Source organism: Streptomyces sp. NPDC050315 (genome assembly GCF_040655775.1).
In the GTDB taxonomy this organism is placed as follows: domain Bacteria; phylum Actinomycetota; class Actinomycetes; order Streptomycetales; family Streptomycetaceae; genus Streptomyces.
This window is the reverse complement of the sequence record NZ_JBFAKN010000015.1, coordinates 1-57,377: the sequence shown is the minus strand read 5'-3', so window position 1 is coordinate 57,377 and position 57,377 is coordinate 1. Positions and strand designations below refer to the sequence as shown.

Genomic DNA, 57,377 nt, shown 5'->3' with positions numbered 1-57,377 from the left:
TTTCCCGGACGAATTCTGCCCCCCTCCGCCGCTGGCGGAGTTATTCCTGGAAAGGAGGCCGCCGGACTTCATGACCGTGGTGGTCCGGTTCTCCTTCACCTGGTGCGCCTGAGCTTCGGCCTTCTTCAGATCCAGGCGCTTGTTCGTGGTCCCGCCACCCTTCGCCCAGCGTTGGGCCGTAGCCAGACCGAACTCCTTGATCACGCTCCGCTTGTGCTTCATGCCAGCCGCGTCCGACCCCTTACCGGCGACCTCGTCGGCCGCGCGGTAGGTGGCACTGGAGGCCCCGGGCGCTGAGCGGTCCAGGGCACCGTCGGCGTCCACGATGCCGTTCGCCTTGGCGGCCGGATCGTCGCTGGCCGGCTTCGCGGCGGTGGGGTCGGCGGCGGGTCGGGCCGGCTCGATCGCGGCCAGCCAGCTGGGGATGGATCCGGTTCCGGTCACCGGCTCCGGCGCGCCGCTGGCGGCCGGTGTCTCGGGCGGATCCGGCGGTCCGGGGACCGCGGGGGGCGCCGTATCGGTCGCCATATTCCCTCACTCTCCGTAGTTACTTACTCCTTACCTCCGGCCGGAGAGCGCCAGTTGAGCGGACCACGGGGTCCGGTTGCGGCACTCTCCCGCAAGGAGGGAGGAGTAAGTAAGCACTCTCCGTGACTAATCAGCGACCTTCTTGCCCTTGTTCGCGGCCACCGCGATGACCAGGCCGCCGCCGACGACGATGCCCAGCAGGGCCGCGGAGTTGAGGCCCCCGCCGTCGCTCCCGCTGGCGTCCTCTGCAGAGCCAGCGGCGGCCATGTCCGAGCCGTTGACCGCGTCGTACTGCTGCTTGCAATCCGCGATCGCTTCGGACTTCGAGGGCGAGCCGTACCCCTTGTCGACGAGGTCGGAGGAGTAGTCCTTCACGCACTGGTTGACGCTGGCCTGGCGGGCGGCGGCAGCGGCACGGTCGGACTTCTCGTCCTTTGCCTTCGCCTCGTTCCGGATCTTCAGCTCCTCCAGCTCCAGCTTCTTCATCTGGAGCTCCAGGGCGGCGGCCTCCTTACGGTCGGCCTCCACACCAGCGGAGTGGACGTTCCACCAGATCGTTCCGCCGCCCACGATCGCGACGCCGGCCACCGCAATGGCGACCTTTCCGCGGCGCGTCAGGCCAGCCTTCTGGGTCTTTACGACCGTGGTCCCGTACGCGTTCGTTTCCTCGTACGGGTCGTCATTTCCGAAGGCCATCCCCTGGTTGATTCCCTGGGAAATACCCTGGAATGCGTACTCCTCTTCGGGGGTCATTTCAGTCTCCGTTCTTCTGTGCAATATCGGAGGCGTGGGAGATCATCGCCCGAACGCCTTCGAAGGTGTTGTGGGAGAGGTCATTCCAGGCCCAGAACCTCATGTCGACACCCTGGTAATGAAGGGCGGACTGAAGGTAATTCACAGCCTTTCTGCGACCGATGGGAGAGACGTGTCCGGTCGACTCCAGAAAGGTCTGGGCGCCGCGAATGCACATCCTCCCCGTGGGGCTGAAGTCGAAGGATTGACACCATCCATAGCGCTCCAATACCTGGATTACCTGGACCAGGTGGAACGAGGGCTTCAGCGGGCGCGGCTCCGCCCAAAGACCCAGGTCAGCCATTCCGGACCGGACCGCCTTCGGGATCAGTCGCTGGCCCCAGGACGGGGGGTCCGGCGCCCAGATCGCCAAGGCCAGCGGGATGACCTCAGGCGGTGCCAGGCGGGGGGAAGGGGAAGGCCTCCGCTGATCTCGTTCCAGCGGGGGCCTTCGTGGTGCCTGAAACCGTTCAGGCACCACCGCCTCCGGACGTACCGGAAGCGTTGCGTTGGTCTCGGTCATGCGAAAAGACCTCCAGGTCTCGGGGGGGAGGGAATCGTGGGTCCCCGAGGCTGTTGCGCGGGGCCGGGATGGTGCTCGGTGCGGGCCTGGCCCGCCGCGCTCGGGGCGCGGGTGCGGGTGCGGTTGAACTGGCCTGCCGACCGTGGCCGTCACCGGTCCGCGCTCACGCTTCCGAGCGTGAGCGCGGACCGGGGGCGACCATGAGCGGCAGGTGCTGTGCGGGGTGCAGGCGCTCAGGCGTTCGCGGGCGCGCTCGCCTTGGCGCTCGCCGGGGCGCTCTCCTCTACCTGCTCGCGCAGGCGTTGCGCGGTCGGGCGGGAGACCGGCTCCTCGGACAGGCCCGCCTTTGTGAGCGCGTCGCGGATCTCCGTCCACTGCGGGCGGCGCCCGAGCTCGGTGTAGAGGAGACGGATGCGGTCGTGGCGACGCTCGGTGAGCGCCTCCCGCTCGCTGCGCGTGCGGGGGCTGTCCGCTCGGTGAGCGTCGTCGCCCTCCGCGTCGCGCTCACCGTGGTGAGCGCCCGTGGTGAGCGCCGGACGCTCACGCTCACCGTCGGCGTCCCCGGGGGTGAGCGCGCTCGGTTCCGGGTGAGCGTCGTGAGCGTCGCCGCTCTCCTCGATCCGCTCGACGGTGTGTGCGTCCTCGGGGGTGAGCGTGTCGGCGAGCGCGGCCGGCGCGGTGTTGAGCTTGAGCGCCATCCGCATGTCGAGCGGGGCCTTCCACCGCCACGCCATCCAGCCGTACTTCTCGCGCAGCCGCGCCCGCAGGTACGTCTGCTCCTGGAGCCGGGTGAGCGCCTCCTCGTAAGAGGTGATCTCCCACAGGATCATCCGGCGGCGCAGCCGGGCGGTGGGGAGCGGGGCGAGGATCCAGCGCGAGCGCCGCACCGTCTCCATCCGCCTCTTGCCGGTGACCGCGCCGATCCGCGTGGCGTACACGTGGGAGGCGATCTCCGAGAAGATCACCCACAGCAGCGTGAGGGCGGCGTGCCCGAGGCGACCAGAGGTGGAGTGCGCCGCGTTCCAATTCAGGTACACGGTCACCGCCGTCAGCGCCCGGGGCACCCAGCGGATCCAGCGCAGCTCCATACCCATCCGAATCAGGACCAGGTTGGCGCCGGTGAACGCCGGGATGGCGACATCGATGCCGACCGGCAGCAGCCACGGCCAGTCCCAGCCCCACCCTGCAGCCTTGGTCTCCAGCGCGGTGTAGGAGGAGAGCAGCCCGAGGGTGGAGACAACCGCGGCCGCCAGGACGATCGCGACGACCAGCACCAGCTCCTGCCCGGACAGCAGCGGCACCCCGCCGGCGGGCCGGGCGTCATTGCGGGCCTTGCGCCGCGCGGCGCGGGACTCGGCCCGGATCTCCCGGCGACGGGCCCGCTGCACGGTGCGCTGCGTCGCCGCCTCCAGGACCCGTTCAGCCTCGGCGCGGGCCTGCGCGGCCTGGCCGTCCGCGCTCTCGCGCATCCGGTCGGCCTCGCCTCGCGCCCGCTCCAGGAGCTGGTCGGCGTCGGTGGTGGCGCGGCTGCGGGTCTCAGCCGCGGTGCGCTCCGCCGCTGCGAGCAGCTCGGTGCGCTTCGTTTCCGCATCGGCGATGACCTGCGCGGCGGTCTGTGTGGCCTCCACCTGCACCTTGTCGGCCTGCGCGGCCGCCGTGGTGGTGACCTCCTGCGCCTGGCGGCGCGCGTCGGCGAGCAGCTGCTTGGCAGCCGCCCTGGCATCCGCGAGGACCTGGTCGGCCTCCTCGGTCGCCGTCGTCGTGACGGTGTCGGCCTCCGCGCGGGCGTCGGCGAGCATCTGCTTGGCCTTCGCGTCGGCGTCGGTCAGGACCTGGTCGGCGTCGGCAGCCGCGGTGGTCGCGGCCTGCGTGCGGATCCGGTCGGCGTCGGCGGCCGCGTCGGCCAGGACGCGGGCCTGCTCGGTCGTGGCCGCCTCGGTGATCGAGGCCGCCTCGGTGCGGGCGCCGTCCAGCAGTTCGGCGGCGCGGGCCTCGCTGTCGGCGAGGATGCGCGCGGCATCGTCGGTAGCCAAGTCCCGGAGGTCGGCGGCGCGGTCGGCGGCGTCGGCCAGGACCGGGTCGGCCTCCTCGAACACCAGCGGCACGGTCTCCTCGACAGCGGCGGCCTGGGCGGGGATGGCGGCCGGCAGCTCCTGCGCCTTGGCACGCCCGGCGCCTCGAGGCTTTGGGGCCGGGGCGGGCTTGCGCCTGCGCCGGGTGGTGGTCTTGGCCACGGGGGTGTCCTCTCTTTCCGGCGCCTCGTGCAAGAGGTCACCGCGGGTCGGCGTCGGTCGGTAGGGTCGTGACCAGGCCCTCCGAGGCCCCGGCAGCGCTAATGCCGGGGGCTCGGAGGGCCGTCTGCGTGGAGCAGGTGGTCAGCGCTGGTCGGGCAGCGCGGCGGTGGCCTGTACGAGGTGCTGGCGCAGCCAGGCGACGGCGGCCGGAGTCATCGCCCCGGTGTCCGGCTCGCTGAGCGGCGCGGCGTCAATGTCGCGCATCGCGTCGGCCGGCGGGAGCAGCCGCATGTAGTCGGGGTTGATCCCGGCACGGGCCCGGTTGTCGCTTAGCTCGGTCAGGTCGTAGAGGACCTTGCCGGTGTGGCGTGCCGCCAGGACCGTTCCACGCGGCCGACGAAGGTGTGGCCGGGCTTGCCGAGCCAGAACCTTTCGGCATCGCGGAACAGGACAAGGTCGCCCTTGGTGTAGGTGGTCTGCGGCCGAGTGGCCTGCATCTGCGGCTGCTGGGTCACGTGGTCTCCTCGCATCGCGTACACCGGCGGGGCCGGTGGGTCTGGACTGTCCAGCTCCCCTTCACCGCCCGTCACGGCCGCCGGCGTTCGGCGGTCGGTGCGGGCGGATCAGGCAGCCGTCAGGCCAGCGCGTCGGTACCCGGTGCGCGGAGGGTGCCGGGGAGGGCCAGGTCGACGGCGACGCGGCCGCCTTCGGCGTGCCGGCCGACGACGACCAGACCGACGCGGGCCGCGCTGGTGATGTCCGGGTGCGCGGCTTCGAGCAGCTGCTCGTAGCGGTTGAAGGTGGCAGCGCTCCAGGTCGTGCAGTCGCCGTGCTCGGATCGGAACTGGGCGGGGGTCATCCGTTCCTCCTCATTGAGGACGTAGCCCTGGGGCCTTCCCGGGCTGAAGGGGGCGAAAGGCCGGCAGCCCGTGTGGCGGGCGGCCGGCCTGAGAAAGGAGCGTGGGGCGGGAGACGTGTTCGCCTGCCGCCCACGCAGCGGGGCGGAAGGTCTCAGCCGCGGGACCGGCGGCCGAAGTCGTGGTCCTTGTTGGTCATGCCGTCGCCCCCGCCTCGCGGGCCCGCCGGCGGGCGACGCGGCGCTTCATCGCGCGGCGCTCGTCCTCGGACAGGCCGCCGAAGACGCCGTCGTCCGTGCCGGTCTCCAGCGCCCACTGCAGGCAGGTCGCCATTACCGGGCAGCGGCGGCAGACGGCCTTGGCTTCCTCGATCTGCAGGAGGGCGGGGCCGGTGTTGCCGATGGGAAAGAACAACTCGGGGTCCTCTTCCTTACAGACCGCGCGGGCCCTCCAGTTGGTGTTGGTCGGCAGGTCGGAGGAGGGAGCGTGGGCGGTGCGTACGATGGTGCGCATGAGGGCCTCCCAGAAGGTCCGGTGTACGACACAGCCCCAGGGATGCCGCCCTGGGGCTGTATGCGTGTTTGCGGCTTAACCGCGGTGGTGGATGTCGCGTACGTGATGGCCGGCCTCCAAGGCCGCGGCGGCTGCGAGGGCGGCAACGGCCAACAGTGCGCGCGTCCAGGGATGAGACAGGCCGTAACGAACGGCGGCCCGCGCCGCCGCTTGCTGAGCGACGCGGACCTGCCGTATGTCGGGCGGAAGGTACAAGGTCAGCCGTTCTTGCCGTAGTCGCTTCCGTTTGACTGCTCGTTCGCCTTACGGACCTTCTCTTCCAGTGCCTCGCGCTCGGCGTCTGTCATGCCAATCACCGCCCCTGCCGGACGCGGCGCAAGGCCTCATCCATGTCCGGGTCGGAGTCGGTCACGTTGATCAGTCGTGCGATGCTGGCAGTTCGCATCAGGCCCTCCCATAAGGTCCTGGTGTGGACAGCCCTGGAGCTCTCACCTTCCGGGGCTGTCGCCTTTGACTGCTCGGACGAGCAGCCACGGCCCCGGCCGCCCCCTTTGATGCGGGGCGGCCGGGGCCGTGGTCGTTCGTCTCAGCGTGCGGATCAGCTCGCGTGGCGCTCGGGGCGCAGCGTCTTGAGCGGCACCGGCGGGGCACCCAGCGGCGCGTCACCCTCGGGCAGCTGCGCGCGGCGGGTGTCGGCGTCACGGACCGCCGACTCGGTCGACGCCCACTTCATCTCGCGCAGCAGCCACAGGGGTCGGCCGTCGCCCGGCTCTTTCACCAGCGCCTGCTTCCGAGCGGCGATCTGGCTGACGGCCGGAGCGGCCTGCACCTTCGGCTTACGCAGCACGGTGGTCCGACGGCGGCTGGCGGTCTCGGCACCGCCGTCCTCCAGGCGCTCCTGCCACTTCTTGACCGTGACGTTGACCGTGACCAGGCGGTTGCTGCCCTGGCAGCGGATGGCCGCGTCCTTGCCCGCACGGCCGGTGTCGTGCGGCACGAGCTTGGGCTTCTTGGCCTGGATGCCGGTGATCGGCACCCACGTCTTGCAGTCGGGACAGATCAGCGACGCGCATGCCGGACGCAGGTCGTACTGGTGAGGCTTGAGGGTGGAAACGGCAAGTGCCGGGCGGGGGTTGACGTTGCGCGAGCGGGTCCGGCTCCGGCGGGGGCGGGCGGTGCGCTCAAGGGTTGAAGCAGACATCTGGACTCCTCACGGATGGAGTGGCGGAGGCGCGGGTCGCGATGCTCTCTCCGCCCTCCGGGCCGCACGGCACAAGGCCGGCGTCCCGCAGGACAGACAGCGCACAGCGCTGCGACGTGCACACAGTCGTCGCGGCCGTCAGGCTCCGGGGGAGTTTGATGAAGCTCTCAACCCCAGCCGCCCCATGAAGGGCGGACGACTACTGCGGTAGTGCGTTAGTCGACATCTCGCATAGCCGACATTGATAGCTTAGCTGATACAGTAGCCACCGTGTCAACCAAGCTGGGCAACCTATCTATCCGAGTGAAGTGGCTCTACGATGTGGCTCATGACGGACGAGGCCATGCAGCCCTACCAGCGCATTGCGCAAGACGTGCGCGACCAGATCCGGCTCGGCCGATTGAAGGGCAACGACAAGCTGCCTAGCACTCGCGAGCTGGCTGCCCGATACGAGGTCGCACCGGGCACCGTGCAGCGCGCCCTCACGGAACTCCGGACGGGCGGAATCATCTACTCCCACCAGGGGCGCGGAAGTTTCGTCCGCGAATCGGCCATCAATGCCGTTGCCGATCCAACCACTCAAGCCATCAAGCGGCTGGAAGACCAAGTAGCGGACCTGACTGCACGTCTGGAACGCATCGAACGAGACCGAAGCGGTGGAGGAGAGGACCACTGATGCGTCGCCCCACGGCCGAGAGGACACGCCATACAACCGTGCTCGATCTTGCAGTCGTGCGACGTTCAGCATGGCGTTCTCCAGCCGGGTTCCTGGTAGTGGATCAACGCTCTCTAGCTTCGGGAGATCGAGCTTCGAGCGAGATGCCCCGGCGTGGCAGTGGTGTGGAAACAGCGTGGCAATAGGGCCCTTGTCGCCTGGTAGTTGACCATCAAGGGGGTGTGTAGTGATCGCTGTGGAGCAGTGGACAGGTGAAGAGGCGCTGCTGTTGCGATCGGTAATGCGTGCTTCTGTACGCGAGTTCGCCGGCCGCCTCGGTATCAGCCCTAGGACGGTCTCGAACTGGCAGAGGAACAAGACCAGTGTGTGCCGCCCCGGCATGGCACAAATCTTGGACACCGCGCTCGGCCAGTGCACGCCAGGGGAACAGGAGGCGTTCCGCCTGCGCCTGGCCGCTCTGCGCGGTGAACCGGTCCCGTCGGCTACGAACGCAACGGCCCGTCCGGCCCCGTTCACTGCCGTCTCGCACAAATTCCTGCCGGTCTACCTCGGCGAGCACAGCGCCCGGCTGTATGCCGTTGGCGCGCCGACTCCGCCCGGGCCCGGCGGCCTAGAGCAGCGTGTGCTCTCGGTCAGCCATCCCTCCGCCCAATCATCAACGGTTCACGTGTATGCATGCGGTGTCGCCGTGGTGCATCTCGAAGAACACCAGCGCTTTGCCTCACTGACGGAGCTGGCGGTCTGGCGCTACCGCACGTACGCCAAGGAGTCGGTCTGGGCCGGCGAACGCATGAAGGGCCTTCTTCAGCAGCACGCTGGTGACCACAGCCTTGCCGAGTCATCCCTCGTTCCGCAGTACGTGTTGTCGGCGTACGAGCTCCGCGACAACTCATGGTCCGGCGTCAGCTTGGACACCGCTCTCCAACTGCTGACTACGCCGTCGGTCCTCGTCAACCGACAGGATCCGGCGAACGTTGTGCCGCTCGGCCCTGGTGTGGAAGATGCGAAATTCCGCGATGGCTGGTCACACCCGGAGGCCGTCTCGTTTGGTGGCGGTGTCTCTCGTGGCGTGGCTGGCTGGTCCGGCGTGGCCTACCACCCTCAGGCAGACGAACGTGCTCTGACCATGAGCCAAGTCGTCGCGCTGGAGCTCGATGCTCAGGCACTGTGGGCCCTCTCGTCGCACATCCTGCACACGATCGAGGGCGGGCAGGACCCCGTGATGCCGGCGTCGCTCGGCTGGCGTTTCCTGCGCAGCGCCTATTTCCGGCTGACCACTGCCCGGCCAACTGAGACCGCCCAGCACCGCGTCATGCGCGAGGCGATCCTGGCCACCAGCGAGCTTCCTGACCGGCTGCGCGCCGCACAGGAGGCCCTGCGAGACAGCAACCCGTGACGGCTCTTTGGAAGGCGGATCGTGTGGACCCCCGAACGACAGCGCTGCTGGTCATCGACGTTCAGCAAGGCTTTGTCAACCGGCACAGCCGCGGCGTTCTCCCCGCGGTCGTGCGGCTGGTTGAGGGCTGGCGTGCGGCTGGAGCGCCTGTGGTGATGACCCGCTTTCACAACGAGCCGGGCTCTCCGTACGAGAAGATCACGGGCTGGACCAAGCTGCGTACCCCGGAAGAGCAGGCGCTCGTTCCCGCCCTTACCCCGTATCTCGACGACGCGGCCGGGGTCATCGATAAGGCACAGGCATCGGCCTTCACAACGGAGGGCGAGCGCCTCATTCGTGAGGCCGGCTGGAGCGACCTGGTGTTGTGCGGCATCGACACGGACGCGTGCGTCTACGACTCCGCCATGGCCGCGTACCAGAAGGGCTACCGCCCGTGGATCGTGACCGATGCTTGCGCCTCGACTGGCGGCCCTGAATACCACGACGCTGCTCTACTCCTTGCGGCACGGAACCTCGGCACCAATCAGCTGGTGACCAGTGAAGTCCTCCTGTCCCACATCACGCAGGGAGCGCGCGCATGAGTGCAACGCCGCATGAAGCCGACGTCCTGGTCGTCGGGGCCGGCCCCGCTGGGACAGCGGCTGCGGTGATGGCAGACAGCCTCAACCTGCGAACCGTAGTCGTCGAGGCGGACTCGGTGGGAAGCAAGTTGCGCACCATCGGCGCGCTGAACAACGTCTCCGGGAACTGGTCGTCCGGCCCGCAGCTCGCCGAGGCGCTCGCCTCGGACCTGGTACGCCTCCAGCGCGACGGCCGGTGCTCCGTGGTTCGGGCTCGCGCGGTGGGAGTCCGCGGCTATGACGACCGAGCGGAGCTCGTCCTCGAAGACGAACGAGTCCTTACCGCGCGCACGATCGTCGTCGCCACTGGCGTAGCCGCGCTGACGCCCTCCCGCGCTAGCTGGGTCAGCGCTCCGCCTCAGCTCTCTGCGCCTCCACTGTGGCGTACTGCCCCGGCTGATCTCTCCGGTCGGACGTACGTACTGGGCGGCGACAGGCCACTTGGCACATGGCTGCGCGCCCATTCGAAGGCGTCGGCGACGCTGCATGTCCTCTACCCGTCGGCGGATGACTACAAGGTCGCCGAGGTATCAGGGGATGACCGTGTCCGTCTGGTGCCCGTCTCCCACGTGGCTGTGAGGCAGCCAGCCTACGGAGACGGCTGGACCCTGGACGTGACGGGCCGGAACGGTGATCACACGTCCTACTTGGCGACTTCGGTGGTGGGCAATCTCGGAAACACGCCCGCCGCCTTGGAGGGGCTCTCGCAGGGCGAGGACGGTTACTGCCCTCCTGAGAAGCAGCATCCCCGGATCCGAATCGCCGGGGACTTGCGGTCAGGGAGATATCAGCGGATCGCGACCGCTCAGGGCTCGGGTGCTGAAGCCGTGCTCGCCGGCTATTACGCCACCGCGCTGCAACAGCCCGCAGGCGAGGCGACGAGGTGAACCGCGCACTGGTCCCAGCTGAAGCGAAACGCCGCCAGCGGTCGTTCATCTACCCATCAATCATGTATCTTTCGGGGCACGTTAATTCATGATCGGGAGTTTCTAGTGTCTGAGCTGATCGAGGCGGTGCACGCGCTGCTCAGCCGTCCAGGTGATCTCCCTCCGCCTCCCGTACGCAAGGCACTTCGTCGAGCTGATGGGCTGACTCAGGAACAGGTAGCCACGGCTCTTGGAGTGAAGCGCCTCGCGGTCGCGAGGTGGGAGGCCGGCCAGGTTGAGCCCCGAGCACCTCACCGGCAGGCGTACGCCGAGTTGTTGCGAGGCCTAGCCGCCCGCTACCCGCAGATCGCTGAGCACGCCCATCACATGGAAACCAGGTAGAGACGCCATGACGCCCCGCATGCCGCCATAAACGCGCGAGGCGGTCCCGTTCTGGCAGACGGGACCGCCTCTTAGCGATCGACTCGACAGCGTCCAAGCAACCCGAGTCGTGAGCAGCACGGTGACCGCGCCGGGTGTACCCGGTGGCCTGGCAGGGCCTCCGTGGTCACCACTACCAGAATAAGTGCTACTGACCGCGTTGCCCAGCAGGGCCCCGTGGCCAGCTGGTCACAGCGCTGCTCTCGGCTCCCCTACCCAGGGGAGACCCACTGATGTACCCGGCATCCACCCGCGTCCCGTATCGGGCGCGGAGGCCGCTAGCGATCTTCCTGCTGCCTGCTGTCACATTCGCGGCGGCGGAACCCCTTGTTCAGGGTATGCACCGCATGCCCCAGGAGCCTTCCACCAGCTCTCCGCCCGGACGTGTCCGCTTCGGCACATACACCTGCCCTGTGCCGACGACGTCCGTATCCGACATCGCTCCGACGCTGGCCGCCCTTGCTCTCGCGCGAGGTGACCAGTGAGGGCCGCGGCGGCGCCAGCCGCCGTACTGCTTCCCACTCCGCGCTCGCCCGAAGGCGCTGCCGCTGAGGTGGAAGTGCTGCCCGAGCTGTGGGTGCCGCCAGCGCAGCAGTGGTTGTCGTCGTCGCCGGGTCGGATCGCTCCGGAGGGCTACTCCTGGATGCAGGCGGTCCACTGGGTCGCCGGATCCGGGCTGTACCAACCGCGCCGCCACCGCTCCAGCGGGCTGCGCTCGTTCAGTACGACGACGGTGCGCGTCGCGCAGCTGCTCACGGACCTGACGCCCTGCTTTCCCGGCATCGACTACCTGATGCGCCGTACGGGCCTGAGCGAGCGGACGGTGGAGTACCACCTTGCAGCACTGCGGGAGACCGGGCTGCTCGCGTACATCACCCGGGGCACCCGAGTGCGCGGTGAGCGGGCGCAGGCCTCGGAGTTCGCGCGGATGATCCCGGTCGAGTTCGACCAGGCGCTGGGGATCCGTACGGTCGGCGAGGGCGTGCAACGGCGGGTGACCGGGATCGCGGAGTCGGGCCGGGAGCTGATGGCTCGGCTGGGCAAGAAGGCCCGCAAGAAGGTCCGTACGCGGCGTTCGAAGACCTCCCGGAAGACGGTTTCCGGAGCATCGACGGGGCCCATTTTGGGCAGGGCGCGTTGCACCCCAATGGGGGGCGGTGCTGAGGGGTCTTCTGCTGCGGGTGTTACTCCCTGCCCCCCTGAGAGCAAGCTCGCAAGCGGGGCCAGCAAGTCATCCACCCCAGAGTCGTCCCCGAAGACCGCCGGCGGTCGCCGGAAGCTGAACAAGGTCGCTCGTCGCTTCCAGCTGGCCCGGGAGCTGACCGAGGAACTGGACTGGCTGCGCGGCTGCGCGGTCCCCCGGATCGCCTGGGTGACCCGGCACGTCGCCGACGCCGGCTGGACCGTCACCGACGTGCGGGGCTGGCTGCATCTGCGGGGCGAGGCGGCCCGTGTCCGCCGGGGCTCCGGCCTGCTCGCCGTCCTGCTGGACGGAGCCGAGAACACCCTCAACACCCCGGCCAAGCGCACCGAAGCGGTCGAGAAGTGGCGCAGCGCCCAGGAAGCCGCCCGGCGAGAGCGCATCCAGCAGGTCCGCGCACGCGCCGAGCGGTTCGAAGGCGACTGGCAGGCCCCGGCCAGCCGCGCCGTCCAGCGCGAGGTCGAGGCCGCATTCGCCCAGGTCCGCGAGGTGGCCACCGGTCGCTGCCAGGACCAGCCCCTCAGCACGGATCACCAGGGCGACGATGCCGCGCTCACTGACCAGCAGGTCAAGAACATGCGCATCCGGGCGCGGGACGAGCTCTTGCAGGGCGTGACGGACCTGATCGACCTGGCAGTTGACTCCATGGGCCGCGAGGCAGCCGCTCACCTCTACGGCGTGGACCTGGTCCGCCGCGCCGAGCAGCTCGCCTGCGGCGCCCGCAGCTCGCTGATGACCTACGGAAACCAGTAGGAGGCCAAAATGACCAAGACCACCAGTCCCCTTGAGCAGACAGCCGTCGAGGACCGGGAGCTGACCGGTGTCGACCTCGCCCGGGTCGCGTTGCACCAAGCCCGCGAGGCCGCCAAGAAGCGCGGTGCCAGTGAGGCCCGGACGCCCCGCGGCCGCCGCCCGGACGCCGTCGTACGGCACGACCGCCGCGAGCCGACTGGGTTCGCCGCCGTGCTCCAGGGCCTGATGACCGAGCGGGCCTGGACACTCCCGGCCGCTGGCGGAAGTGTGCTGGATCGCTGGCCGGACATCGCCACGGCCCTCAGCCCCCAGCTCGTCCACCACGTCACGGCCGTCGCCTTCCACTCCGAGACCGGCCAGCTGGACCTGCGCCCCGACTCACCCGCCTACGCCACCCAGCTCCGGCTGATCAGCACCCGCATCGCCGCCACGGCGAACCAGGTGACCGGCACCCAAGCGGTCCGTGCCATCCGGGTCCTGGCTACCGGCGCGACCGTCACCGCGCCCCGCACGCGGGAAGCTGTCCCGGCAGCTTCGGCCATCGCCGCCCCCGAAGCGCCAGCGGAGTCCCGACAGGTCACTTCCGAAGGCTTCCGCCAAGCACTCGCCGCGTGCCTGGAGGCCCGACCAGAACGTCACGTCGATCCGGCCATCGCGGCCGCAGTAGAGCGGCAGAACCGTGCCTTGCGTCAACAGCGCGAGCGCGCGTTCGCCGACGACCAATCCGCCCTGCCGGCAGGGCCGGCCCCGGACGCCTCCCTCCAGACCGAGCACCGCCGGTCGGCTGCCGCCTCGCACACGAAAGCGCTGCGCCGGGCCCGCGCTGAGCGTGTTCAACAAAGCGGATCGACGGCGACGATACAGCGCACCCGCCAAGCTGCGGTCAGCGATTAGAAGACGGCAATAGCCGGAGGACCTGTGATGGACTCATCTGAGCTTGACGCCTGGTGGCGTGAAGTGGTCGGCGAAGACGTGGCTTACTGGGTGCGACCCACCCAGTTCGATGCCGACAGGCAGCTGCACGTGCGATGTCTGACGCCTGCCTGGTCCACTCAGCTGAAGCTGCTCGGTCAGGCGATGACGGCCCGCCTGAACGCCGCCTACCCTGAACTGGCCGTAGCGGGGATCATCACGGCGACCTCACCTCTTCGCATCCTGGTGCTCGGGCCGCCACAGTGGCCGCACCATGAGCTCCTGATCACATCTTTGGAGACGGCCTGGCACGACGTCGTCCAGCTGTACGGCCCGTTCTCCTCCCTCGTGTGCGTCCACGCGCTTCACGGCAGACTTGGAACCGAGGTCGCCTGCTGGACGCGGTTCTCCGGGCTCAGTGCCGAGGGCCACGCCCCCGACTGGGACACCTGCAGGCCCGATTGCCCTACGAACGATCCTGAACACCGTGGGCAGCGGGCAGACCGAACGACGTTCTGCCGGTCCGCTGGGGGGCGGCTCAACCAGCAGATGATCGATTTGGGCGCCGACATGGTCCTCGCCCTCATCCCACCCGACCCGGCGTCGGCCCGTCGCCTCGCTGCCGATCTGCAGTACGCACGCGCTGCACAGATTCCTCTCTGGGAAGTCCATACGCCCGATGACCACCGAGTTCGTGATCAGGCGGCGAGCTGACCGAGCAGGCAGGTACGCAACCGCCACACCACGATCGCGCCATGAGACATCGGCAGCCCCGGCCCAGCTGTGTGTCGGAGTCCCCGCGGGAGCCGCTGGACCGGTGCTCGTCAGCCGCTAGGCTGGCCAACTCTCCGCCCATCGAGGAGTACTTCGGGAGCACCGCATGCTGCTGAGCCCGTATACCACCAACCGGGCCATCATCTGCTGTGAGCAGTGTCCGGGCCAGCCGATCCTTCCCACCCACCGGGAGGACACCGACACCCGCCGCTGCATCCGCTGCCAGGGCGAACACCGCGTGCTGCCCCAGCCTCACCCCGAGGACCACCTGTGCAAGGTGTGCAGCCGGGAGTGCCCAACCTGCCAGGCGCCCACACCCAAGGGCGGCCGCTGCCGGGCCTGCCAGGGCCTGTGCCGCACCTGCTCCGCCCCCCTGCCGAAACGGCCCGACCCCGCCGAAAAGGTCACCCACGTCGCCCCGGAGGACCGCAAGGACCGGCACCGGAAGTGGAAGCGTACCTACTACGCACGGTCCTGGGACTGGGATCAGTGCGAGGACTGCCAGGAAGCGGAGACCGCCGCGAACCCTGTGCGTGCGGTGCTCGCGGCACTGCCGGACAAGCTCATCCGGGCCTGCGGCGGCAATATCTCCCCGGACGTCATCGAGATGGTCCAGTCCGAACTGCAGTGGCATACCGTCAGGTGGCTCGCTGCCCGAATCGAGCGACGCTGGTGGGGCGGCTGGGCCGGCCGCCCGCTGCAACGTAAAGCTGACGAGAAGCAGGAGGGGTACCGAGCCGACGACGTCGTCCTCTGGCTGCTGACACCCACCCAGTGTTCCGGGCGGTGCGAGGACGGATGGCGCCTCGCACCGCCGGAACGCCCCGACCAGGACGACCAGCCGTGCACCGTCTGCCGCGGGGGTCGCCTGCTGACCACCCCGCGCGAAGCTGCGGATGACTGGGAGGAGGAGAAGGCATCCTCCCCGGCGGTGGAGCGTACGGTGGCCGAAGCAGTGGCCTACCGGCCGCCGACCGCCGAATGCACCGGCAAGGGCGGCACCTGCGGCGTCCCCGTCGCCGCCCCCTACACCCAGTGCCCCGCCTGCCTGGACTGGCCCTGGTGCGAATGCCGCCGCCGGCGCTACGACCCGGACCAGGCTATCGCCTGCCCCGCCTGTTCCACACGCTGAACCGCGCAGGCAGCACCGCACCAAGGTCATCGCCGGGGGCGGACGACGGCGGCGCTGGCCAGGAGCACGCTGGCGACCGTGCCGCCGGCACCGAGCGGTTCCGCCAGCCGCGGATGCTGATAGCACAGGTAGACCGCGGCCCCCACGACCAGCAGGAACAACGCGAGGAACATCCACAACAGGTACCGCTTGAGATCCCGGACGGCCTCGGACTCGGCGTCAGCGGGCGGGGAATCGGTGCTGGTAGACATCGTGGCTCGGTTCCTTCGGTCGGCAATGATGCGCATTCAGGGGCAAGCGAGCCGAGTGCCTGGCACGCGATGACCTGCTCTCGTAGCGCGCTGAGGGCGGCGTTGCCCGTACCGGTGCCGCCGGCAACACCGCTACGTCCGGCCGGATCTGCGGGCACCCGGAAAGGGGCCTTGTACGTGCTCGGGCCCGGAGAGCTGACGTCGTCAGGAGCTGTTCGCCTGGTCGGGGTCGGCTGCGCGCCGGGTGGCGGCCGCGGCCGCGGCACGGTCGGTGTACTGCGCGCCGCGTCGCTGGAGCTTGCGTCGTACGCGTTCCCCCAGCGCGACAGGGTCGGCGGCGCCGGTCAGGGCGGCGGCCTCTGTCCAGCCGGATGCCAGCCGGTGGGCGAGGGCCAGGGCAACGACCTGTTCCTCCGGCCTGAGCTGCGCCAGGACGGCGGCCACCCGCGGGTTCTCGGGCAGCACGCCGTGCACGAGGTCGTCCACAGCAGAACTGCCGACAGCCAGGTCGTACAGCGTCATCCCGTCGTCGCCGATCGGCATGTCGAGCAGGAGCACCCGCCCGTGCCGCGTTCTGCGCCGCCACAACGGCGTCAGCTGACGGTGAATTAACCGCGCCTCCTCCCTCACCGCAGCGACCGATCCGAAGGCGCAGAGCGAGCGACGGAGGGTGCCCCGCTCCCAAGTGCCAAGGAGAGCGGTGGAGATCGCCTCGCGCCAGCGCGGTCCGGTGGGCAGAGTCAGCACGCGCGAGGCGAACTGGTCGACCACCGTCTCGTCTCCACGCAGTACGGCGTCCCGGGCCACGAACGCTTTGTGTACTTCCGTGACCTGATGCTCTGTCCCCATCACATGTATCCGCTCGGGGGCCGCCCCGCGCCTTGGGACCGTGACGACGTACGTGAGTGGGCCGTCGGGAGCGGTGGAGAAGGAGGGGGCGGGCATGGCGGTGGAGTCCTTTCGACGTAGTGGTCAGCTTCCCTACTCTTCGGTCCCGGCGTTCAGCGGTATCGACAAAGAATCTTGGAAGTTGCTCTGTGATGCCCGTCACGCCGCGCCGGGTGGCCGTGCCGACGTTTTCGCGCCAAAAGCACTCGTATCTATAGGTGCTGCATACCGGCAGGTGCGACCGTATGGTCCACCAAGATGCTGCGAGCACGATCACGGGGGCCAGGCGTGGAGCACGACGACGAGCAGGACTGGATCGAAATAGAGGCCGGTATCCGCGCGCCGTGGCCCGAACTGGATGACTACCTGCACCTGCGCCCCGGGCACCTCATCGGTATCGGCGCTGTGCGCGGCAGTCGGGAGGCGGAAGCCGGCTACGACCTCGCCCTGCACACCGCAGCTCAAGGCCGACGCACCCTCCTGTGCGCACCTGACCTGTCGCCGCGCAGCCCCGTCCCCAACCTGGACATCCACCGCCAGGTCCCGCACCCCGAAGCTCTGGCGGCACTCCTGGACGCCGCGACCCCTCATCCGTTCGAGCTCGTGGTCGTTGACCACTTTGGAGTGATCCAGACAGCCGCCGATGAGGGCCCCATCCACCACCCGGAGCAGGCCGCAGACATCGTCCGCGACCTGAAACGGCTGGCCATGCGCCGACCCGCCCCCACCACGCTCGTGGTCATGGCACACCTGGCAGCCGGCACCGACAACGGCATGGACCCGTTGAAAATCTCGGCCCTGGGGCTCGCCGCCGAGCTGGAATACGACGCCGACACCCTCCTGCTGCTCAAGCGCACCGGCCCGCACAACGTCGACATCCTGGTCGCCAAGGACCGCTACTCACCCTCCCCTCGCAAGGGCAGCGTGTGCTGGTAGCGGGCTGCTGAAGGCGCCAGGAGTGTCGGTGCCCCGCGTTAGCCTGGCGCCCCATCAGGAGGGACCTATGGGCAAGCGTCAGCGTCGACGGAAAGGCCAGCAAGGCAAGGCCAAGCCGCCGTGAAAGCCCGTGGCTAAAGCAGCGGTGCCGGCTCGCTCGGCCCCTTCGGGTGGATCTCCATCCCGCCGTCGGCCTTGAGCAGGCAGTTACGTCCCGGGTCTGTACGGCGGGCGATATTCAGATCGCGTTCGTCGAATCGTCCGGTGAAGACCATGACGCCGTGGATGAGCTCGACCTTCTCGCTCGCAGTCGGCCACCGGTGGAGCAGGGCCGCCGACGTCATCGGGTCCTGTGGCGGCGGCAGATCGGTTCCGGGCATCGGCGTTACCTCTCTGTTCTGAACGGTGTGTCTGGCGCGGTGTGTACTACGGCTTGTCACCCTGACCATCAGGGATCTGCTTGATGATGTTTCTGACCGTGTTGCGAGAATGACCGCTCAACTCAGCGATGCGAACCTCGGTCAATCCCACCTTCTTGGCTAGTCCGATCAATTCGTCCCGCGAGCGCATGTGCTCCCGATAGGCGAGCAGTTTGCGTTCGACGTCTTCATCGTCACCGCATTTTTCCCTACGATCGGCGGGCTGCGGTACGGGGCTCAGCGTCACATTCGTTTCAGGCGGCTTTGATTCCGCCCTTTCCATTGGACTGGGCAGGTCCATCTCTTCCTCGTTCCTGATTCCTTGCGCTCTCCGCTCAGCGTGTGCAGAACTATACATGTTCAATTCTGCACACTTCATTCTGTAAATCCCACGATCTTTTCGTGCATCAATTAGTCCTCAGGAGGTAAGCAGATAGGGCATCAGCCCTGCTGGCTTGCCTGATTTGGCACCGCTGCGTCACTGTGCGACGCAGCGGTGCACCCGGTGCCGCGACTGAGCGCCACGCGTTAGCGCGAAACACCGTGGAGGTACTGCATGGTCTTGCCAAAGGTCGTCGTAGGGATCGATTTCGGCACACATGGTTCCGGAGTCGCGTGGGTGACGTACGGCGGAAGGAACGACGACCCCAGCGAGCGTCGAGTCAATTTCTTCAATTCGTGGGCAGGTCAGCCCGTAGCGTCAGTCAAAAATCTCACCGCGCTACTGATCGACCCGGACGGTGAGGTAGCAGCATGGGGGTACGACGCGCGTCGTCGCGCGCTGAGCAAAGCTCATGGGACTGAGGCCCCGCGCTACCACAGCGGCTTCAAAATGGGGCTTCTGGAACAAGCCGTTGCCGACCGCTTTCCCTCCGAGGAGAAGACAGACCAGGTGGGCGACGCTGCCCAGAACAACGAGCAAGACGACGATGACGACGACGAGGAGGATGAGGATGAGGAGCTGGACGATGACGATGAGGACCGCGCGGACGCAGGTCGCGTAGCCGAAGATGATGGCCTGGGTCGCGTCGACCTCTCGGGCTCACGCCGGGAGGGCGCCGAAGCGCTGATCGGCGCCTACCTTCGGCACCTGTACAAGACAGCCGTCTCGCAGATCCGGGCCAGCGGATACGACGAAGGCGACATCCGCTGGTGCCTGACGGTGCCGGCGATCTGGACCGACGAGCAGAAGCAGGCGATGCGCGACATCGCCGCAAAGGCAGGCCTCCCGGCTGAGGACGGCCGCCTCGTCCTCGCGCTGGAACCCGAAGCCGCCGCTCACTACGCGCGGGTCTCCGGCGTCAACGTCGCCGGAAACAAGAGTGAGGACGGCAGCGGGACCAGCCTGATGGAGCCCGGCTGCCGGTTCATCGTGGTGGACTGCGGCGGCGGCACCGTCGACCTCACGGCGTACGAGAACGACGCGGACGGTCGCATGGTGGAGATTGGTCTGCCGATCGGCGGGCCATACGGCTCGGAGGAGATCAACCGCGCCTTCCGCGACGAACATCTCCTGGATCGCTTCGGCAAGCTGGAGGTCCTGCAAGACCTCGCCGACCAGCACCCGGAGGCATTGCTGGATCTCACCGAAGCTTGGGAGCGCGCGAAGCTCCACTTCGGCCCAGACGAAACGGACCCCATCTACCTCACCTTGCCCACAGCGGTCGACCGGCGCATCGGGGCCACCATCCGCAAGCGCCTGGCACGCAAGCAGGACGGCGTCACCGACGCCATCGTGGTCACCGCGGACGAGGCCAGGAAGCTGTTCGACAACGTCGTGCCCGACATCCTCGACCTCATCGACGAGCAGTTCAAAGAGGTCGGTAACACCACCCGGCCAGACAGCCGAGAGCCCGTCGTCATGTTGGTCGGCGGCTTCGGAGCCTCACCTCTGCTGCAACACGCGGTGAAGAAGCACCTCAAGGGCCGCGCCCAGGTCCTCGTACCTCCCGACCCCGGGGCCGCTGTCCTGTACGGCGCCGCCCACTTCGCCTACGAGCCTCACACCCGCGCCCGCCGCAGCCGGCTGACCTACGGCGTGGAGTTCACCCCCGAGTTCGAGGAAGGCGTTGATGAGGAGAAGTACCGCTTCACCGACGGCAGTGGAAAGGTGCGCTGCGGCAGGCGCTTCTCCAAGCTGGTGACCCGCGGCGACCTCGTCGACGTGAGCGAGGAAGCTCGCGAGGACTACCTGCCGGTGGAAGGCGCAACGAGGAGGCTCACGGTCGCCCTCTGGTCCTCCACAGAACCCGACCCGCGCTATGTCACTGCCCCTGGATGTACACGCCTCGGCGAGATGAAGGTCAACCTGACGAAGGTCATGGCCTTTGCGCTCGAAGACCGCGGCATCACCGTGTACCTGCGGTTCGGAGAGACCGAGGTCAAGGCCCGCGCAGTGGTGCGCCAGAGCGGTGAAGAGGTCTCCACGTCCCTTCGTTTCCACAGCGACTACTGACCTGAAGGACATCGGTGAACACCTACGACAACAGCGCCTGGGCTGCCCGCACCTTTAGGCCCCCTGAGGCCCCCACGGTTCCCCACCCTCTCCGGACGCGGCGTCTGGATCTGGAGATGGATGAGGGCGCACGCCGTCTCACCGTCCTCGAGCGCGACTACATCAGCCTGCAACGAGCATATGAGGAACAATCCGCGCGTCTTGCCCAGCTGGAGAGGCGTCTGGACACCTTCATGGCTGCACAGACCCACGAGCGCGAGGACGTAGCCTCCAACGACCACAGCACGCACCACGTTCTCGCCGGCGAGTACGACGCCTTGGTGGAACAGAAAGTACAAGGGCTGGCTCGAGCTGCCGTGCCCACCTTCCACGGTTCGGTGCCCGGTGGCACCCCTACGGCGCTATGGCTCATGAGCCAGATCAGTGCCGTGCTCTTCGGCCCGGACGAGCCAGACACGGCAGGTGTCCTGAGAGCGCTGGGTAAAGGACGCCTCGACCGACTGGCGTCTCAAGCTGCCCGGCTCTGTGAAGCTGCCCTGAATCTGCGCCGACGCTCAGCCCAGACGAGGCTTCTCCACGAGTGGGACTTCGAGCTCTTCCCTGGGGAACCCCTTGACGAGCAGTGGCAGCAGGCATGGCCCTCGTGCGACCGGACGCTGCCGGGGCAATTCGTCATCGCGCCGGCTTACGTCGTGGCCGAGCAGGTCTACAGCCTGCAGCGGGTCTATACCGACCACTCCCTCAACTGAGCCCGCCCCCACTTCCCGCGCGTCCGTGCAAGAAGGGCTACCGGCATCCGGGCAGGCCGGCTGCGGCGGGCAGGCCGCCCGGCAAGACGCCGGCATCCGGCACTACTACCGCGACGTCGCACGAGCACCATGGCCCGAAGAGCGCGAGCCCGGGCGACGGTACGACACCTTCCGAGATCGGAGTCCTCATGACGACGACCGCCAACGAGATGGACAAGGCCCTGTACGACATTGACGAGACCGGCCTTGTGACCCTCCAGGCGACACCCGAGTGGTGGCGGAAAATGGAGCAGGCTACCGACTGGCCGGAGATCGCCGAGATCATCGCACAGGCCGGCGAAAGTGCGCGCTCCGAGGACGTCTGCGGAGTCATCGGACGCACCACCCACCGGCCCTGTCGCCACAACACACGGCGCCACGGCGCCTGCCCGAACCACTGCGAGACCCCGCTCCCCTTCCACTGCGCTATGCAGCGGAAGAAGGGCGGCTGGTGCCGATCGGACCTCCGTAACGGTCCTTGTAAGAACCACCCCGACTCCTATGAGGAGTACATGGCAGCAATCCGCGCCGACGAGGAGGAGGAACTGCAGCGGCAGGCGGCCCGGGAACAGGAGGCCCGGAAGGCGGCCCAGGAACGGCACGACGCAACCCTGAGGATGAGGTGCCCGTACTGCGACGCGCAGCCCGGCAGTCCCTGCGTGCGACAAAACGGCGAGCAGCAGATCAAACTGCACAGCGCCCGGGAGAACCTGTGGCTGCACACCGAGGCAGCCAGCGCAGCACCGTGCTCTTACTGCAAGGCGGCAGTCGGCGAGCTGTGCCGCACGTCCAGCGGGAACATCGCCGGCCAGGCACACGCTGACCGCTGACTTCGGATGCGCGAGTAAGACGACTGACCTCTCGCTCTCGCCACCGCTCGCTGTGCCGAAGCCCGTTGGCCGACCAGCGAGAGTCGGCGCGAGGCCGGAAATCTGCCCCGGCTGGGGTCATCATTTCGGGTAACTTCTCCCTATCCGAACGCGCCAATCCCAGAGGTCGTCCCGCGCCGGCCACGGGGGGGAGACCCACGATGAGCACGTCCGAATGGGCCATTGACCTGGCAGAGCTGAAGGCCGAGGCCGCCCGATGCAACCCGCTGCCCGATCCCCCGCGGAGCGCGCTGGAGATCACCGCGGCGGAGCTGGAGCCACTGCGCGCATTCCTCGCCGCCCGGCTGCGGGAGGCGGTCGCCGCTCAGCCGCCGGGCAGCCCCACCCGGCGGCTGCTGAACCGGCTGGCTCGCCTGACCGACCTGGACTGCCTGGACCTGGAGAACCACGTGAGCGCCTGGGAATGCGACCGCGAAGACGGCCTGGCGTGGCAGAGCGACGCGTTCATCGACCTGGGCACGGTCTGGAACTCGCTCATGGACACCGCCGCCATCTTCGCGGACCACCCCGACTACCTGCCGCGCTGGCGCCGTCTTCCCTACGCCGGCCCCGAGCACCCCCGCGCGCGGAGCCTGGACAAGCTTTTCACGGCAGACGGCGGCCACGAAGGCCGCCGATGAAGTGCGCACGTCCTGCCGGCACGGCGGTCTGGCCGGCGCCGACCGGTCTCGGCCGCGCCGGAGCCGATAGGGTGCGGGTACGTACCCGTACCCGCTAGCTGAGACGCGTGATCATGTCTGACGCCAACATCCGCATCCCCGAGGAAGCCAAGGACCGGCTGGCCGCCATCGCGGCCAGCGAGGGCCTGTCCCTGCGGGCCTATCTCGCGCGTCTCGCCGACTCCCTGCTCACCCCGCAGGAGCGGGCAGAACGTGCCGAGCGCGCCCGCATTGCACTGCAGAAGTGGAACGGCTACAGCCCGACCGCATCCGAAGAGCAAGACCTCGATGCGGAGCTTGATCGCCGTCTGATGCAGGCGGCCGGCCGGTGAGCGAGGCGATGCACATCGTCTTCGACGACACGGCGATGGCCGCCGCCGGCCAGGGCAACCTGCTCGCCTCCCAGCTGATCCACCGCGCGCACAGCGAACCGGGCTGGTTCTTGTACGCCCCGGCCTGCGCGCTGGTCGAGGCCGACCGTGCTCGGCCGGGCACGGCCGAGCACCTCGCCGCGCTGCCGGGCGTCACGGTGCTCGACCTCGATCTTCCCGCCGCCCTGGCGGTAGCCCGCCAGGAGACCTGGGCGGCTGCCCACACCGCGTACGCGGCGCAGCCCACGGTCGACCGGCCAGACGGGGCCATCGTCGCCACCACCGCTCCGTACCGGTGGCACGGTCAGCCGGTACGCGTACTGGACCTCTCCGTCTAGGGGCCCGTGCGGCTGGTGGGGAGTCTTCCGGCGAGGGCGAGGAGACGGCACCCGGCCACGGTGCGCGCGACACGGGAGGCGGCCTTCATGGGGGAGGTACGCCGATGTGCTGTCCGTCGTGATCGATGCGGACGTGGAAGTCGGCCAGGCGGGGCCAGCCCAGCTCCTTCCACGGCCGACGCTCGCGCTGGCTGCGCAGCAGCATGAAGTTGACCGCGGTGAGCAAGTGGCCGGTGGCGCCGCCGGCGCCGTCGGTGGTGAGGCTGAGGAGCGCGTCGGTGCCCAGCGGGGTGGTCAGGGGGGTGAGGATGCGGCCGCCGGCGCGGACCTGCTGGATCCAGGCAGTGGGGACGCGTTGGACGCAGGCGGTGGACAGGAGCCGGTCATAAGGCGCCCTGGCTGCGTGTCCTTCCGTGCCGTCCCCGGTCACCAGGTGCGGGTGGAGGCCGAGGGCCTTGAGGTGGTGGGCGGCGGTGGCGGCGAGGCCCGCGTCGACCTCGATGCTGGTGACGGCCTGGTCGCCGAGGCGGTGGCACAGCAGCGCGGTGTTGTAGCCGGTGCCGGTTCCGATCTCCAGGACCGTCTGACCGGGCTGCGGGTCCAGGTGGCGCAGCATCGTGACGACGACGCGGGCGCAGGAGATGGAGGAGGTGAAGGCGTCGCTGCTGGCAGGGGCGTCCGGGGCAACGGCTCCGTCGTCGATCTGGGTGATGAGCGGGGCGCCGGGGCGGTAGATGGCCTTGACCCACTGGCGGGGGCGGCGGGTGCGGTCCATCAGCGGGTACAGGTCGTCATCACCGCGCTGGGGCCACCAGACGCGGTCCGGGACGAAGTGCTCGCGGGGCACGGCGAGGAAGGACTCGCGCAGCCAGGTCTGGCCGTGGAAGTGCGCATCGAGTTCGTCGGCGCACTGACGGCGTTGTTCCTCAGCGAGAGCCGTGAGGGAGTCAGTCATCCTCGTCGTCGGCGGGTGCGCCGCCGCCCATGTCGCCCTGGCCGTTGCCGGTGTCGGGCTGCCCGGTGTCGGGGATGTCGCCGGACTCGTGCTGTTCGGTGTTCCGGTTGCCATTGGTCCTGTCCACCGCCGCCTCCTTGGGCCGGTCCGGCACTGCTTCCAGGATGGCGGCGCGGCCGAAAGCAGGAAAGGTAGCGGGCTGTCCGTGGCGCCAGCCGCATGGGCAGGCGCCACGGACAGCCTTCTTTACAGCTCGCGGCCGTCTGGACCGTGTCGTACGTCCGCGTACAGGCTGCATTGGCTGAACTAGCCGTTGAACAGGCGATAGCCGGGCGGCGAGACCCGGCAGAAAGTCGCACCGGACCATCCACGGTCCTGGCTCGTTGACCAGAGCAGATGGCGGCCGTCTACGGCGCCCAATGAAACGAGGCGAACACCAGGACCGTAGCCGTCGCTCCGAAGGGGCGATCACGGTGCCCAGCTGCCGACCCTCCGGGCATACGCCGGGCAGGATCTCGCCCTGGTCGGCCCTGAACGCGACTGGCCGCCACCTCCGGTACCAGGCTGCATCGCTTTGACCAGCGGTTCTTGTCGCATCGGTACCGGAGCCGTACCGTTGGAGCATGTCTGCTCTCAATGTGGATTTCTCCGACCAGGACCTTGAGGATCTGCGGGAGATCGCCGGAGAGACCGGCGTCAGCATGAAGGCGTTCGTGCGATCCGCCGCGGCCGACGCCATAGCCCTCCACCGGGCCCGCAAAGCCGCCGCTGAAGAATTCCGGCGCCGCTTCACAGACCCCGGGCTGGCCGAGGCCATCGCGGCCGCCGGCATCGACGACGGCCCCGCGGCGGGCCCGAAGGGCCGGGCCGCCTGACCCATGGCGCCCATCCTCCACATCGACGTCCGCTGGCTGCTCCAGCAATACGAAGCCGTCCTGCCCGAGCAGACCATGGTCTCCGACTTCTCCGCACTGGTGGCCGCCGTCGCCCGCCACCGCGTAGACCCACCCCGGCTCGGCATCGACTCCGACCCGGCCTGGCGCGCGGCCGCCCTGTTCCAAACCCTGCTCCTCCTCAAGCCGCTCCCGGCGTACAACGTGCGCTACGCCTGCGCGATCGCACTCGCCTACATGTACGCCTCGGGGGAGGGCATCGACCCGCCGTACGGCGACCTGATCACCCTCGCCCAGGACCTGCTCGCCGGGGAGCGCGACGTCTTCGCGACCGCCGACCGCATCAGGACCTGGCGAATCTAACGGAATCTGTGGGTGACCACGTTGCTCCGGCAAGCCTCTCGGTCCCTTGACCGGCTCAACCTCCCTTCCGCGGAGACATAGCCACCTGGGGGAGGGCCATGGTCGGGGCGTCGCTGTGCGTCGGCAGGTGACAGGGGACCAAGCGGCTGCGCACCCGGTAACGGGCGCGTCCACCGTCCGGATGTGCTGCCACGCCCACCGTGACGGGGCCGGCGAAGCTGTAAGACCGCTCGGCTGCGTACCGCCGGATCTCGGCGGCCAGCTCGGGGCCAAGCTTCTCCCGGTGACTGGCCAGTCGTTGGTGACTGTCCGCGGGCAGCTCGATTGAGAAGCAGTTGGGAATCACGGTGCGCCCTCGCGCCATGATCAAGGCGTTGTCGTCGCACTCCCGGTGCAGCCGGACCACCACGTCCATCGGTTTCGTCCCCGGCTTGCGCACCGAGGACCACACGGAACTCGTCCAGCGTTCCATAACCCGTTCGAATCGTCCGATCATGTTCATCCCTGGCACCTGTCCGCCCGCACCCCGTCCATGTTCACCCATACCGGTGAGCCGCCTGTCCAACTCGTGGTCGCGGCCTGGCATCCGGCGGGTACGACCGGCATGTGATGCGGTGGACCTCCCAGTGCGGGCCGCGGCCGCGCACCCGCCCGCGGGGCGGCTACCAGCCGGCGGTCGGCCGGCGCCGACTCTTCCGGGCGATGGGCACACAGGAAGCCGTAGTGGGCGTTGCCGATGTCAACACCCACTACGGCGTTTCCTCACCTCCTGCGGGCGGCGATGCCCCCGCGCAGTTCCAGGTGGGAGCCGGTGAACCGTGCCCGCATCCGGTGGTCGTGGGTGACCAGCACCACCGCGCCCGCGTAGCCGTCCAGTGCCATCTCCAGCCCCTGCACCAGAGAGGGGGAGAGATGGTTGATGGGCTGGTCCAGCAGCAGCACGTCCACCAGCTCGCTCACCAACCGGGCCAGCTCGATGCGGCGCTGCTGCCCGTACGACAGCGCGCCAACGCGCAGCCGCAGCGCGTTCGGACCGAACAAGCCGAGCGACCTCGGCATCCATCAGTGAGCAGCCCTCGCGACGACGGGCCGACGGTCTCGCGGCGGCTGTTGGCCTTCCGGTAGCGTGAATCACACGGACCGTGACAGCGCCGGAGGTGCTCAGTGGACCTGAAACACCGCTCTCCCATCGGAGATGACGGACAGCAGCCGGGGCGACCGGTCCCGCCGCCGGAGCCAACGCCGCCACCGAAGCCGGACCAGCAGTGACCCAACCCGCCGTCACCCGTGAAGCCGGTGTCGAGAGACTGCTCGCCGAGGTCGCCAACTGGCTCGGCCACCCCGTGCCCACTGAGTGGCAGCAAGCGTTGCACCGGGTGCCGCGGCACCAGTTCTTGCCGGAGCGGATCTGGCTTCGGGACGGTGCCGGCGGCTATGCACCGTGCGACCGCAGCAACGAGCCGGAGCGGTGGCGGTCGGCCGCCTACAGCGACGCACCGCTCGTCACCGCACTGATGGCGGAGGAGGACGGCTTTCAGCAGCCGCTGTCCTCCGCCTCCGCCCCTGGCACCGTCATCGGGATGCTGGAGGAAGCCCGCCTCGCCGACGGGCACCGGGTGCTGGAGATCGGCACCGGCACCGGCTTCCACGCCGGACTCCTCGCCGCCCGGCTCGGCGACGAGCACGTGACCACCCTCGAGGTCGATGCGGACCTCGCCGACGCTGCCCGCGCCAACCTCCAGGCCGCAGCGCTTGCCCCCGCCGTCATCACCGGCGACGGCGCCGCCGGATACGCGCCGGCCGCGCCGTACGACCGGATCATCTCCACCTGCTCGGTACGCACCGTCCCCGCAGTGTGGCTCGCGCAGACCCGACCGGGCGCCCGCATCATCACGCCATGGAGCAGCGCCTGGATCAGCTACGGCACGCTCACCCTCACCCGGCGCGCAGACGGCACCGCATCCGGTCGGTTCGCGCCGTACGGCGCGTACATGACCATGCGCGGCCAGCGCCCCGACGTGGAACTCGACCGTGACCTGCTGCGTGAGGGCCAAATCCCGGACCGCTCGACCAGTGTGCTCTCGCCGTGGGCTGTGGCGGGGGAGGACCTGGATGCCCAGTTCGCCATCGGGCTGCGGGTGCCCGATGTGTGGCACTCCTGGGACACCCAGACCGACCAGACGCACATCCGACTGTGGCTGGCTGACGACTCCGCCAGCTCCTGGGCTGCCGTCGACTACGACGGCCGTCAACTGGACACCTTCGCCGTCCAGCAACACGGCCCCCGCCGCCTGTGGAACGAGATCGAAGCAGCGCACCAGGAGTGGACACGCGTCGGCCGGCCGGCCATCGCCCAGCACCACGTCACCATCGGCCCGTATGGACGCACCGAACTGAATGTGGATTCGGCGTCACTTCCCGCCGCGTCGACGTGACCCAATCGTCCGGCACCGCGGGCCGCCGGCCATAGCCCGTCCGACGCCGACGGCCGGTCGTACCGCACCAGCTGGGGAGCTGAGCAGGCTCACGTGGCTGCGGCCCCACCCGGCTGCGACCTCGGAGTCGTCTACAGCAGGGCAGGGCCGGCGAGACGGGCTCGCCGCTGCGCATCGGTGACAGGCGGCCAGTGCCCCGCACCCCCAGCCCAGTGCACCTCCGCCTGACCCGCACGGTCAGCCAGGCGTTCGCGTGACAAGAGCGTGCTGCCGCCGTGTGGACCGCGCGGGGCCTTAAGGAGCGACCGTGCAAGTGGGGCGCGGAGAAGGTCCGCCTCGGCCAACCGGCGGCAGGAGACCCTTCGACGACATTGCCGAAGCAGCGAGACCTAGCCGGCCTGCCCACCGCACCGCCGCTGCTGCAGGGCCTGCGGCGCCTGGTCAGTCCCCCCACAAAGGCCCCGCCCTATCAACCGTGCCTGGTGGGCCATGCCGCCCGCACCGGTGGCCGGCTCCAGACCGAAGGCGTTCAACTGCGTCTGCTGATGTCATGACCTGAGAGTTTCTGGCCTTTTCGGCCGCTCTCGAGCGAATAATAAGAGGGAATCGCAGAGGCCCTCGTCACTCTGGGGCCTGTTCGTGATTATCGACTCGTGGCCGTGACGATGCTCCGGCCGTGACTACAGGGTGGGGTTCGCGCACGGTACGCGCCGCGGTGTTCGCGGCGGTGTGCGTGCTGCTCGCCGCTGTGGGGCATTCCATGGTCTCGGGGCCGCCGGTGCCCTGGTGGGCGTTGAGCGCCGGAACGGCGCTCATGGCCGGGATGGCTTGGCCCTTGACAGTCCGGGAGCGCGGTGTTGCCGTCGTGGTGCCTGTAACGGTGGCCGCGCAGGCGGTTCTGCACTCGTGGTTCTCGCTCGCCCCAGTGATTGCCCGATCGACAGCACGTGGTGGTCCGCTCATTCGGCGGTGGCTGGACCAGGTGTTGTGCGCAGCCGGAGGCCTGATCAAGTCTGTCTTCTCGGGTGCGGGGGCCGCGTCTGCGGGGCCCGGGGACCACGTGATATCCGCCGGACCTGCCACGGACGGCATAGGAACGATGTGCCACCACGCGGTCTCCGCCGCGTCGGCCGGTCTCATGGGGCCCGTGAGGGGTGCGGGGCACGACATGGATGGCTGGTCTCCTGCCGCCATGCTCGTGGCCCACTTGACGGCCGCAGCCGTGTGCGGCCTATGGCTGGCCTACGGCGAGCGCGCCGCATTCCGTCTCGCCCGTGCTTTTGCAGGAAGGCTGATCGCGCCACTGCAATGGCTGCAGGCGCCGGCTCCGCCGCATCGGCCGCGATGCCGCCCCCGGCATCCCAGTACGAACCAGCCACCACACTGCCTCTTGCTCTCGTGTGAGATCCCCACTCGGGGGCCACCTGAAGGGATACCTGTCGCCTGACGACAGCTGGCTCTCTGCTGTCGACTGCCGCCGACATTCGCGGCATCAACAGCGCACCACAGCATGCAAGCAACAGCGCAACAGTCCGCTTGTGCTCGTTCGGGCCGTTGCTCTGGACTCCCATGCCCGCGGCCGTTTCTGCGCGCGCTCGAGCCCGGGCATTCGCATCTGACAGGAACCCTTATGTCCGTTACGTTTGATCCGCATTCCGCTGAAGATGACCGCGACACCACCCGACTGGTCGCATCGCCTCCCGAGGACCGGCCCACCTGGCCATCGCTGCGTCCGTTGGTATTGCGCCTGCACTTCTACGCGGGAGTGTTCGTCGCCCCCTTCTTGTTTGTCGCCGCCGTCACCGGCTTCCTCTACGCCTGCTCCTACCAGGCCGAGAAAATTGTGTATGCGCATGAGCTGAGGGTCCCTGAGGGGAAGCAGAAGCTGCCGCTGTCACAGCAGGTGGACGCCGCACGCCGGGCCCACCCCGAAGGCACCGTCAGCGCGGTGCGCCCCTCGCCGGATGCTGGCACCACGACGCGAGTGCTGCTGGCCGGGACCCCTGGAGCGGAGGTGGGCAATACGCTCGCCGTCTTCGTGAACCCGTACACCGCGCAAGTTCGTGGCGCGCTGGAGCAGTACGGCACCAGCGGAGCTCTCCCGCTGCGGGCGTGGATTGACCACCTGCACCGCGATCTGCACCTGGGCGAACCGGGCCGGCTCTACAGCGAGTTCGCGGCCAGTTGGCTGTGGGTGATCACCGGTGGCGGTCTCATGCTGTGGTTTGCACGCCGTCGGGCGGCCCGAAAGGTCCGCCGAGCCAGCGGGCGCAGGCGGACTCTGTCCCTGCATGGCTCGGTCGGAGCCTGGGCGGCCGTCGGCCTGTTCTTCCTCTCGGCCACGGGGTTGACGTGGTCGACGTACGCTGGCGCCAACATCACCGAGCTGCGTGCGGCCCTCGGCCAGGAGACGCCCATCATCTCGGCGTCCGCTGCCTCAGGTGGCGAGCACGCTGAGCACCAGCACATGCCCGGCATGGACATGGGCGGCGAGGACGTGAGTCACAGCGACAAGCACGACGTCGGCCTGGACGCCGCGTGGAATGCCGCACGGGCCGAGGGCCTCTCGAGCCCACTGGAGATCGTCCCGCCCGGTGACGACTCGTCCGCTTACGTGGTCCAGCAGATCCAGCGCAGTTGGCCGGAAAAGCAGGACGCTGCCGCCGTGGACCCGACGACCGGCCAGGTCACCGATGTCGTTCGGTTCGCCGACTATCCACTCCTTGCCAAGCTCAGCCGCTGGGGTATCGACCTCCATACAGGCACCCTCTTCGGCATCGTCAACCAGGCCGTCCTCGCGGTGCTGGCTCTTGCTCTGGCTGTATTGGTCGTTCTGGGCTACCGCATGTGGTGGCAGCGCGGGCGCGAATCCGCCTTCGGCCGTCCGATACCGCGCGGCGGCTGGCGGCGCGTCCCGCGATACGTCCTCGCACTGCTGATTGCGCTCAGTGCCCTCCTCGGCTACGTCATCCCGCTTCTGGGCATCCCGTTGGCTGGGTTCCTTGTCATCGACTCCCTGCTCGGCGCCATGGATCGGCGGCGCGGAGACCAAGCATCCTCACCAGCGGCGTAACGGCTGTGGCGGGGCACCACCTCGGTGGTGCCCCTACCTGAAGGTGCCGCTGCGCGGGAGAGTGGTGGATGCGCAGTTGCCGTTCCTCGCAGCTGAAGGTGGCGTCTACGCACAGCAGGAGTCCTTACCGCGCTCACAACGTGAGTGGAACACCATTGAGGTGTGCACGAGCCTCCGTGATGCACGGGGAGGAGTCGCTATCTCTTCCTCCGCGTCCTCCGTGAGCTGTGCGGATGCCGGTCGGGCAAGTCGCGCCGACCGGTGGCAGGGCACGAGAGGTCTGTCTACAGCAAGACAGGCCCGTACGACCCGGGTCAACCTTCCGGAGCAAACACGGCGGCCCGGCTCAGGGGGAGGAGCCGGGCCGCCGTGAGCATTTCAACGGGGGAGCCAAAATGCTTTTCTGATCATGGAGGTTATGTGCGAGTGACGAGTTTCTAATCCTGGCGGACGGTTTCCAGACTCAAGATGGCTGATTCGTTCCAGGAAGCGCTGGGTTACGCAGCAAGCGGCCTGGCTCTTCGTCGCGGCTATGCCAGCCTGGCCGCAGGAGCGTGAAGTGGCTCCACTTGGGAGTCTGTTTTGGCCCCACTTGGGAATCTTGAGGGGTGATTTGGGGAGTGAGATTTGGCCCCGCCTCCGGGAGGTCGGACCGGGATGAGGCAATCGGCTGGAGGGGCGAGCTCTCCCCGTGCTTGCATGGGCTTCATGGTGTCTGCCGACCGTTTACTCGCCTTCGCGGCCATGTCGTTCCTGCTGATCGTGATTCCCGGTCCCAGCGTGCTGTTCGTGATCGGGCGTGCGCTTGCGCAGGGGCGCCGTGCGGCACTGACCACGGTCGTGGGGAACACGATCGGCGCCTATGTGCTCATCGTGGCCGTGGCGTTCGGAGTCGGTTCGGTGGTGGAACGCTCGGTGCTTGTCTTCACGGTGCTCAAGCTGGCTGGTGCCGCTTACTTGGTGTATCTCGGCGTCAAAGCATGGCGCGAGCGTAGTTCGCTGCAGGCTGCGGTCACGGGTGTGGGGGCTGGGCAGAGCGGTCTGCGCACGTTTTGGGAGGGGTTCGCGGTCGGCGTGACCAACCCCAAGACGATCGTGTTCTTCGCCGCCGTCCTGCCGCAGTTCGTCGACCGTGGGCAGGGGCATGTTGCGGGTCAGATGCTGGTGCTCGGCCTGGTCTTCAACATCATTGCTGTTGCTTCGGACATGGTGTGGGGGCTCGTCGCGGCCACCGCTCGGGACTGGTTCGCCCGTTCACCGCAGCGGCTCTCTCTGGTTGGCGGGATCGGTGGCCTCACCATGATCGGTCTCGGTGTCACCGTCGCCGCGACTGGCCGTAAGGACTGACCCACCCCGTCGGTCACGAGTATGGTCACTAGCCGGAGACTTGCTGTTGCGCCCGCGTCTGAGCGAGCCGGTAGGAGTCGGTCCCGGTCTCGATGATGTTGCCGCCGAAGGTGAGCCGGTCGACGATGGCCGCGCAGAGCCGAGGGTCGGTGAAGGTCTTCGTCCAGCCGCTGAAGCTCTCGTTGGATGCGATGGCGACGCTGTTCTTCTCCTCGCGTTCGGTCAGGACCTGGAAGAGCAGGGAGCACACCGATCCTCCCACCGCAACCCCGCGGATGGGGCCAAAACTCGCTCAAACGCCTTTCCCGCCAAGGGCACTGGGGCCACTCCTCACCCGTAGGTGGGGCCAGAACTGGCTCCCAGAATCACCAGCCGAACAGTCTGCCATCGCCTGTGCTGGAGAGGTGGCACTCGATGGTCACGACGACTGCCCATCCTTGTCGGCCCTGTCCTCCTATAGCTGGCACCGATCGTCGCCCCCGGGCCCTCGTCGCCCACTTCCTGGCCCTCACGCTTGCCAGGCCCCAGCGACACGCGGCCAGGCGACTTATGACTCGCTCTCCGAGCTCCGTCATCCACAGCACTGATGAACCCCGTTCGCAGCCGAATCCGTCACAGCCGGGAAGCGGTCGGTGCCCCTCGCGGGCCCGGGGTCGGGGGACCGCAGCCACCCGGGCGGGCATATCCGACGATCACGGCAGTCACAAGAGCACTGCATGTCCGTTCGCCCAGCTACACGAGAACAGGGACCTCTCTGAGCTCAGGCAGCGTCGTCTGGGCAGTGGGCTCCCACCGCAGCAAGCAGATGACAAGCACTGTGGTCTCGCGCTGCCGGCCGTTAAGTCTTGGGAAGTGTTATCCCCATCTCGCGCATTGCGTCGGATGCCGGCCCGCCTTCGGAGCGTTCTGTCTTGTATCCCTTGACTCCGGGCTGCAGGGTGCGGGGGTCGACCGCTTCGGAGGGAGCACCGGTTTCGTAAAGGCCTTTGGGTTGCTGGTCCCGGTCGTGGGGTGCGAGCCAGAAGACGCGGCGCAGGTAGGTGCCGGAGGCTCGGGAGGGTTTGGCTTCGGGCCCGAGAATGGCGTACCCGACCAGGCGGCCGTCGCGGTGATAGGCGGGCTTGCGGCGGCGGCCGGAGAGCCGGTCCAAGGACTGGCGGACGTAGTCCAGGGCATCGGTGTCTTCCAGCCATACGAGGTCGACTTCGTGGGTGAGGTCCTCGGGGTCGATCAGGGCACTCACACGGTCTCCTCGTCTGTATCAGCGATCAGGCCGATGCCTGGGTAGTACTTCTTGGAGTTGGACGTGGCCATGTCCTTCGGGGAACGCATGCCCAGTACTTCGCGGACTCTGGCGGCGAATGCGCGGGAGGAGACGGGGGTGGCTCCTTCGCTTTCGCACCAGCGGGCGTAGGCGAGGTAGAGGTGCTTCTGCTCGGCGCGCAGGCCAGCGTCGATCTTGCAAGACTCGCTCAGGAACCGTCCCATGTGGTCCTCAGTCTCCGCGTAGGCGGTGGTGGCCACGCGTACCCGCTCAGGTCCAGTGAGGTCCTTCTCGCCGCTGAGGTAGCGGCGGGCGCCGTTGATGAGCCAGGCCAGAATACCGGGGCCTTCCTCGGTGACGAGGATGTCGGCCAGGTTATCGACCTTGCGGGCGTCGGGGACCACGCGTTCGAAGGGGACAAGTCTCATACGGCGCCAGAAGGCGAAACCACCAGTGTTGACCTCGGGCCGGTGATTGCCCAGGACAAAGAGCTTGTGGGTGGGGTTGAAGGAGAAGAAGTCCTGCCGCATCCGGCGGGCCTTTAGCTTATCGCCGCCGGTGAGCAGCTTCACACGGGCCTCGTCGAAACGGTCGCCGGCCTTGAGCTCGGAGCAGACGATGACACGGCGGCCGTGAAGTTCGGCCAGGTCAGTGGGGTGGCCTTCGAAGGGACGAGCCATCAGAAAGCCGGGCGGCGCGGCATCCGCGTACTCCCCCAGGAGCTTGACCAGGACGTCGAGCAGGACGCTCTTGCCGTTCTTGCCCGAGCCGCACAGGAAGGCCAGGATCTGCGCACCCACATCGCCGGTGACGGAGTAGCCCAGCAACAGGTGCAGGTAGCTGATCATCTCCCGGCCTTCGGCGTCGGCGCCGAAAGTGTCCTGCAAAAAGCGCTCCCAGCGCGGGGTGGGCATCTCCTGAGGAGAGGTGGAGGTGGCACGGGAGTGGAAGTCGCGGCGCGGGTCGGGCGGGTTGATTCGACCGGTACGCAGGTCGACGATGCCACCGGGGGTGCACAGCACGTGGGGATCGGCATCCAGCGCGGCGGCGTCCAAGAGCATGCCGCGAGCAGACTTGGCCTGCAGGAGCATGGATTTGATGCCGGTGGTGGACATCGCGCGGTGGCGGGCGCGGCGCAGGTCGGCGTCGGTGTGGATACCGTCGGGATCGGTGGTGGCGAGGGATTCGGCCATGTCACCGGCGGCCCAGACGATGGTGTCGTGGTCGTCGGGGACCCAGCAGTAGCCGTTCCACTTCAGCCAGCCCAGGCCATTGGCGTGCTGGTAGTCGCCGGCGTAGAGGTGGGCGAAGGTCTTGGCCATGCCGCGGTCGGTGAGTGAGTCGGGCAGCACTCCGGCACTGGTCACCCGGTAGGGCAGCGCCGCCCCCTCTGGCGCGACCGAGGGCGGGGGACTTTGAGTGGGTAGCGGAGCGGGGGGCTGGGCCAAGATCTGGCGTGCGATCGCGGCAGCGTCGAAGGCGGCGGTCACGGGCGGCCTCCCGGGTAGAGCGGGCGTTGCGTGCCGGCCCGCAGGCCGTTGCGGATGATCTGGTCCGAGCGGGAGTGCAGGTGCGGCCGTGCGTGGTCGGCGGCGGCCAGAACCGCTTGGTGGGCGGCGTCTTCGGTGAGGTGGCCGGCGGAGACCAGGCCGCCTGCGGTGTAGGCGGCGCGGTTCAGTTTGTCGGAGAAACCCATGCCGGAGGGGGCCGTGGCGCAGCCGGCGACCTCCTCCAAGACAGTGGCCAGAGTGCGGGCGGCGGGCTGGCGGCCGCCGCCCGCGGCGATGACTGCCTGACGGGCTCGTGGAGCTGGCGCGGTCGCGGGGGGCACAGCGGGGGAGGACTGAGGGGAAGGCTCAAGGTGACCGGTGCGTTCCAACTCGTGCGCCAGCCACTGGGGCAGCGGAGCGGGAATTCGGCAGGACCCCAGAGGGGTGTAAGTGCCATCGGTGGTTGTGGTGCCGGGGGCAATGATGTATCCGCCGGTGGCGCGGACGTCGACCTGCCAGCCCAGCGCCCGGCTCTTGCCGGTGCCAGTTGAGCAGAGCCAGGTGCGCCCTTCCTCCTCCCGGTACCAGATGTGCAGGCCGCCGGAGGGAGTACGGACGCGCAGGGTTTCCTCGTCGGTGGCTGGGTCGGGTGCTTGGCGGAGGGCAGCCAGCACCGCCAGGGTGTGGAGGCCGCTGGTCCAGCCGGTGAGGTCGACCGTGTCATGGACAGGAATGCCAGGCAGCAGGCGGCTTCTGTCGGGCAACTGCTCATGATGGGTGTCAAGGTCAATGACAATCAGGCCAGCCGGACCGCAGGCAACACCCACACCGAAGCCCGGGTGTTGAGACCACCAGGTGTGGATCAGTGCCGGGTCGGTGGTCGCGCTGTAGAAGCCGTGACACCAGCGGCCGGCAGCGCGGCAAGGGCAGCCTTTAAGGCTGTGGCCGGGCATGGCACAGCGGGGGCAGTTCCGTGCGGGAGTCTTGCGGCCGGGCGACAGCGGATGCACCGGCCAGCAGGCTGTCGCGCACCACTGCGCGACAGCCTCCATGTCGGGGCGGAACTGTGCTTCGGTGATGGCTGGCCTTCGATTCGTGTGGGGACAGAGCCCTTTTAGTCGCTGCGGGAAAAGGCCCAGCTCAGGAGGGCGGGGCCTCTCTCGCAGCGACTGAAGCGACTCTAGTTCTGAACTGTTGCGATCACAGGCTAGCGGAGGAAGGCACCACGACGACGAACCCTGTCTACGCGGCGCTGCGGGAGCCTCGTTCCAGGGCGGTCGGCGCGGGGCCCGGCATTCCTTCTTGGCAGGGAGCGACCCAAGCGACCGAACATCGGGCATGCCATCCTCGTGACCCGCCCTGACTGCCGGGCGGAGTCAACTCCTGGGTCGCTTGAGTCGCTGCGATCAACAAGGCTCCATGCTTCGGTCGCTCCCTGCCTCCAGAAAAACGGCCTCGCCCTGGTGCGAGAGCGAGGCGAGCGAGCCCTGTCAGGGGGAGTCGCTGAGCTGAGTACCGAACCTGAGCGACCGACAGGACTTCGGTCGCTTTCTCCTCAAAGGGCAGAAGTCGCTGGTCAGGGCCGTTTGAGAGGCTGGCAGCGACTGGAGCGACTCTCGTTCGGAATTACGACGACATTCGCGTGTGCGCGTGCGTGTCATAGATACCAGTCTTCAGTCGCTTCAGTCGCTGTCTAGGTTGGAATGACATGTTGACCTGCACATTTAACAAAAACTCATGACGGATCCGTCCTCACAGCCAGTCGCTGGAGCGACCTTTCAGTCGCTCTTCCTCAGTCGCTGCCGTATCTCCAAGCGACTCGACCAGGCGGCCCCCCGTCAGAGCAGCACCCACCGGCCGGAGCTGCTGCTCTTGAGACCAGGAGGTGCGACAGTCTCCTGCCCACCTAAGCTGAGCCCCGCGCCGCGTTCCCAGAAACCACGGTGGGACAGGACGGCCCTTGCGGTCCCGCACGAAGACGGCTCACCGCGGACACCTGCTACACAGCAGGCCGCCGCTGTGCCCACGGTTGCGCATGCTCAAGCTGGGCCGCCAACCGCAGCATCTGACCGTCGGCTCCCAGACGACCAACGAACTGCACACCAAGGGGCAGCCCCTCCCCGGACCAGTGCAGGGGCACGCTCATCGCCGGACGCCCGGTGATGTTCGCAAGCTGGGCATACGGCACCCAGCCGAGATTGTCGCTAATGAGCTGATCGACGAGCGGAGTGAACCTGAGTAGCCCGCCAGCACGGGCCCGCAGCACAGCCTTCTGCGCCCGCTGGACAGCGACAGAAGGGGTGAGCGCGCCGATGAGAGGTGGAGGTGTCGCGGTAGTCGGCGTGAGCAGCAGATCGTAAGAGGCATGAAATTCCGCTAGGCGCATCACATGCACCTGGCGATGTTCCATCGCGCGGATCAGTTCGACAGGGCGGATCGCCCGGCCCAACGCAGCCATAACCAAGGTATCCGGCTCGAAGCCGGAGTTATCAGCACCGGTCCTTCGCTTCGCATCATCAACGGCATACGCCATGTAGGCGAACCAAGTCGTCAGAAACATCCGGGCCAAGGCCGCGTCATCATAGGGTGCCTGCTCGAGCCACTCGACGTCGTGGCCGAGCTCGGACAGAACGTCAGCCGCGTGTGCCGCAGCGGCGAGAGCCTCCGGATGAGGCCGGGAGTTGATGGCGCTGGCCGTGCATATGCCGATCCGGAGCCGACCGGGAGGACGCCTGACCTCCTCGGCAAGAGCTCTGCCTGGCTGTGCCCCAAGGTAGGGGGCCTCAGCAGTGGATCCCCTCAGCACGTCCAGCATGACTGCGGTGTCACGGACCGAGCGGGACACCACGCCGTTGGTCGCCGTTCCGCCAAGGCTTTCACCAACCGCGGGCCCCGCCGGCACCAACCCGCGCGAGGGCTTGAGGCCGAACAGGCCACACGCGGAAGCGGGGATGCGGATAGAGCCGCCCCCATCGCTCGCGGCCGCGCACGGGACAATCCCAGCAGCAACCGCCGCCGCCGCGCCCCCGGAGGAGCCCCCCGGGGTATGAGCGAGGTTCCAGGGGTTGCGAGTCGGCCCGAACAAGACCGGCTCTGTGACTCCTTTGGCCCCGAACTCAGGTGTGTTGGTTTTCCCAAAGACAGTAAGCCCGGCACCCAGCCAACGCTGCACCACGGTGGCGTTCACCGACGGCGCCGCAGAAACCAGGGCCCGGCAGCCGTCGCTCGTCGGGTGACCGACCAGATCCTGGTGGAGATCCTTCAGCAAGAAAGGGACGCCCACGAACGGCGCGTCCGGTGTCTCCTCCACGTCCGGCGGCTCGAACTCGGCGATGATCGCATTGATCCTCGGATTGACCTCAGCCGCACGAGCACGGGCTGCCTCCAACAGCTCGGCGGGCTTGACCTCACCGGAACGAACCAACTGCGCCAGGCCCACAGCATCGTGACTCAAGTAGTCATCCATCACTCATCTCCTTCGCACCGAGAAACCACTGTCGCTCTCCTCTCCACAACACACCAACGCCATAAGCAGGTTGGTCCGACGCTGAAACACCGCACCCTGAGCTGGAGCGCTTCTCCACACGGCTTGTGGCGCCACCCCCGTCGCCGTAAGCGCTGTCCGCTCTCGGCTGGCACCCCTGCGCAGAGACTTCGACCAGTCGCCGGAGAGGCAGGTGGCCGGGTAGTGAGGAGGAGCCGCACCCCGGCGGCTGCGGAGCCGTGACGGCGATGTCAAAAGTTGCCCAGCTTCCCCCAATGTCCAGCTTTGCTGCAGAGAGAACGGAACCCGGAGACGGGTGCTCTCCGAGTCGATGCACCATCAGCTATGGTCTTGGCTCGAACTGTTTCAATGTGGCTCTGACCAGCGCAAACAGTGGCTGGTTAGATGCGGAAACGGCCCTGCGTCCAAGCACGCCAGGGGTAGCTGAAAAGGCTGCGGGTAACCAGTTCGTGATGTTGAGCTTGTCGTCGCGCTGAGCTTTTCAGCTTCATGGACGGCAGGCAGGGCAGGGCGCCTGAGTCCCACGCCCGCTGAGGCCGCGGGGCTATATATAGCGCTCCGGCGCCTGACCGAGGAGGTACCGGTGAGACAGAAGCACGGAACTGACAACGACCCCGACAGCTCTGCACCACAGCGACGCACCGATCTTCTCCCTGCCCTGTTACGAGCCTGGCGGCTGGAGGCGGGGCACAGGCTGAAGCGTGGAAAGCCCCTCACCCAGCTGGAAGTCGCCACTGAGGTCGGTGTCAGTGAGAGGTGGTACCGGAACCTGGAAGGAGGGGAGCAGGTTGCCCTGAACGCCTCCCGGGTCAGCCGCCTCGCCGACGCGCTCGCTCTCGGCCCGGATGAACGGATGGCTCTCTACTCGCAGACGCTGGGTGGCATGCCGTCAGATGTCGCGTCGAGCGGGAGAGACGAGGAGGTGCTCGGCCTTCACCGCCTGGCCGACACGGCTACCACCAATCTTGCGTACCTCACCGACGCCGTGTGGAACATTGTGGATTACAACTCACGCATGGCTGAATGGTTTCCATGGGTGCGCTCACCCGAGGCGAATCTCATGCACTGGATATTCCATTCCCCCGAATCGCGGAAACAGCTCGTCGACTGGGAAAAGCATGCGGAAATATACCTGGCGCAGCTTCGCTTCGCGTTGGCCTGTGAGCCTCGCGATTATCGCCTCGAATCACTTCTGCAGTCGATACTCGTCGACCCGGAATGCCGCCGGATGTGGGAACGGGAGACCCGAGTGGTTGCCTACCGTCAAGGGCACCGGTACAGGCTTCGGCTCCCGCACGTCTCCTCTGAGGAGCTAGAGGTCACCAGCCAGGTACTGCTCCCCGCCTACTGCCCGGATCTGCGCCTTGTCATGGTGGTGCCGTCAGAGCAGGGGTGAATCGAGGGCGCCGGGACCAGCACCTGGCGCCCGCCGGACTTACCACGTCCGACCGCAAGCGCACCGGCAGAAAACTGCCGATTCGCCAACTGGTGAAAATTTAACGCGCAACAGATTCCATGTGCCCCGGCCCGGCGAAGCCGGGCCGGGAATTCAAACTCTTGACAGTTTGTCTACCCCCCTGCGAATCTCATGCCCGGAAACAGCTCCGTGAGCAAAAGACGGCCGAGGAGTCTGTTCGTTGGCGGGGCACCGCGGGGGCGCTCTGCCTGTGCGTGCAAGGAGCTGCAGTGGAACTCGCCTTCATCGGCTGCTGCGCTGCGCATGCGGGTCCGGTGCCCGGCATCCCCAGCTCCCCCCGCGCCCGCGGGCCTTGGGGCACGAACCGGCGGGCAACCGCCCGGGCGACGATGTCGGCACACGAGGCCGCCGTCCTTGCCCACCTGGCCGCGCCTGGTGGGCAAGGACGGCCCTGGCACACGATGAAGCAGCCGGCGGCTCCCCATCGGCACCGTGGCCAGCATTCCCCAGTACCGGGACTCCTTCGTCTTCGGGCACAGTCGGCCTCGCAGCCAACGCGCGTTTCCCCCGGGGGAAACAGGTGCCCATGGCCTTCCCTTGCCGACGGCCGCACTGCCGCTGTGGCTCTGTCAGGTGCACGACCACAAGTGTCCTACCGCCCCCCATTGCGCGGTTCCGCGTTCGCCTCGGTCGCACACCGCATCGGTCCCGACCTGTCAGTTCCTCGCCACGGGCACCACTGCGCACGGCACCGCCCCGTACCCATTCGTCACGTGTCTCTGAGCAGCAGACCACCGTCCTGCGCCAGTGCCCCACAACGCCACCCACCGGAACAGACCGCCGCCACTTTCGCGAGTACGCGTCTGCCCAGCAGAGCGTGAGGAAGCGACTCCCACGCGCAGAGCCCACCGGCACCGCCACTCCTACCAGCATCAAAAGCCCACGAAGCAAGAGAAAGGCTCGTGAAGTTGAGCAAGCTGACCGCAGACGGCGCCAGCCCGCATGGCGGCTCAGGCCAGCCCGGAACGGGCCCGGCCGAGAGCGCTGCCCCTGGTGGCTACCGGAGATCTGTAGGCTCACGCCAGCTGCAGATGATGGCCATTGGCGGCACGATCGGCACCGGCCTGTTCCTCGGTGCAGGCACCGCGATCGCCCAGGCCGGTCCCAGTCTGATCATCTGGTACGCCGCAGCCGGTGTCCTGCTCTTCTTCGTCATGCGAGCGCTGGGAGAACTGCTGACCGCACGGTCCAGCGCTGGCGGCTTCGCCGACCACGCTCGGGACTACCTCGGCCCCTTCTGGGGATACGTCACAGCCTGGACCTACTGGATCATGTGGGTGACCACCGGCATGGCCGAGATCACCGCAGCCGGACAGTACGTGACGTACTGGTACCCCGACTTCGCGCAGTGGAAGACCGCACTGATCTCCCTCGCAGTCCTGGCCTGCGTCAACCTCATCTCAGTGAAGATCTTCGCTGAGATGGAGTTCTGGTTCGCCCTCATCAAGATCGCAGCAATCGTCGGCATGATCCTCATCGGCCTCGGCGTGCTGCTCATCGGCTTCAGCGATGCCGGCCACACGGCCTCCGTCACCCACCTGTGGGCCGATGGGGGAATCGCCCCCCACGGCATCGGCAGCTCTTTGATGACGCTGCAAATCGTGCTCTTCGCCTACCTCGGCGTGGAACTGGTTGGCGTCACAGCCGCCGAGACCAAGGACCCGGCGAAAAACATCCCCCGAGCGATCAACAGCCTGCCGCTCCGCTTCGGCCTGTTCTACCTCGGCTCCCTGCTGGTCATCCTTTCCGTCGTCAGCTGGCAGGAGTTCCGGCCGGGCACCAGTCCGTTCGTCGCAGCATTCAGCAAGATCGGCATTCCTGCGGCCGCCAGCATCGTCAACTTCGTCGTCCTTACCTCCGCGCTGTCCTCCTGCAACGCCGGAGGCCTGTACGCCACAGCACGCATGCTGCGCACTGCGGCGCTGAATGGACACGGGCCCAAGGTGCTGACCCGGATGAGCAAGCGCGGAGTGCCTGCGGTGGCCGTGCTCGCCTCCGCCGTGGTTATGGCGATCGGCGTATGGGTCAACGCCGTGGACCCGGGCCATGCCTTCGTCTACATCACGGCGGTGTCCACCGGTGGCGCCATCACGATCTGGAGCATCATCTTGGTGACCCACCTTTGCTACCGCCGGGCGGCGCGGGCGAAGCAGGCGCCGCAGTCCCCCTACCGGATGCCCGGCGCTCCGTACACCAACTGGCTGGTCCTGGTGTGCTTCGCCTTCATTACCGTGCTGATCGCCTGGGGAACCGACACACGCATGGCCCTGTACGTCATCGCCGTGTGGTTCATCCTTCTCGCACTGGGCTACCCCTTGGTGCGCTCCCGCCGGGGCGCCAAGCGCCCGGGAGCCGTCGAGGACTCCCAGGCCCCGGCGTCCATTCGGGACCCGGCCTAGGTGCGGATCCCCAGAGGTACCGTCTCGCGTGCCTGGCCGGGGCCAAGGCTTCTCTCTGCGTGAGCTGAGGGCCCTTTCGGCGACAGCTCCAGGCGCCGGGAGTACTCCTCCTGGCGGCGTGCTCGAGCACTCACGGTTGGCGTGGCTCCTGTGAGATGACCTCTCAGGACATCGGACAGGAGGCACGCCAACCCGGCAGCGCACGACGGTCTCCCGCCGTCGGCGGGAGACCGTGACAGCGACGGGAGCCGCGAGTTGCTGCCCCTGCCTCGCCCGGCAGCCCACTACTTCGTAAATTCACAGCAAAGTTTCTTCACTTAGTCCGCTGTATCGCTGAAGGAAGTGCAACATGTCAGAGGCATATCCGAGAACGTCTCAGAATCCGGGATGCCTCACTCGCAGGCTGAGATCATTCCTTAGCTGGACTAAAGTTCCCGCTATGTTGATCTTGAGTCGCTTAAGTCGCTGGTCGGGCAGCTACTCCATGCCTGAACAGCACCTTTACCGATATACGGCGAACCTCCTCGGCGCGGCCATCGGACGACTGCCGGCACTGCTGGGAGCCGACGCCACCCTGCCGTGCGGCCCAAACAGCAACGCAACGCTCCGATGCTCACAAGGGTTGAGAGTGCAGCCGGGGGCCGAACTGCGCCTGACCACCCCGCAGCGGCTTGCAGTAGTAAACATCCCCGGCGGCAGCGTTCCGGCCCCCGCCCAGCGACGCCCCCACATCCCGCACTCCGCTCGTGGTGACCGCAGCCCGCGGCAGCAGCAGTGCACCGCCCCTGCAGATCCATCCGAGTCGGAGTCACACGAGACAGCGGGCTGAAGGCAGCGACTGCTGCCCGCAGCGACTCACCGCAACAACTCGACCCCACCCGGGTGGCAAACGGCTTCCACACGCCGGCCGCCCCCACCGCATCCCCACCCCGCCCAGGCCCCCAAGCCCACGGGTCTGCACCACGACGGGAGACCTGCACGTGTGGTACCGAACCCAAACCCACGCCCACCAACGGCGCTCCAACCAGCACCACGACCACCAGACACCCACCCCGGCCCTGAGCTCGCCTCACTCAGACGAACAAACCGCAACTCCGGGCACCGACCCAGCTACCTGCCCTCGGCCGACCCCGCCCCTCAGCACGCCAGCGCCGCACACACGGCAAAGACGCCGGCGCTCTTGTCCCCACCGCCCTGCCGGGTCACTGTCCTCCTCCCACGCTCGCACTGCTCCCCTCATCGCAGGCAGCAGCATCCGTGTCCCAGGGAAACATTTCCTGTCACTTGCCGGGCCTACATCCCACACAACAGTCATAGCTGGCAATAACGCCTGCCTCCAACGGTCCGCCACAGCGGCCCTCACCGCCCAACGTCTCAACCACGCCACCTCGTTGGGCGCTCTCGCCATCCGAGAACATCCACCTGCCTGCGCCCTACAAGCCCACCCAAGCCGGCCCACGCGCAGCGCCCACCCTCTTCGCGCAACGCCGACAGCAACACCTCGGCGTCTCTCCCACCCCGGAGGTCACGCATGAAGCCCGATGTTCCCCATCCGGCAACTGTGGCCAGGTACACCATCAACGCCCCCCGTACCGCAGCACAGCCGTCACCTCCTGCAGCCGAAGATCAGCGCTCTCCCTGCCTCCTCACTGGCACAGGGCTGCTCCCCGCGTCCCTGACCGACCGCGGGATGGCCGCAGCCTTCGCACACCTCTACGCGGGTACATACCGACACGTGAATGGCCTGGGCTGGTACACATGGGCAGGAGGCCGGTGGCAGCCCGACGAGCATGACACCGTTGTCTGGGCTGCAGGCGACATGGCCGAGTCACTCGCACAGACCGACCCCACCGGCCACCACCCCGACACCGCGCTCCGGCGCCAACGGCGACACGCCATGTCTACCTCAGGCATCAAAGCCATGCTGCAACAGGCCAGGTCCGCCGACGGCATGCGGCTGGACGCCGCAGACCTGGATGCCGACCCCTACGCCCTGTGCACCCCCAAAGGCGTCGTCGACCTGATGACCGGGACAGTCGAGGAAGCCCATCCGCTCCGTGACTTCCATTCGCGCTGCACCGCTGTAACACCACGGAACATCCCAACACCGCGCTGGGACCGCTTCCTGCGCGACACCTTCGGAGACGACACCGACGGCCGCAAGATGATCGAGTTCCTGCACCTGCTTCTGGGCTACGCCATCACCGGCGATGTCGGAGCGCAGGTGATGGCCTTCTTCTACGGCATGGGCAAAAACGGCAAAAGCGTGCTCATGGACGTCATCATCAAACTGCTGGGCGACTACGCCGACGCGGCGTCACCTGGCTTCCTGATGGCTAAACACTTCGAAGAACACCCCACCGACCTCGCAGAGTTGCATGGCCGCAGGATCATCGTCTGTGGTGAGCTCAAGGCCGGAGACCGCTTCGACGAAGCCCGTGTGAAGCTCCTCACCGGCGGCGACACCATCAAAGCCCGCCGCATGCGGCAGGACTTCTTCTCCTTCACCCCTACCCACAAACTCTTCCTCCTGGGAAACCACCACCCGCTCGTCACCACAGGGGGCTTCGCGTTCTGGCGACGCATGCGCCTCGTTCCCTTCGAGCGCGTCGTGCCCGACGCCTGCAAAGTGGACAACCTTGCCGACGTCCTCGTCAGCACAGAAGGCCCTGGCATCCTGAACTGGCTCATCAAGGGCGCAGGCCGCTACCTAGCAGGAGAAAACGACCTCTCGGGCCCCGAACGCGTACGCCTGGCCACCGCCGCCTACGCCGAGACCGAAGACCACATGGGACGCTTCTTGAACGAGACCTGCACCGTCAAACCAGGGTTGCGCGCCGAACAGAAGCACCTCTACCGCGAATACGCCCGCTGGTGCGAGGACGAAGGAGCGCTGCCCCTGACTTCCCGCACGTTCGCCGGACGCGTCCGAGAGACCCTGGGCCTGCGCTCGCCCAAGGAAATGGCCACCTCCAATTCCAAGAAGTACTACCCCGGCATCGGCATCCTCAGCGACACCACAAAGGAGAACGCGTGAGCGCGCTCATCGACCCCGCGGACCTCACGCACGAAACAGGCATCGTATGGCTGGAGGACCCCGACAGGCTCGACTACGTTCGACAATCCCTCGACCGGGTCCCAGGACGCACACATCGCCCCCCCTACCACCGCAGCGGACGGATGATCGGATACGCGGTCCTGGGGCCCGATGCCAAACCCAGCCGCTTCTCCGGCACTCACCTACGCCGTGTCTTTTGGTTGGCCCCCCACGACCGCGACCAGCAGCCCACCGGCTTGTACAACACAGGCGCCCCTTCGGAGGCAATCGACCCACGGAGCGTGCATCCCGGCGTCAAGGGCTGCAAGACGGAACGCTCCGAGGGGGGCCCACTCTCGGCTGTCACGCGCGAGATCCGCATCAGTCCGCCCAAATCCTGACCCTGCCCGAGGCTGCAAAGATCGCCCGAGCACCGAACGGACCCCGTATGCGCTGCTGCCGGTCCAGAAGGGCGCTTAGCGACTGATGTCCTGCCCCCACAGGACCTGACCTGACCACCACTTGTGGATTGGCTATGCCATTAGCGGCGCCCAACTTAGAGGATCTGTTGCAGCATCACCCGCAGGGCGAGGCACAGCTGGGTCCCGGTGGTGGTCCGGGACCCAGCACTGCGGTCGACGAGAACGAGGAGACAGAGCACAGGTGAGCGGAGAGCGCGTAGTGGTGGGTGTCAGCGGCTCACTGGCGAGCTTGGCGGCGCTCCGTGCGGCTGTGACCGAGGCGCGCCACAGCGGCCGTGAGCTCACGGCCGTGATTGTGTGGGAGACCCCTGAAGGACGGGCGCTCTCAGTCCGGCATCCGGACCGGATCTGGGCAGCGCATTGGGCAAGGCAGGCACGCAAGCGTCTGGACCAGGCCTTTGAGGAGGCACTGGGAGGGACGCCGACCGATGTTCCGGTGCGCAAGCTGGTGGTGCGCGGCGGACCCGGCAGAGTTCTGCGAGACGTGGCCCATAAGGAGGGACACCTGCTGGTCGTGGGCGGCCGGCCCAGGGCATGGTGGGCACCGGTCCGGCAGTACGTGCGCTGGAATGTCCGCTGTCCGTTGCTGACGGTACCTGCCCCCGCACATCCCAAGCGTGCTGCATGGACACTGCGGCGCGTGGGGGCCGAGGACTTCATCAAGCTATGACCTTCACGCACCGGGATTGCGGGATGCTGACGCAAGCGGGCGGGCCACCGGCGCCGGCAAACGGCGCCTCTCTTGGCGCGACAGGGGGCTGAGCAGCGCCCCCTGTCCATCCCTGGCCTCCAGCGATCGCGTTCGGTCTGGCCTATGCCGTCCAGCTGTCCTCGGGCTGTAGCCTCACGGCTTCCTCGTCCAGCCAGCCAGCCTTCGCCGCGTTGACTCCGGCCTGGAAACGACTGTTTGCTTTCAGGCTCGCCGTTATCTCGGCAACTTTTCGGCGCACGGTCCTTTCATGCACTCCGAGCCGCCGCGAAATCGCCTGGTCCGTCATCCCGCCGGCGAGCATGCGCAGAAGGGTGGTCTGTTGCAGGCTGTCGGACTGCGGTGCCTTCCGGATCGGGGTGGTAGCAGAACGAAACACGAGAGGCTCTCCGTTCCCCGGAAAGGAATCCCTGGCAGGGCTGGGGGCGAACGCAGAGGACTGGGACCAGTAGTAGTCGAACACTGATCGCAGGACTTCGTTCACCAGCGGGCTGTGGACCACCACCATGCGGCCTTTCCCGTCATCGGAGAGACGGTGGGCGGGAGCGCTGAAAAGAGCAGTGGAGCAATCGATCAGCGCAAAGCTGAGAGGGAGCGTGGGGTAGGTTCGTAGGTCCGCCCCAAGGGCTTGCAAACCGCGCAGAATGTTGACCGGCTGCGAGGTGCCTGCGGTAGAGGACCTGATCACGGAACGCAGTGTGACGCCACGCTTCAGAACAGAAGCACACACCTGCTCCAGTGGCGCCGCCAATGCTTGCCCGGAACCCAGCAGGACGACCTCCCTAGTGGCCCCTCGGATTTCCCGCTCGAGGGTGGCAGCGATAGCGCCGGGATCATCTATCACCGTGACACGGTTTTCCTCCAGATGACTCATGTAAGTGGTTTTGAATTCTGTAAGCACGTCAAAGATGCTTTCCCAGGCGCGAGACATGTCGGCACAGAAATCTGACACCCTGTTTTTCGCTTCGTCCAGCAGGTCGCCAAGTGCATTTTGTGGAGGAAGGGCCACCCAGCCACTGGGTGTACTGGGATTTTCCGCGACAAGTCCCAGTCGTTTCAGGGATTTGATGTTCTTTTCGAACTCTGACTCGGACCAGCCGAATCGGTGCATCGCCTCGCGAGGCGTCCAGGTTACGTCCCACAGGGCCAATTCGTAGAGTGCATGCGCCTGCTGTCGATTGGCGCCCTGTATGGACGCAGCGTAGTCTTCGTGCATGTCAAGCCCCACCCTTTCGTTCGGGACCTAGCAGTCGACCAATCGGCAATTTTTTGCCGGTGACCGACGTCACAGCGCTGCAATCAGTCGACGCCGTCGTCGCTGACCTCATTAGGTTTCCTAACGAAACCAATTTAAGGGAACTCTCGCCGAAAGTGCAACCTACAGCATTATTTGGTTGAAAATTTGACGTGAGTTGCGAAGGGGGGCGGCAATCGTTTTTTGATATCCGTCCATAGTGGCGAATTGTGCGGCGAATGTGCAGGCCGGTGGAAGTGGATCTTATGCTGGCAAAGAGAACAAAATTACCACATGTGCCCTATCGGGCAAATAGCCCTGTAAGTGTCAGCTTGGAGAGGTGTTCAGGCGCCCGCCAGGGCGAACCAAGCTGGCCGCTTCCCGATGAAGCCCCACGTGAGAGGGCATTCGCGCGCATCACGGCCGCTCCGTGGCTGGCCGGCTGCCAAGATTCCGCTTCCGGGCATGCCCTGATCAGGCCGACAGGCCAAGAGTCCTGCAACGCAACCGTGAGCCATGCTTAAGTAATCGCGGCCCTCGCATAACTGAGCCGTGAGCCATGAGTAATCCGGCAATGGTCAACAGGGGCGGAAATGAAAAAACGTGTCGTTATTGTCGGCAATGGCATGGCCGGTGCGCGCACGGTGGCCGAATTGGTTGACAGGGATCCCGAGCTGAGCATCACAGTGCTTGGCGCAGAAGAGCATCCAGCCTACAACCGTACCATGCTGACAGAAGTATTGTCCGGTATTGTTGAGGAAGCGGACATCGGCCTCGCGGAGGAGCAAGGAAAGGCGGAAATCGAGACTGGTCTACGAGCTCTTAAAATCGACCGTGATAAAAAAGTAGTGAAGGATGCTGCAGGGATAGAGCATTCCTATGACGCACTCGTTCTGGCAACCGGAGGAATCCCGCGGATGCCCGATATATCAGGGCTGTGCGAGGAATCCGGAGAACTGATCCAGGGTGCTGCTTTCTTTCACACCCTGGACGATTGCCGACGCATCCTGCGCTCCGTCACACCGGGTTCCCGGGCCGTTGTCCTGGGCGGCGGCCTCCTGGGCCTGGAAACTGCTCGCGCCCTCGTCACCCGCGGCGCGGACGTAGAGGTGCTGCACGCCGGCGAAGTGCTCATGAACCGCCAGCTGGACCAGGTGGCCTCGCAAATCCTGGTCGAAAAGCTGGCCGGTGTCGGCGTCACCGTGCGGCTGGGCTGCACGATTACTGCCGTCGCCGGGGACCGGCGGGTGCAGGAGGTACGACTGGGGGACGGGACGTGGATCCCCTGCGATCTCCTTGTCCTTTCGTGCGGCTTCGCGGCGGCGACAGCGCTGGCCGAAGCGGCTGAGCTTCCCATCGGGGCAGGCGTGCTCGTGGATCAGGACATGCGTACCGCTGACCCGGACATCTACGCCGTCGGCGACTGCGCCGAAGCTGACGGTGTCGTCAGCGGGCTGGTCGGTGAGGCATGGAAGCAGGCGCGAAAGGCCGCGGAAGCCATAACCGGCGCGCGAGATCGCGATGCGTGCCTGGCGCACCCGCCAGCTGCTACACGGCTGAAGGCACCCGGCATCGAACTTACCGTGATGGGGGAGTCCAACGCCCCTGATGGGCCCAACGTGCACGCCGTTGAGGACGCCGACCACAGTGCGTACCGGCGCATCGTATTGCGCGAAGGCCGCATCAGCGGCGCGGTGGTCCTCGGGGGAGAAGCAGAAGACGCCACACCTTTTGTCGAGCACTATCACGCTGGTACTCGCCTGACACGGAACAAAGCCATCCGGATGCTGCATCTGGAAAAGCTGGAGGAGCCTGTCGCCGGCCAGAAGCCGGAAGACGCAGCCGTGTGCTACTGCAACAACGTCCCACAAAAAACGATTCTGGAAGCATGGACGCAGGGGGCCACCAGCATCGCTGCGATTGCCCGCAGCACCAAGGCGACCACCGGATGCGGAATCTGCCGCAGCAAGGTCGAAGCCCTACTGGCATCGGCCGCAGCAGCCGAGTAACCCTTGTCCGAATGCGCCGGTCGAGTACTTAACGAAGATCAGGTGTTGGATACCCTCAGCACATACCGGCGGAGCAGTCCCTCCGACGTCGCGCACGAAGGGTGCCACAATGGGCAGTGGAAAAATGGGACGAATTATAGCGATCCCGCCCCGGGAACGACGCCAAGACGGCAGGCCGAGCGATCCAGCCGTCCGCCCCATGACGAAAATTGGCCAGTCAGGGAAACTCGCCGATGTCTGCTACGACATCCGCGGACCGCTCGTCGAGGAAGCGAAGCGCCTCGAGCGAGAAGGCCATCGCATCCTGAAGCTGAACACCGGCAACCCTGCTGCGTTCGGTTTCGAGGCACCTGCCGAAATCGTGCTGGACATGCAGCGAGCGCTCGCTGAATCCCATGGTTACGGCGACTCGCAGGGCCTGGTCGCTGCGCGAAGGGCAGTAGTGCAGTACTACGAAACCCGAGGTGTCGAGGGCATCGACATTGATGACATCTACCTCGGGAACGGTGTATCTGAGCTCATACAAATGGCGATGCAAGCGCTGCTGGACACGGGGGACGAGGTCCTCATCCCTTCTCCCGACTATCCCTTGTGGACGGCATCCGTCAGCCTCGCCGGCGGAAAACCGGTGCACTATGCGTGCGATGAAAAAGGCGACTGGTACCCCGATCTCGCCGACATAGAGAAGAAAATTACAGATCGCACGAAAGCCATCGTGCTGATTAACCCGAACAACCCCACCGGGGCCGTGTACGACGAAACCCTGCTGCGTGGAATAGCTGACCTTGCCGGGCGGCACCAATTGCTCCTGTGCGCCGACGAGATCTACGACAAAATCGTCTACGACGGAGTCAAACACGTACCACTGGCCAGTATGGCCCCGGACCTGCTGTGTCTGACCTTCAACGGTTTGTCAAAATCCTACCGTGTCTGTGGCTACCGCTCCGGGTGGTTGGCCGTCAGCGGGCCAAAGGCGCACGCCAGAGAATACCTCGAGGGGCTGGGAATCCTGGCAAACATGCGCCTGTGCCCCAATGTGCCGTCACAGCATGCAATCGCCACCGCTCTGGGAGGCCGACAGTCCATAACAGAAATGGTACTTCCTGGTGGCCGCCTACATGTCCAACGTGACGTGGCCTGGAAAATTCTCAATGACATACCGGGCGTCAGCTGCACCAAACCCAAGGGTGCTCTCTACGTTTTTCCTAAACTGGACCCAAAGGTCTACCCGGTGAGCGACGACGAACAGCTCATGCTGGACTTGCTGCGTCAAGAGAAGATTCTCCTGGTCCACGGCCGAGGATTCAATCTCGCCACCCCCGATCATTTCCGCCTCGTCACCCTGCCCGACGCGGAGCAACTGACCGACGCCATCACCCGCATCGGCGCATTCCTCACGGAGTACCACCACCCCTGAACGCCCCTCGCGCTCCTACCTCAGCTCAACCGAACCACGACTTCGTGATTGGACAGGGCACAACATCCGGCGGCGCCTTAACGTGACGGTGCCGGGCCCACAAGAACCCGGCACCGTCCCCAGCGCACCGAAAGAGGCAGAACGAGCATGCAACCCCAAAAGACAACCTCCCCAACCGTGAACGGCACGGGGCTCCTGCTGGCCGTGCTGGGCGTGCTGGCCTTTTCCCTCACCTTTCCGGCCACGCAGAAGGCACTGCCGTCCTTCAACGCCTGGACCATCGGCATCGGCCGCGCTGTTGTCGCGGCCATCCCGGCCGCCATATGGCTGATGGTCAAGCGCGTGCGCCGGCCCAACCGTGAACAGCTGATCCCTCTGCTGCTCGTCGGCGTGGGAATCGTCGCCGGCTACCCCATCTTCACCGCGCTCGCCCTGGAACACGTGAGCTCCAGCCACGCCGCGGTGGTCACCGGCCTGCTCCCCCTGGCCACGGCAGCCTTCGGACGGCTGCGTGGTGAGCGCCCCAGCGCACTGTTCTGGTGGGCCTCTGCCGCTGGCGCTGCTGTCATCGTCATCTACACGCTGCGTCAGGGCTTCGGCGGATTCACCTTCGCCGACCTGCTGCTGCTGGGATCCCTTATCACCGGCGGCCTCGGATACGCCGAAGGCGGCCGCCTCTCCAAGTCGATGCCGGGATGGCAGGTCATCTCCTGGGGCCTTGTCCTGTCCCTGCCCCTCACGTTGCCGATCACCATCGTCTCTCTCGCCGTCGCCCCGCCGCACGACTTCGCGACCCAGCCCATCATCGGCCTGCTCTACGTCTCCCTCTTCTCCATGTTCCTCGGGTTCTGCGCCTGGTACCCCGGCCTCGCTCGCGTCGGCGTTACGCGAGGTAGCCAGATCCAACTGCTGCAGCCTCTGCTGACCGTCGGATGGGCGGCGCTGCTGCTGAACGAGACGATCGACGCATGGACGCTGGCCGCCGCAGTCCTGGTACTGGCATGTGTGGGACTCGCCCAATGGGCGCGCCTGTCTGCGTCGCCTGCCGCCACCCCGCCGGTCAGGGCTGAGGAGCCGGTTGCCGTTGAAAGCTCATGACCGACGCTAGAGACGCCTGCGCAGCGCCTCTGCCAGCACGGCGCGGCGACCTTAGTCGCCAGCGCCCTCCTGGCCGTGCCGGCCGCACCGACGGGATCAGCCGCAGCTACGCGACGAGCCCACCAACCGCGGCCGACACCTTGGAACGCAGCGGCAAACGCATCCTGCGACTGCACACGGCAGACCCCGTAGCCTTCGGCTTCCAGCCACCGGAGAGCCTGCTCCTGGATGTTCACCGCTCCCTGGCAGACTCTCCCGGCTACTGCCACCCGCAAGGCCTCACCCCCGCCCGCCGCGCCATCGTCCAGCACTACCGCAGCATCGGCGTGCCGCGCGTCGACATCGACAACGTCTACGTCGGAAACGGAGCCTCGGAACTCATCTTCATGGCCACCCAAGCCGTGTTGGAAGACGGCGACGAGGTGCTCGTCCCGCTACCCAGCCACCCGCTGTGGACCGGAGCCATCACCATGGCAGGCGGCACGCCCGTCCCCTACCAATGCGACGAGCAAGCGGGATGGCAGCCGGACCTGGTCGACCTGGCACGCAAGGTGACACCCCGTACCAAGGCACTGCTGGTGATCAACCCCAACAACCCCACCGGCGCGGTCTACGACCGCACCACGCTCCTGGGGCTGGCAGAGGCCGCGCGAAGACACCGACTGGTGTTGTTTACCGACGAAGTCCACGACAAGATCCTGTTCGACGACGCGGCACACATCCCGCTAGCGACACTCGCCCCCGACCTCTTGTGCTTCACCTTCAACGGCCTGTCCAAGGCCTACCGCGTCGGAGGATTCCGGGCCGGCTGGCTGCTCCTCACCGGCCCGCTGCGCCGTACAACGCCCTTCGCCGAGGCACTGAACGCGCTGGCTGCCCTACGCGGGTGCCCCAACGTGCCGGCACAGCATGCCATCGCCCCCGCCTTGGGCAGCAGCGGTGGCAGCGCGATGGCTCTGCCTGGCGGACGCCTGGCAGAGCAGCGTGACCTGGCTTGGCAGGTGCTCAATGACGTGGGGATGCGTTGCGTCAAACCCCGTGGAGCCCTGTACGTCTTCGCCAGTCACCGCCGGACGGAGGCCAGAATCGCCGACGATCGCCGCCTGGCGCTGGACCTCCTGCGGCAGGAGCACATTCTCGTGGCACCGGGCAGCGACTTCGGCTGGCCGGCCCCCGACCGTCTGCGGCTCGTCACACTGGCCAGCAGCGACACGCTCACCGACGCGGTCATCCGCACGAGCCGCTTCCTTGAGGAATACCAGCAGTAGGACCAGACGAGTCATCCCTGGATCTCCTGCTGCAGACCTGAGCTACCTCGGAGAACTCATGAATGCGATATTTGCCCGTATTGAAGAGGCGCTTCCTCGTCTGGAGGATCTGTACCAGGACCTCCACGCCCATCCCGAACTTGCCTTCCAAGAAAAGCGCACGGCCTCCGTGGTGGCCGAACGACTCACCCAACTCGGGTGGGATGTCACCACCGGCGTTGGACGAACCGGTGTCGTAGCCGTTCTGCACAACGGGTCCGGACCGGTCGTCATGCTCCGAGCGGACATGGACGCACTGCCGGTGCGCGAACAGACCGGACTGCCCTACGCCTCCACCGCCACTACCTTGGGGGAGGACGGCACACAGGTACCCGTCATGCATGCCTGCGGGCATGACATGCATGTCACCTGCCTGGTCGGCGCCTGTGAGCAGCTCACCGCACAGCGCGACCGGTGGCACGGGACTGTCTTGGCCGTTTTCCAGCCGGCCGAAGAAAGCGGGCTCGGGGCCCAGGCGATGGTGGACGACGGTCTCTTCCGCCGTTTTCCCAAGCCCGAAATAATCCTCGGTCAGCATGTCGGGCCGGGGCCTGCCGGAATGGTCGCCAAGATTCCAGGCACGGTGATGGGCGCCGCCGACAGTCTCACTGTCCGTCTCTTCGGCCGGGGCGGACACGGTTCCAAGCCGGAATCTGCGGTCGACCCGGTGGTGATGGCCGCCTCCCTCATCAGCCGACTGCAAACCATCGTCTCCCGCACCGTCCCCGCGCAGGAGTCCGTGGTCGTCACGGTCGGGTCACTGCGTGCCGGCACCGCCGCCGCCGTTATCCCCGACGAGGCGGAACTCGGCGTTAACATTCGCACCTTCTCCCCAGCCGTACGGCAGCGGGTCGTTGACGCCATCACCCGGTTCGCCAAGGCAGAGGCGCTGGCGGCCGACGCTCCTCGGGAGCCGAAAATCATCTCCCGGTACCAACTGCCTGCCACCGTCAATGATCCGGCCGCAACCGAACGCGTCGCAGCGGCTCACGAGTCCGCTCTCGGCCCCGAGTCAGTGATCGCCATGGGACCCAACACAGCCAGCGAGGACTTCGGCGTCCTGGGGACCGCCGCCAGCGTGCCCTCGGTCTTCTGGTTCTTCGGAGGAAACGACCCGGAGGAATTCCACACCGCGCTGCTTGCCGACCGACTGGCGGAGGACATCCCGCAGAACCACTCCTCCACCTTCGCCCCTGTTCCCGGCCCGACGATCGCCACCGGCGTGCGTGCGATGACCAGCGCCGCCATGGCATACCTCGCACCATCGACCGGCAGCAGCGATGCCCCGGCCCCCGAGCAGTCCCTGGCCCAATGAGTGCCGCCAGCCCCCGCCCCGCGGCCCTGCGCTACGCGGTGGGAGCACTGGCCACCGGCACCTTCGGCACCGTGCCCGGGTTGCTCCTGCTTTACTACCTCACCGACACCTTGGACGTCCCCGCCGCGGTGGCCTCCATCGTCATCGTCCTGCCCAAGGCCTGGGACCTGGTTCTCCACCCATGGGTAGGCCGAAGATCCGACCCCGCCAAAGGGCGCTCCGCCTCGCGACGAACCTGGATGGTCGCCGGCGGCGGTGCACTGTCCTTCACCTTCGCGCTGCTCTTCATGGCACCCACCCCCCTGGGTATCGCCTCCGCAGCCTGGACAGGAGCTGCCTTCTTCCTGTGCGCGACCGCCTACTCGGCTTTTCAAGTGCCCTACCTGGCCGTATTGGCCGAGATTGCCCATGACCCGGCAGAGCGAGTGAAACTGGCTACCTGGCGCACCGTGCTCTACGGCGTGGCCATCCTCCTCGCAGGCTCAGCCGCGCCGCAGCTGGCTCACACAGCATCCGATGAACGCCTCGGCTACGCACTGGTGGGAGTCGTCTTCGGCGCGCTATTGCTGATCGGCACGCTGGCCGCCGCGTTCAGTGCCCCTCCTGCCCCCAGCCGGCCCGTCGGCAGCGGTGCACACGGCATGACCTTCCGACAGCAGGTGCGAGTCGCCCGCGAATCCCAAGCCTTCCGACGGCTTCTGGGAGTCCATGTGGCTCAGACACTGGCCACAGGAATCATGCTGGCGTCCGCCCAGTACTTCGCCACCTACCAGCTGCAAAATCCCAAGGCGACGACACCCCTGTTCGCCTGTTTGATCGTCCCACTCCTGCTCACGGCGCCCCTCTGGCAGGCCATGACCCGACGATCAGGCCACCGGAACGCGCTGGTCATCTCCATCATTCTCTTCGTCCTGGGTGCCTCTGCCCTGGTGACCACGCCACTGGTGCCCCGGATCGCCGCCTACGCCTTCGTCGCGGTCTGCGGTGTCGGCTACGCCGGCATGCAGACCGTCGCCATCGCCCTGCTCGGCGACACCGTGGCCGAGGACGCCCGACTCGGCGGCCACAACCGCGGAGGCGCGTTCACCGGCCTCTGGACGGCAGGAGAGGTCATCGGCGCCGGAGCAGGACCGGCACTGTTCTCTCTCCTGCTCTCCGCCACAGGTTTTCTTCCCTCGAGCGCAGGAGCCCCCGCCACCCAGCCGGAATCCGCGCTCATCGGAGTCTTGCTGGGCGTATCAGTCCTCCCCGCCCTGGTTCTGCTGCCGGCACTGTGGTGCGCTTGGCGACTCCGCCGCCCCTCAACGCCCGCGGAACAGCCCCCAGTGTCGGCGAAGACAACCCTGCCACTGCAGTCCTCATGACGAGAGGTCCCGCGCACCCAAGGTGTGCGGGACCTCTCGTCATCCGACCGTGGCGATGGCCGCTACCGCAGTGCCGCCGCCTGGGGCACCACCGCGGAGAACTTTGCATAGCCATCAATCAATGCCCGCGGCGTAGCAGGGGCTGCAGTCTCTGCAGTGCCGACGTACAACCAGCCGAGCAGTTGCTCCCCTTCAGCAAGCTCCAAGACCTTGTGGACCTCAGCAGCCTCCGTGAACGCGCCGGTCCGCCAAATGCTGCTCCAGCCCCGGTCGTGCAGCAGGAGTACCAACGTCTGCACCGCACATACGGTGGCCGCCAGCTGCTCCCAGCGCGGAATCTTGGGACGGTCCTCCGGCCGGAAGACGATCGTGATGAGAAGCGGGGCCCGCAAAGCCTTGCCGACGGTGCGCTCGCGCAGCGCCTCGTCCCCCACGGAAGCGGCCATCGCCTCGCCAAGGGCTCGCCGGGCCTCGCCGCGAAGATTGATAAGCCGCCAGGGCGACAGCCGTCCATGATCCGGGGCTGTCCCGGCCATCGATACGAGTTCGGCCAGTTCTGCATCCGTCGGGCCCGGCCCCACCACGCGGGTGCCACTGCGGCGGGAGATCACCGCCTGCGCGACATCCATCGTCCACCTCGCATTCTCATCGGCGGCAGCACACCGCCTGCAGGAAAGAAGCCGCCCGCGGCGGCTGTCTCCATGCTGTGCGGAAGCCGTTGTGTAGGCGAGAGACGACAGGTGTCTCATTGCGGCCATGACCGGTTCCGCCGTAAGCCGCCAGGCCGATC

54 protein-coding genes and 2 pseudogenes (1 of these 56 running past the window's edge) are annotated in these 57,377 nt (G+C 67.2%); 32 read left to right on the top strand and 24 right to left on the bottom strand.

Annotation, left to right across the window (positions count from 1 at the left end):
• From AB0I82_RS35335 to AB0I82_RS35295, 9 genes are all read right to left on the bottom strand, one after another.
• A protein-coding gene (locus AB0I82_RS35335; protein ID WP_363261588.1) for a hypothetical protein crosses the window boundary here: on the bottom strand, positions 1-444 show its 5' end (the start). 1,353 nt of this gene lie to the left of the window's left edge; the window shows 444 of its 1,797 coding nt (coding positions 1-444); its start codon is at positions 442-444; its stop codon lies beyond the left edge, outside the window.
• Positions 445-654: 210 nt separating this feature from the next.
• The gene (locus AB0I82_RS35330; protein WP_363261587.1) at positions 655-1,281 is read right to left on the bottom strand and encodes a hypothetical protein; all 627 of its coding nucleotides are present in this window, start codon (positions 1,279-1,281) and stop codon (positions 655-657) included.
• Between the two features lies 1 nt (position 1,282).
• Entirely contained in the window at positions 1,283-1,843 is a 561-nt protein-coding gene (locus tag AB0I82_RS35325; RefSeq protein WP_363261586.1) for a hypothetical protein, read from the bottom strand.
• 233 nt (positions 1,844-2,076) lie between these two features.
• The gene (locus AB0I82_RS35320; RefSeq protein WP_363261585.1) at positions 2,077-4,077 is read right to left on the bottom strand and encodes a DUF2637 domain-containing protein; all 2,001 of its coding nucleotides are present in this window, start codon (positions 4,075-4,077) and stop codon (positions 2,077-2,079) included.
• Positions 4,078-4,218: 141 nt separating this feature from the next.
• Entirely contained in the window at positions 4,219-4,368 is a 150-nt protein-coding gene (locus AB0I82_RS35315) for a hypothetical protein (protein ID WP_363261584.1), read from the bottom strand.
• 47 nt (positions 4,369-4,415) lie between these two features.
• On the bottom strand, positions 4,416-4,592 hold the full coding sequence (locus AB0I82_RS35310; protein WP_363261583.1) for a hypothetical protein: 177 nt from the start codon (positions 4,590-4,592) through the stop codon (positions 4,416-4,418).
• A gap of 119 nt (positions 4,593-4,711) precedes the next feature.
• On the bottom strand, positions 4,712-4,936 hold the full coding sequence (locus AB0I82_RS35305) for a hypothetical protein (protein ID WP_363261582.1): 225 nt from the start codon (positions 4,934-4,936) through the stop codon (positions 4,712-4,714).
• Positions 4,937-5,129: 193 nt separating this feature from the next.
• Positions 5,130-5,447, bottom strand: coding sequence for a WhiB family transcriptional regulator (locus AB0I82_RS35300; RefSeq protein WP_363261581.1), 318 nt, complete (start codon positions 5,445-5,447; stop codon positions 5,130-5,132).
• A gap of 598 nt (positions 5,448-6,045) precedes the next feature.
• Positions 6,046-6,648 (bottom strand): hypothetical protein, encoded by a 603-nt coding sequence (locus AB0I82_RS35295; protein WP_363261580.1) that lies wholly within the window; start codon positions 6,646-6,648, stop codon positions 6,046-6,048.
• Between the two features lie 328 nt (positions 6,649-6,976).
• Here AB0I82_RS35295 and AB0I82_RS35290 point away from each other — a divergent pair, with 328 nt between their 5' ends.
• The 9 genes from AB0I82_RS35290 (at position 6,977) to AB0I82_RS35250 (ending at position 15,419) form a co-directional block, all read left to right on the top strand.
• Entirely contained in the window at positions 6,977-7,324 is a 348-nt protein-coding gene (locus AB0I82_RS35290; RefSeq protein WP_363261579.1) for a GntR family transcriptional regulator, read from the top strand.
• A 226-nt stretch (positions 7,325-7,550) separates the two neighbouring features.
• The gene (locus AB0I82_RS35285; RefSeq protein WP_363261578.1) at positions 7,551-8,720 is read left to right on the top strand and encodes a helix-turn-helix transcriptional regulator; all 1,170 of its coding nucleotides are present in this window, start codon (positions 7,551-7,553) and stop codon (positions 8,718-8,720) included.
• Positions 8,717-9,301, top strand: a complete 585-nt coding sequence (locus AB0I82_RS35280; RefSeq protein ID WP_363261577.1) for an isochorismatase family cysteine hydrolase — start codon at positions 8,717-8,719, stop codon at positions 9,299-9,301. The genes AB0I82_RS35285 and AB0I82_RS35280 overlap by 4 nt, the downstream gene beginning before the upstream one ends.
• Positions 9,298-10,227, top strand: coding sequence for an FAD-dependent oxidoreductase (locus AB0I82_RS35275; RefSeq protein WP_363261576.1), 930 nt, complete (start codon positions 9,298-9,300; stop codon positions 10,225-10,227). Before AB0I82_RS35280 ends, AB0I82_RS35275 begins: the two co-directional genes overlap by 4 nt.
• A 105-nt stretch (positions 10,228-10,332) precedes the next feature.
• A complete protein-coding gene (locus AB0I82_RS35270) occupies positions 10,333-10,608 on the top strand; it encodes a helix-turn-helix transcriptional regulator (RefSeq protein ID WP_363261575.1) in 276 nt (91 codons plus the stop codon).
• Between the two features lie 592 nt (positions 10,609-11,200).
• Positions 11,201-12,601: a helix-turn-helix domain-containing protein gene (locus AB0I82_RS35265; protein ID WP_363261574.1), complete on the top strand. Its 1,401-nt coding sequence runs from the start codon at positions 11,201-11,203 to the stop codon at positions 12,599-12,601.
• Between the two features lie 9 nt (positions 12,602-12,610).
• The gene (locus AB0I82_RS35260; protein ID WP_363261573.1) at positions 12,611-13,495 is read left to right on the top strand and encodes a DciA family protein; all 885 of its coding nucleotides are present in this window, start codon (positions 12,611-12,613) and stop codon (positions 13,493-13,495) included.
• Positions 13,496-13,522: 27 nt separating this feature from the next.
• Entirely contained in the window at positions 13,523-14,227 is a 705-nt protein-coding gene (locus AB0I82_RS35255; RefSeq protein WP_363261572.1) for a DUF721 domain-containing protein, read from the top strand.
• Positions 14,228-14,393: 166 nt separating this feature from the next.
• The gene (locus AB0I82_RS35250; RefSeq protein ID WP_363261571.1) at positions 14,394-15,419 is read left to right on the top strand and encodes a hypothetical protein; all 1,026 of its coding nucleotides are present in this window, start codon (positions 14,394-14,396) and stop codon (positions 15,417-15,419) included.
• Between the two features lie 26 nt (positions 15,420-15,445).
• Here the strand turns inward: AB0I82_RS35250 and AB0I82_RS35245 are convergent, their stop codons facing one another.
• Together AB0I82_RS35245 and AB0I82_RS35240 are read right to left on the bottom strand one after the other, a co-directional pair.
• Positions 15,446-15,670, bottom strand: coding sequence for a hypothetical protein (locus AB0I82_RS35245; protein WP_363261570.1), 225 nt, complete (start codon positions 15,668-15,670; stop codon positions 15,446-15,448).
• Between the two features lie 204 nt (positions 15,671-15,874).
• Positions 15,875-16,519 carry a hypothetical protein gene (locus tag AB0I82_RS35240; protein WP_363261569.1) on the bottom strand — a complete coding sequence of 215 codons (645 nt, stop codon included), beginning with the start codon at positions 16,517-16,519 and terminating at the stop codon, positions 15,875-15,877.
• 327 nt (positions 16,520-16,846) lie between these two features.
• Between AB0I82_RS35240 and AB0I82_RS35235 the strand changes: the two genes are divergently transcribed.
• Positions 16,847-17,494, top strand: coding sequence for a hypothetical protein (locus AB0I82_RS35235; RefSeq protein WP_363261568.1), 648 nt, complete (start codon positions 16,847-16,849; stop codon positions 17,492-17,494).
• A gap of 134 nt (positions 17,495-17,628) precedes the next feature.
• On the opposite strand, the gene AB0I82_RS35230 is transcribed toward AB0I82_RS35235, so the two are convergent.
• Positions 17,629-17,874 carry a hypothetical protein gene (locus AB0I82_RS35230; protein WP_363261567.1) on the bottom strand — a complete coding sequence of 82 codons (246 nt, stop codon included), beginning with the start codon at positions 17,872-17,874 and terminating at the stop codon, positions 17,629-17,631.
• A gap of 46 nt (positions 17,875-17,920) precedes the next feature.
• Positions 17,921-18,214: a hypothetical protein gene (locus AB0I82_RS35225; protein WP_363261566.1), complete on the bottom strand. Its 294-nt coding sequence runs from the start codon at positions 18,212-18,214 to the stop codon at positions 17,921-17,923.
• Between the two features lie 255 nt (positions 18,215-18,469).
• On the opposite strand from AB0I82_RS35225, the gene AB0I82_RS35220 reads away from it, so the two are divergent.
• From AB0I82_RS35220 to AB0I82_RS35195, 6 genes are all read left to right on the top strand, one after another.
• On the top strand, positions 18,470-20,368 hold the full coding sequence (locus AB0I82_RS35220; RefSeq protein WP_363261565.1) for an Hsp70 family protein: 1,899 nt from the start codon (positions 18,470-18,472) through the stop codon (positions 20,366-20,368).
• 14 nt (positions 20,369-20,382) lie between these two features.
• Complete coding sequence (locus tag AB0I82_RS35215) at positions 20,383-21,117, top strand: hypothetical protein (RefSeq protein ID WP_363261564.1); 735 nt, start codon at positions 20,383-20,385, stop codon at positions 21,115-21,117.
• Between the two features lie 188 nt (positions 21,118-21,305).
• On the top strand, positions 21,306-21,986 hold the full coding sequence (locus tag AB0I82_RS35210; protein ID WP_363261563.1) for a hypothetical protein: 681 nt from the start codon (positions 21,306-21,308) through the stop codon (positions 21,984-21,986).
• 200 nt (positions 21,987-22,186) lie between these two features.
• Positions 22,187-22,666 (top strand): hypothetical protein, encoded by a 480-nt coding sequence (locus AB0I82_RS35205; protein WP_363261562.1) that lies wholly within the window; start codon positions 22,187-22,189, stop codon positions 22,664-22,666.
• 113 nt (positions 22,667-22,779) lie between these two features.
• Positions 22,780-23,037: a hypothetical protein gene (locus tag AB0I82_RS35200; RefSeq protein WP_363261561.1), complete on the top strand. Its 258-nt coding sequence runs from the start codon at positions 22,780-22,782 to the stop codon at positions 23,035-23,037.
• Positions 23,034-23,414, top strand: a complete 381-nt coding sequence (locus AB0I82_RS35195; protein ID WP_363261560.1) for a hypothetical protein — start codon at positions 23,034-23,036, stop codon at positions 23,412-23,414. Before AB0I82_RS35200 ends, AB0I82_RS35195 begins: the two co-directional genes overlap by 4 nt.
• 85 nt (positions 23,415-23,499) lie before the next feature.
• On the opposite strand, the gene AB0I82_RS35190 is transcribed toward AB0I82_RS35195, so the two are convergent.
• Positions 23,500-24,369 (bottom strand): methyltransferase domain-containing protein, encoded by an 870-nt coding sequence (locus AB0I82_RS35190; protein WP_363261559.1) that lies wholly within the window; start codon positions 24,367-24,369, stop codon positions 23,500-23,502.
• Positions 24,362-24,496, bottom strand: coding sequence for a hypothetical protein (locus tag AB0I82_RS35185; protein ID WP_363261558.1), 135 nt, complete (start codon positions 24,494-24,496; stop codon positions 24,362-24,364). The genes AB0I82_RS35190 and AB0I82_RS35185 overlap by 8 nt, the downstream gene beginning before the upstream one ends.
• 496 nt (positions 24,497-24,992) lie before the next feature.
• On the opposite strand from AB0I82_RS35185, the gene AB0I82_RS35180 reads away from it, so the two are divergent.
• Both AB0I82_RS35180 and AB0I82_RS35175 read left to right on the top strand, forming a co-directional pair.
• The gene (locus tag AB0I82_RS35180) at positions 24,993-25,244 is read left to right on the top strand and encodes a hypothetical protein (RefSeq protein WP_363261557.1); all 252 of its coding nucleotides are present in this window, start codon (positions 24,993-24,995) and stop codon (positions 25,242-25,244) included.
• 3 nt (positions 25,245-25,247) lie between these two features.
• Positions 25,248-25,625, top strand: a complete 378-nt coding sequence (locus tag AB0I82_RS35175; protein ID WP_363261556.1) for a toxin Doc — start codon at positions 25,248-25,250, stop codon at positions 25,623-25,625.
• Positions 25,626-25,680: 55 nt separating this feature from the next.
• On the opposite strand, the gene AB0I82_RS35170 is transcribed toward AB0I82_RS35175, so the two are convergent.
• A complete protein-coding gene (locus AB0I82_RS35170) occupies positions 25,681-26,127 on the bottom strand; it encodes a DUF3662 domain-containing protein (protein ID WP_363261555.1) in 447 nt (148 codons plus the stop codon).
• Positions 26,128-26,387: 260 nt separating this feature from the next.
• Positions 26,388-26,675, bottom strand: a pseudogene (locus AB0I82_RS35165) (tylosin resistance protein TlrC); the annotation flags it as partial.
• A gap of 215 nt (positions 26,676-26,890) precedes the next feature.
• Between AB0I82_RS35165 and AB0I82_RS35160 the strand changes: the two are divergent.
• The 3 genes from AB0I82_RS35160 to AB0I82_RS35150 all read left to right on the top strand — a co-directional run bounded on the left by AB0I82_RS35160 (position 26,891) and on the right by AB0I82_RS35150 (position 32,480).
• Entirely contained in the window at positions 26,891-28,060 is a 1,170-nt protein-coding gene (locus AB0I82_RS35160) for a methyltransferase domain-containing protein (protein ID WP_363261554.1), read from the top strand.
• Positions 28,061-29,690: 1,630 nt separating this feature from the next.
• Positions 29,691-31,133, top strand: a complete 1,443-nt coding sequence (locus AB0I82_RS35155; protein ID WP_363261553.1) for a PepSY domain-containing protein — start codon at positions 29,691-29,693, stop codon at positions 31,131-31,133.
• Between the two features lie 708 nt (positions 31,134-31,841).
• A complete protein-coding gene (locus AB0I82_RS35150) occupies positions 31,842-32,480 on the top strand; it encodes a LysE family translocator (protein ID WP_363261622.1) in 639 nt (212 codons plus the stop codon).
• 28 nt (positions 32,481-32,508) lie between these two features.
• On the opposite strand, the pseudogene AB0I82_RS35145 reads toward AB0I82_RS35150, so the two are convergent.
• The 5 genes and pseudogenes from AB0I82_RS35145 to AB0I82_RS35125 all read right to left on the bottom strand — a co-directional run.
• Positions 32,509-32,721, bottom strand: a pseudogene (locus tag AB0I82_RS35145) (ATP-binding protein); the annotation flags it as partial.
• Between the two features lie 597 nt (positions 32,722-33,318).
• Positions 33,319-33,723, bottom strand: a complete 405-nt coding sequence (locus tag AB0I82_RS35140; protein ID WP_363261552.1) for a DUF6009 family protein — start codon at positions 33,721-33,723, stop codon at positions 33,319-33,321.
• Positions 33,720-35,066 carry a phage/plasmid primase, P4 family gene (locus tag AB0I82_RS35135; protein WP_363261621.1) on the bottom strand — a complete coding sequence of 449 codons (1,347 nt, stop codon included), beginning with the start codon at positions 35,064-35,066 and terminating at the stop codon, positions 33,720-33,722. Before AB0I82_RS35135 ends, AB0I82_RS35140 begins: the two co-directional genes overlap by 4 nt.
• 164 nt (positions 35,067-35,230) lie before the next feature.
• Positions 35,231-36,286 carry a bifunctional DNA primase/polymerase gene (locus tag AB0I82_RS35130; RefSeq protein WP_363261551.1) on the bottom strand — a complete coding sequence of 352 codons (1,056 nt, stop codon included), beginning with the start codon at positions 36,284-36,286 and terminating at the stop codon, positions 35,231-35,233.
• A 947-nt stretch (positions 36,287-37,233) separates the two neighbouring features.
• Entirely contained in the window at positions 37,234-38,700 is a 1,467-nt protein-coding gene (locus tag AB0I82_RS35125) for an amidase family protein (protein ID WP_363261550.1), read from the bottom strand.
• Between the two features lie 622 nt (positions 38,701-39,322).
• Between AB0I82_RS35125 and AB0I82_RS35120 the strand changes: the two genes are divergently transcribed.
• From AB0I82_RS35120 to AB0I82_RS35100, 5 genes are all read left to right on the top strand, one after another.
• Positions 39,323-40,135 (top strand): helix-turn-helix transcriptional regulator, encoded by an 813-nt coding sequence (locus AB0I82_RS35120; RefSeq protein WP_363261549.1) that lies wholly within the window; start codon positions 39,323-39,325, stop codon positions 40,133-40,135.
• A gap of 989 nt (positions 40,136-41,124) precedes the next feature.
• Positions 41,125-42,615, top strand: a complete 1,491-nt coding sequence (locus AB0I82_RS35115) for an amino acid permease (RefSeq protein WP_363261548.1) — start codon at positions 41,125-41,127, stop codon at positions 42,613-42,615.
• A 1,690-nt stretch (positions 42,616-44,305) separates the two neighbouring features.
• Positions 44,306-45,652: a phage/plasmid primase, P4 family gene (locus AB0I82_RS35110; RefSeq protein ID WP_363261547.1), complete on the top strand. Its 1,347-nt coding sequence runs from the start codon at positions 44,306-44,308 to the stop codon at positions 45,650-45,652.
• Positions 45,649-46,053 carry a DUF6009 family protein gene (locus tag AB0I82_RS35105; protein WP_363261546.1) on the top strand — a complete coding sequence of 135 codons (405 nt, stop codon included), beginning with the start codon at positions 45,649-45,651 and terminating at the stop codon, positions 46,051-46,053. The genes AB0I82_RS35110 and AB0I82_RS35105 overlap by 4 nt, the downstream gene beginning before the upstream one ends.
• Positions 46,054-46,315: 262 nt before the next feature.
• The gene (locus AB0I82_RS35100; protein WP_363261545.1) at positions 46,316-46,804 is read left to right on the top strand and encodes a universal stress protein; all 489 of its coding nucleotides are present in this window, start codon (positions 46,316-46,318) and stop codon (positions 46,802-46,804) included.
• A gap of 142 nt (positions 46,805-46,946) precedes the next feature.
• Here AB0I82_RS35100 and AB0I82_RS35095 read toward each other — a convergent pair whose 3' ends face one another.
• On the bottom strand, positions 46,947-48,059 hold the full coding sequence (locus tag AB0I82_RS35095) for a LuxR C-terminal-related transcriptional regulator (protein WP_363261544.1): 1,113 nt from the start codon (positions 48,057-48,059) through the stop codon (positions 46,947-46,949).
• 611 nt (positions 48,060-48,670) lie between these two features.
• Here AB0I82_RS35095 and AB0I82_RS35090 point away from each other — a divergent pair.
• The 6 genes from AB0I82_RS35090 (at position 48,671) to AB0I82_RS35065 (ending at position 56,587) form a co-directional block, all read left to right on the top strand.
• Positions 48,671-50,086 carry an FAD-dependent oxidoreductase gene (locus tag AB0I82_RS35090; protein WP_363261543.1) on the top strand — a complete coding sequence of 472 codons (1,416 nt, stop codon included), beginning with the start codon at positions 48,671-48,673 and terminating at the stop codon, positions 50,084-50,086.
• A gap of 199 nt (positions 50,087-50,285) precedes the next feature.
• Positions 50,286-51,503, top strand: a complete 1,218-nt coding sequence (locus tag AB0I82_RS35085; protein ID WP_363261542.1) for a pyridoxal phosphate-dependent aminotransferase — start codon at positions 50,286-50,288, stop codon at positions 51,501-51,503.
• Between the two features lie 177 nt (positions 51,504-51,680).
• The gene (locus tag AB0I82_RS35080; protein ID WP_363261541.1) at positions 51,681-52,601 is read left to right on the top strand and encodes a DMT family transporter; all 921 of its coding nucleotides are present in this window, start codon (positions 51,681-51,683) and stop codon (positions 52,599-52,601) included.
• A 140-nt stretch (positions 52,602-52,741) separates the two neighbouring features.
• Positions 52,742-53,869, top strand: coding sequence for an aminotransferase class I/II-fold pyridoxal phosphate-dependent enzyme (locus tag AB0I82_RS35075; protein ID WP_363261540.1), 1,128 nt, complete (start codon positions 52,742-52,744; stop codon positions 53,867-53,869).
• Positions 53,870-53,927: 58 nt separating this feature from the next.
• Complete coding sequence (locus AB0I82_RS35070; protein ID WP_363261539.1) at positions 53,928-55,223, top strand: amidohydrolase; 1,296 nt, start codon at positions 53,928-53,930, stop codon at positions 55,221-55,223.
• Positions 55,220-56,587 carry an MFS transporter gene (locus AB0I82_RS35065; protein ID WP_363261538.1) on the top strand — a complete coding sequence of 456 codons (1,368 nt, stop codon included), beginning with the start codon at positions 55,220-55,222 and terminating at the stop codon, positions 56,585-56,587. Before AB0I82_RS35070 ends, AB0I82_RS35065 begins: the two co-directional genes overlap by 4 nt.
• A 62-nt stretch (positions 56,588-56,649) precedes the next feature.
• Here the strand turns inward: AB0I82_RS35065 and AB0I82_RS35060 are convergent, their stop codons facing one another.
• A complete protein-coding gene (locus AB0I82_RS35060; RefSeq protein ID WP_363261537.1) occupies positions 56,650-57,216 on the bottom strand; it encodes a nitroreductase in 567 nt (188 codons plus the stop codon).
• Positions 57,217-57,377: the final 161 nt, after the last annotated feature.

Coding starts and splice junctions, on each gene's coding strand:
- AB0I82_RS35330 (WP_363261587.1), bottom strand. CDS start 1,281: ATGACCCCCGAAGAGGAGTACGCATTCCAGGGTATTTCCCAGGGAATC.
- AB0I82_RS35175 (WP_363261556.1), top strand. CDS start 25,248: ATGGCGCCCATCCTCCACATCGACGTCCGCTGGCTGCTCCAGCAATAC.
- AB0I82_RS35295 (WP_363261580.1), bottom strand. CDS start 6,648: ATGTCTGCTTCAACCCTTGAGCGCACCGCCCGCCCCCGCCGGAGCCGG.
- AB0I82_RS35110 (WP_363261547.1), top strand. CDS start 44,306: ATGGCCGCAGCCTTCGCACACCTCTACGCGGGTACATACCGACACGTG.
- AB0I82_RS35275 (WP_363261576.1), top strand. CDS start 9,298: ATGAGTGCAACGCCGCATGAAGCCGACGTCCTGGTCGTCGGGGCCGGC.
- AB0I82_RS35130 (WP_363261551.1), bottom strand. CDS start 36,286: ATGGAGGCTGTCGCGCAGTGGTGCGCGACAGCCTGCTGGCCGGTGCAT.
- AB0I82_RS35135 (WP_363261621.1), bottom strand. CDS start 35,066: ATGGCCAAGACCTTCGCCCACCTCTACGCCGGCGACTACCAGCACGCC.
- AB0I82_RS35225 (WP_363261566.1), bottom strand. CDS start 18,214: ATGGACCTGCCCAGTCCAATGGAAAGGGCGGAATCAAAGCCGCCTGAA.
- AB0I82_RS35205 (WP_363261562.1), top strand. CDS start 22,187: ATGAGCACGTCCGAATGGGCCATTGACCTGGCAGAGCTGAAGGCCGAG.
- AB0I82_RS35210 (WP_363261563.1), top strand. CDS start 21,306: ATGACGACGACCGCCAACGAGATGGACAAGGCCCTGTACGACATTGAC.
- AB0I82_RS35325 (WP_363261586.1), bottom strand. CDS start 1,843: ATGACCGAGACCAACGCAACGCTTCCGGTACGTCCGGAGGCGGTGGTG.
- AB0I82_RS35060 (WP_363261537.1), bottom strand. CDS start 57,216: ATGGATGTCGCGCAGGCGGTGATCTCCCGCCGCAGTGGCACCCGCGTG.
- AB0I82_RS35070 (WP_363261539.1), top strand. CDS start 53,928: ATGAATGCGATATTTGCCCGTATTGAAGAGGCGCTTCCTCGTCTGGAG.
- AB0I82_RS35315 (WP_363261584.1), bottom strand. CDS start 4,368: ATGCGGCTGCTCCCGCCGGCCGACGCGATGCGCGACATTGACGCCGCG.
- AB0I82_RS35300 (WP_363261581.1), bottom strand. CDS start 5,447: ATGCGCACCATCGTACGCACCGCCCACGCTCCCTCCTCCGACCTGCCG.
- AB0I82_RS35150 (WP_363261622.1), top strand. CDS start 31,842: ATGGTGTCTGCCGACCGTTTACTCGCCTTCGCGGCCATGTCGTTCCTG.
- AB0I82_RS35155 (WP_363261553.1), top strand. CDS start 29,691: ATGTCCGTTACGTTTGATCCGCATTCCGCTGAAGATGACCGCGACACC.
- AB0I82_RS35090 (WP_363261543.1), top strand. CDS start 48,671: ATGAAAAAACGTGTCGTTATTGTCGGCAATGGCATGGCCGGTGCGCGC.
- AB0I82_RS35250 (WP_363261571.1), top strand. CDS start 14,394: ATGCTGCTGAGCCCGTATACCACCAACCGGGCCATCATCTGCTGTGAG.
- AB0I82_RS35305 (WP_363261582.1), bottom strand. CDS start 4,936: ATGACCCCCGCCCAGTTCCGATCCGAGCACGGCGACTGCACGACCTGG.
- AB0I82_RS35290 (WP_363261579.1), top strand. CDS start 6,977: ATGACGGACGAGGCCATGCAGCCCTACCAGCGCATTGCGCAAGACGTG.
- AB0I82_RS35220 (WP_363261565.1), top strand. CDS start 18,470: ATGGTCTTGCCAAAGGTCGTCGTAGGGATCGATTTCGGCACACATGGT.
- AB0I82_RS35240 (WP_363261569.1), bottom strand. CDS start 16,519: ATGGGGACAGAGCATCAGGTCACGGAAGTACACAAAGCGTTCGTGGCC.
- AB0I82_RS35125 (WP_363261550.1), bottom strand. CDS start 38,700: ATGGATGACTACTTGAGTCACGATGCTGTGGGCCTGGCGCAGTTGGTT.
- AB0I82_RS35170 (WP_363261555.1), bottom strand. CDS start 26,127: ATGAACATGATCGGACGATTCGAACGGGTTATGGAACGCTGGACGAGT.
- AB0I82_RS35085 (WP_363261542.1), top strand. CDS start 50,286: ATGACGAAAATTGGCCAGTCAGGGAAACTCGCCGATGTCTGCTACGAC.
- AB0I82_RS35095 (WP_363261544.1), bottom strand. CDS start 48,059: ATGCACGAAGACTACGCTGCGTCCATACAGGGCGCCAATCGACAGCAG.
- AB0I82_RS35200 (WP_363261561.1), top strand. CDS start 22,780: ATGTCTGACGCCAACATCCGCATCCCCGAGGAAGCCAAGGACCGGCTG.
- AB0I82_RS35245 (WP_363261570.1), bottom strand. CDS start 15,670: ATGTCTACCAGCACCGATTCCCCGCCCGCTGACGCCGAGTCCGAGGCC.
- AB0I82_RS35230 (WP_363261567.1), bottom strand. CDS start 17,874: ATGCCCGGAACCGATCTGCCGCCGCCACAGGACCCGATGACGTCGGCG.
- AB0I82_RS35065 (WP_363261538.1), top strand. CDS start 55,220: ATGAGTGCCGCCAGCCCCCGCCCCGCGGCCCTGCGCTACGCGGTGGGA.
- AB0I82_RS35260 (WP_363261573.1), top strand. CDS start 12,611: ATGACCAAGACCACCAGTCCCCTTGAGCAGACAGCCGTCGAGGACCGG.
- AB0I82_RS35190 (WP_363261559.1), bottom strand. CDS start 24,369: ATGACTGACTCCCTCACGGCTCTCGCTGAGGAACAACGCCGTCAGTGC.
- AB0I82_RS35255 (WP_363261572.1), top strand. CDS start 13,523: ATGGACTCATCTGAGCTTGACGCCTGGTGGCGTGAAGTGGTCGGCGAA.
- AB0I82_RS35180 (WP_363261557.1), top strand. CDS start 24,993: ATGTCTGCTCTCAATGTGGATTTCTCCGACCAGGACCTTGAGGATCTG.